Origin of the sequence: Bacillus nitratireducens, assembly GCF_001884135.1 — a bacterium.
Lineage (GTDB): Bacteria > Bacillota > Bacilli > Bacillales > Bacillaceae_G > Bacillus_A > Bacillus_A nitratireducens.
Window position 1 is genome coordinate 1 of the sequence record NZ_MAOC01000073.1, and the last position, 47202, is coordinate 47202.

A 47202-nucleotide genomic window follows, 5' to 3' on the forward strand; every position below is an offset into this window, starting at 1 on the left:
ATGGATTACGATTTTTCATAGCTCTTTACTTGAAAAAATGTGTGGAGATTCATTAGCGGCGTTATTTTATGTTAGTAACTGGTGGTATATCTATCATAAATTATCGTACTTTGATAATTTTAACCAGCTTTCTCCATTGAATCATTTTTGGTCGTTAGCAGTTGAGGAACAATTCTATGTTGTCTGGCCGTTTATCATTAGTTTAGGACTTTACCACATAAAAAAACAATCCCGTATGATTTTATTGATTTGTCTGGGAGCTGTTGCTTCAGCTTTAGCGATGGCAATTTTGTATGAACCTGGAACTGATCCGAGCAGAATTTATTATGGCACAGATACGAGGGCCTTTTCTTTACTTATTGGAGCGGCACTTGCCTTACTTTGGCCAAGCAATAGGCTTGCAAATAAAATTATTCCAAAGGCGCGTCTCATTCTTGATGTAGTGGGAGGAACTGCTCTTATTATTATATTACTTATGTTTTGGAAGACGAATCAATATGATCCGTTTCTATACAATGGAGGAATGGTTCTCTTATCAATTGCAACAGCATTGTTAGTGGCAAATCTTGCTCATCCAGCTAGCCGCATCGCTCAATTTTTACGATTTAGACCTTTACGCTGGATAGGGATAAGGTCGTATGGCATATACCTCTGGCATTATCCAATTCTCACATTGACGACTCCAAAAGTAAATGCTGGAGATTTCTCACTAATAAGAGCAATTCTTCAATTTCTTCTTATTATAATGATTGCGCAAATTTCATGGAAGTATATTGAAAAACCAATCCGACAAGGTGCGCTCCGAAATATTGAGTTTAAGAATTTAAGAATTCAAAATGTCGCTTTAGGTGTTAAGTTAGCTTTAATTTGTGCAGTATTCGTTTCGTCGATAGCCGTCTTTGGGTTAACAAAAGTTAGTAAGGCTAAGGAGAATCCTCAACTAGATAAGGCGGAAGCAGTACAAACACACCCTGCGAAACATCCAGTTGCATCTTGGGATAATCCAACTCAAGAGACGCCTCAAAATCAAGAAGAATCAAAAGAAGTAAATTCTGCGCAACCTAAAGATGCTCACACCGTTACTGCAATAGGCGATTCCGTTATGATTGATATTGCTCCGTATTTAAAAAATACTTTTCCTGATATTAGGATTGATGCACAAATTGGTCGCCAACTGTCAAAAGCGATTCCTGTAGTTGAACAGTTAAAGAATGAAGGGAATTTAGGAAACTATGTCATTATTGGATTAGGTACAAATGGAGCCTTTACTACTGAGCAACTTGTATCATTAATAAATTTAATTGGGAATGAACGTAAAATGATATTTATTAATACGAGGGTACCACGTCCGTGGGAATCAATCGTGAATGAGAGATTAAAAGCGACAACATCTGAATATCCGAATATAACTCTAGTAGATTGGTATGCAGCAAGTGCTGGAAAGGGAGACTACTTTGCACCTGATGGTGTGCATTTAACCAAAGTAGGTGCAGAAGCATACGCAGCACTTGTAGCCAAAGCGGTGAATCAATAATTAGATATATTTTATTAACTTCTTTTGCAAAATTAACTGAAATGTAAAAGATCTATGGTTGAGGAAGACAAATTTTTTGCAGTCATCAATAATTTCTGTAATTCATTATACGTCGAAAAAGCGAAGTTTGGTTGAAGACTCCGTCTTTTTTATACAGGGCATGAATGGTTTCGATGCCGTTTACTATACGTGAGGCATGACGAATGTTTTGAAATCCTGCGGATTTGGAAAAGTGTCTGTCGCTTTACATGTCGCTGGTCCTGTTCTGTGAGATTATTTATAGGAAGAAAGAATGTAACTTCCTAACTTTAAAAATAAGCCCGAAGAATTATTTAATTCTTTGGGCTTATTTTTGGTTCTGGTGCAAAAATGATTACGTAGATAATCCAACATGAATGTTATATTCTCAAGAGAATGAGTTGTTCGGAAATCAATATAAAAATCCGTATTTTTATACTTTGTAAAGATTGAACGTTTGTAATTACTCTCATATTTTTGTGTATATTTTGACAGCATTCGAGGTTTGCACCAGAACCCTCTAATTGTACCATCAGCAAGGACAATTTTGTGCAAATTTGGATGAATAGGACATCCATGTAAAGTTAACATAACGTCCCATTATCGGTAGAAAAAATGTTATATCCTTAATTACATAAAGAAAAAGAATCCCTTATGGTTTCTAGGATTCTTTTTCTTGTTTAAAGTTTGCTCACACAAATGATCTGCACATCAATTCATCTTTGATATACAGATCATTTGTATGATAATTCTTATAAATAATTGCTGAATGATAAGCCTACATAAATGCTTTTAAAAGTTCTTGAACGAATGGAAGTACTCCACCTACAAATTTCAAAATTGCCATTGCGATTTCCATAATCATTTCCTCCTTTTTTATATTAAGATATTATGAATCTTTATACTCTCATTATAGTAAGTGTTTATATAGATAGCAGGTTATTTTAATATGCAATATTACATATTAAAAGACGGCTTATATTGTTATGATAGAAAAGTTAAATTCTACAGCATTTTTCGATGTACTGCGAAGCTAATGATTATGAAAGTTCCAGTAGGTAAAAAGGGAGAAGGATTTTTATAATTCTTTTCCCTTTTTATATGTTCACAAACAGAACATATCTATAATAAGAGAGTGGTTGTATACGATTATTTATTTCACTCCCTTTTCCTCATATCTCTTTACAACCCGATAAAAAGGTTCGACTTGAGGGGAACGAAGAAACTTATATATCATTATTAAATTATTTAAACAAGTAGGTGATAGTATGGGAACATTGTTAGAGGAATGTATTGAAATTTTGGGACAGAATATAAGAATCTTATCTAAAGAAGAAAGAGAAATGGTTCTTATAAATTTTGAAACTAATTTTTATATTACACAAGGGGGACGCATTGAATGGTCAAAAATAACTCAGTGCATTGAAATAAATACAATTGATGAATAATTTCATATTTGAATAGTTGTTACGATGAATATAATAAGAAGGTTTATTTAATTTGGAATGAAGGGAAATTACCAATTGGTAAGACAGACTTAGATAAGGTTTTCGAAGTAATAGACGATGTTAATGCGGTTAGCTTTGATACTTGGATATATGGGTTCTGGTGCGAAAATTTCAAGACCATTTCAAGTAATCTCCTAAACTTGGACATACTGATAGTATGATTCTAAAAAAGGTGCGTGATCAGTATGGAAAAATTACAGAAGACAGAAGGTGTGCGGTATGAGTTTACTAGATAGTATCAAAATTTCCCTATCTTCTATTCTAGCTCATAAGCTGCGCTCAGCCCTTACAATGCTAGGGATTATTATCGGTGTAGGTTCTATTATTACCGTTGTTGCGATTGGACAGGGCGGGAAAGCTGCATTAAAATCACAATTTGTTGGTTCTGGAAATAGTGTGATTTCTATTCATTATAAGGCCAACATGAATGATCCATCCGGTATGGAATCAATAGGAAAACCGAAATTGACAGAAGAAGATATTTTTGAAATTAAGAAGATTTCAGAGAATGCACATGTAATTAAGACAAATTAAAATATGGAAACACTAGATGTTAATGATAAAAAAGAAATGGTAAATATAAAAGGGCTAGACGATGAATACTTTGCTGTAAATAAAGTTAAGGTGAAAAAAGGTCATTCTTTAAATGATACAGATATTGAACAAGGAAATAATGTTGTCATTATTAGCGTGGGTTTAGAAAAAAGGATATTTGAAAAAGAGAATCCCATTGGAAAAAATCATTGAAATGAAAGGCCAACCAATGCAAATCGTTGGTGTATATGAAGCTACAGGTGGATTTATGGGAATGGGAGATTCCGAGGCGTTATTTCATTAACGTTATGGCCAACGTTGTATGGAACAGATGAAATTCAAAGTATTTCTGTCCAAGCGAAAAAAATCGATAATTTAGATGCCGCTGGAAAGAAAGCAGCTGATGTATTAAATAGTCGTAAGCAAAGTGAGTTTACAGGTAAATATAAGGTACTAAACTTAAAAGAAATTCAAAAGGGTATTTCTAAAATGACAAATATCATGACGATGATTATTGGTGGTATCGGTGTTATGAACATTATGCTTGTATCTGTAACAGATCGTACTCGTGAGATTGGGGTACGTAAAGCACTTGGAGCAACGCGTAGTAAAACCTTACTACAGTTCTTAATTGAAGCTGTTATGTTAACGCTTCTTGGGGGACTAATTGGAATTGGCCTTGGTTATGGAGGTGCATATATTGTGTCAACATTTGCAAAATGGCCACCACTTGTTTCATGGCAAGTAGTCGTTGGCGGTGTGTTATTCTCTATGACACTTGGTATTATTTTCGGGTTGATCCCAGCGAACAAAGCAGCAAAATTAGATCCAATTGAAGCCCTTCGTTATGAATAAGTTTATTAGTAGAAAGCTATTTATTTAATGTGGTTCTGATAAAAAGATAAAACAAAAAAGAATTCCTCGTTTCTTTTGGGATTCTTTTTTGTTTGCAAAGGTATGTTTATCTGAATACACGTAAATTTACAAGGTTTTTAAACACAAAAATAGGAGGCATTTTATGATTTTTTGTTCAACATTACCGTGTACAGAAATGTACAAAGAAAGAATATGCAATATTGCATTTTACATTATTTCATCGGGATAATATGTTATTTATTGAATGTAATATATAAATGGAGGAAATGTTATGAACAAGAAATCAAGGTTTACCCAAATGATGCTCGGTATTAGTACAATGGCCTTATCATTTGGAAGTATCCAAACACAAGTATCAGCGGAAGAAAACACACCTTATAATGTGTTACAAAAGAAACCAATTGGGATAGAAACTTCAACAGATGAAATTGCACATTCTACAAAATCAGACGAAACATTGTCTTATGAAGAACGTTTAAAAGTAGGCGATTTTTCACAACGTTCAGCTCCGGTCGTGAAACGAGCAGCGGCAAAACAATTTCAGCAAAAGTATTCTGTGGCAGAGCTGAATAGAATGAGTAATGACGAATTCATCGATACATTGGCAAGTATTAGTTGGAATCAAATTACAGATTTAGATCAATTTAATCAAGAAACAAAAGAGTTTTATCAGAATAAAGAGCGAATACAGGTTATTATTGATGAATTAGGTCGTCGTGGAAGCACGTTTACAAAAGATGATACAAAAGGGATTGAGACGTTTGCTGAAGTATTACGTTCCATATCTTATGTAGGCTTTAATAATAGAGAGGTAAGCTATTTAAATGAGAGAAGCTTTCATGATAAATGTTTACCTGCATTAAAAGCAATTGCAAAAAATCCGAATTTTAAATTTGGTACAGATAAACAGGATGCAGTGGTATCTGCATACGGTAAATTAATTAGAAACGCTTCTTGTGATGCTGAAACAGTTCAATATGCGGCGAATATATTAAAGCAATATAACGATAATATTTCCACATATATAAGTGACAAGAAGAAAGGGGACGCCTTGTATGAGCTTATACAAGGGATTGATGATGATATACAGTCTTACTTGTTTGAGACACGTAAAAAAGCGGATGAAACAATATGGTATGGGAAAATTGATGGTTACATAAATGAAGTTAGTCGAATGGCTCTTTTGAACCATCTAACAACAGAAAATAAATGGTTAATTAATAATGGTATATATTATACTGGTCGTTTAGGGAATTTCCATAGTAATCCAAATAAATCTTTAGAAGTACTTACACAAGCAATGCATATGTACCCTCGTTTAAGTGAGGCTTATTTTAATGCGGTAGAGCAAATTTCAACAAACTATGGTGGAAAAGATTATAACGGAAATACAGTAGATTTTAAGAAAATACGTGAAGAAGGCCAGCAGCAGTACTTACCAAAAACGTATACATTCGATGACGGCTCTATTGTATTTAAAACAGGAGATAAAGTAACGGAAGAAAAGGTTAAGAAACTATATTGGGCTGCAAAAGAAGTAAAAGCGCAGTATCATCGTGTAATTGGAAAAGATGGAGCGTTAGAATCAGGGAAAGCTGATGATGTACTGACAATCGTCATTTATAATAATCCAGATGAATATAAACGAAATAGCCAACTATATGGATATGATACGAATAATGGTGGGATTTATATTGAAGGAATCGGAACGTTCTTTACATTTGAGCGTACACCGCAGCAAAGTCGTTATAGTTTGGAAGAATTGTTCCGTCATGAATTTACACACTATTTACAGGGAAGATACGAAGTTCCAGGATCATGGGGACAAGGAGAAATGTATCAAGATCAACGTTTGACTTGGTTTGAAGAAGGAAATGCAGAATTTTTTGCAGGATCTACTCGTACGAATAATGTTGTTCCGCGCAAAAGTATAATTAGTGGATTATCATCTGATCCTGCGAAACGTTATACAGCAGAACGAACATTATTTTCGAAATATGGAGAAGGAGACGAAAAATGGGACTTTTATAATTATTCTTTTGCACTGCAGTCTTACTTATATACTCATCAATTTGAAACTTTCGATAAGATTCAAGATTTCATTCGTGCAAATGATGTGAAGAATTATGACGCATATCGTGAAGCTTTAAGTAAGGATCCAAATTTAAATAAAGGATACCAAGACTATATGAAGCAGTTAATTGATAATCAGGGTACATATAATACTCCGCAAGTATCAGATGATTATTTAGCTACCCCTTCACCAAAGCCACTAGCTGATGTAAAGAAAGACATTACGGATGTAGCAAAGATAAAAGATGCAACGATTACAAAGCATAAGTCTCAATTTTTTGATACGTTTACATTAGAAGGGACATATACAGGTGGCGTAACAAAAGGAGAATCTGAGGATTGGAAAACGATGAGCAAGAAAATCAATCAATCTTTAGAACAGTTAGCGCAAAAAGAATGGAGCGGCTACAAAACAGTTACAGCGTATTTTGTTAATTATCGTGTGAATGAGAAAAATCAATTTGAATATGATGTTGTATTCCATGGTGTTGCAACGGGAGAAGAAGAAAAACAGACTGTTAAAGTAAATATGAATGGACCGTACAATGAAATATTAAATGAAAAGGTTGAGTTTCATAGCGATGGTACAGAAAGCACAGGTGGAAAAATTGTTTCTTATCTCTGGGATTTTGGGGATGGTACAACAAGTACAGAAGCAAATCCTACTCATGTATATGGAAAAGAGGGAACATATACTGCAAAGCTAACAGTGAAAGATAATAAAGGAAAAGTAGGCCGAGGACAAACATCGGTTACCGTAAAACAGGATGAGCCAGCAGGTCATAACTATCAAAATGCAAAGGTAATTCGTTTTAATAAGCTTTCAAAAGGAAATATGGATCGTCCAAATATGGCGTATATGCACACATTCAATGTCACATCTCCAAAAGAAGTAGATATTTCTTTTATAGATGAACTGGGAATTGGGATACAATGGGATGTATATCACGAATCAGATTTAGAACATCCTGTTATTACGGGCCAAGCGGATGGAAATAATATAAAAGGGAAATTTGAAGCGAAACCTGGGAAGTATTATTTAGTTTCATTTTTTGAAAAGGAAAACGGAAAGGGAACATATTCGGTTCTGTTGCAAAGTTAGAAAAAATATAGAGAGGTCTACAAATTGGAAATAGACTTTAAGCAATCGCTACTAATTGCTGTAGTTCTTTGTACACTGAAAAGACGGAGTCTGATTCAAGACTTCGTCTTTGTTTATATATCGCCTGAATTGTTTCAATCCCTTTTATGGTTCTTGAAGCATGACGAAGATTTTGCAATCCCGCTGATTTGGCAAAACGTCTCTTTACATGCCTATGATCCTGTTCAATCAGGTTATTGAGATATTTAACGGTACAATGTTTTGTACGTACATAAAAGCCGTTCTTTTTCAGTTTTTTGAACGCACAAAGCAAGGACGGGGCTTTGTCTGTAGTAAGAACTGTTAGTTCTCCAAAATGTTTTACTAATCTTTTCATAAAGGCATAGGCAGCCTGATGATCCCGTTTTTTACGAAGTTGAATATTCAACGTGTTTCCATCTTTATCAATTGCACGATAGAGATAACGCCATTCTCCCTTAACTTTGATATACGTCTCATCCAAATGACTATGAATCCATGTCCTTTAAATAGAGCTGTTGTTACGCCGTAACCAGTTTGTTTATTTCCACTAATTACATAAATCTTATCGTTTTTTGCACCAGAACAGATAGCCCTACATTTATCTGCCTCTTTGGTAAGGCATCGAATAATCCTTACTTATACTATCGCGATTTCTGATAACTTACATGTAGAGGTATCGCTCAATATAACAAAAATGTAATGTTAATGAAATGTAATTCCATCGATACTAATAATGAAATTATATAAAATGAATAGGAGTTAAAGAATTTTTATAATGAAAAAGGAGAAGTACTAATGCGAAATATATTAAGTGTAGAAAAAATTGAAAAATATTACGGTAATAAAGATAATGTAACAAAGGCTATAGATAATATTAGTTTTAAGGTAGATGAGGGAGAATTTGTTGGGATAATGGGGCCTTCAGGAAGTGGCAAAACTACATTACTTAACTGTATATCAACGATTGATCATGTTACGACGGGAAAAATAATGATAAATAATAGTGACATTACGCGGTTAAAATCAAAATCACTAGATAAGTTTAGACAAAATGAATTAGGGTTTATATTTCAGGACTTTAATTTATTAGATACTCTTACCGCTTATGAAAATATTGCCCTAGCGTTAACTATAAAAGGTGAGGAAAGTTCAGAAATTGATGGGAAAATACAAGCAGTTGCAAAATATTTAGACATTGAACAAGTATTAAGCAAATACCCTTATCAAATGTCAGGCGGACAAAAACAAAGGGTTGGTTCGGCAAGAGCTATCGTAACAGATCCATCTTTAGTACTTGCAGATGAACCAACAGGATCGTTAGATTCTAAATCAGCTAGATTATTACTTGAAAGATTTGAAAGTTTAAATAAGGATTTAAAAGCTACCATACTTATGGTTACTCATGATGCATTTACAGCAAGCTATGCTCATAGAATTCTTTTTATTAATGATGGCAAAATATTTATCGAGTTGGTAAGAGGAAATGATTCCAGAAAAGAGTTCTTTACTAAAATTATCGAAGTTATAACCCTTCTTGGAGGTGACGATAATAATGTACTCTAAGCTTGCTATTGGGAATGTAAAGAAAAGTTTTAAAGATTATGCAATATATTTCTTAACACTAACACTGGCTGTTTGTATATTTTATAGCTTTAACTCAATAGAATCACAAAAGGCACTTATGGAAATTAACGCTTCAGATAGAAAGTATGTGCCTACAGTTATGAACGCTATCTCAAATGTGTCAGTATTTGTATCCGTAATATTAGGTGGTTTAATATTGTATGCAAATAATTTCTTAATTAAAAAACGTAAGAAAGAATTAGGAATATACATGACTTTAGGTATGGGAAGAGGAAACATATCCAGAATATTAGTAACAGAGACATTTCTAGTTGGCGTTATATCTTTAGTGAGTGGACTTATAATAGGTATTGGAGTATCGCAGGGTTTATCTACATTTGCATTAAAGCTATTTGACTTGCCCATTAATAAATATAAATTTGCAATTTCAACAGGTGCTATAGGTAAAAGCGTATTATACTTTGGAATCATGTTTTTACTTGTTATGTTATTTAATGTATATGTTGTTTCTAAATACAAAATAATTGATATGTTAACAGCAGGTAGAAAAAACGAAGATGTAAAATTTAGAAATCCTCTTATCTATGTAATCACATTTATTATGTGTGTAGCATCACTTGGATATGCATATGTGACTGTACTAAAAATCGGATTGAATTTTACTAATCCTATGCTCGTGGTATCAATCATTCTTGGCATATTAGGTACATTGCTGTTTTTCTTTAGTTTGTCTGGATTTATATTATATGTTGTAAAGAAGAATAAAAAAGTCTATTTTAAAGGGTTAAATATATTTATCATCAAACAAATAAATAGTAAGGTGAATACAAATTTTATATCCATGTCTGTAATCTGTTTAATGTTATGCCTTACAATGGTGGCTTTATCTACAGGAATCAGCTTTAACAGAATGATGGACGCAACAACGAAAGAAATAACACCATTTGATGCCAGTATTACGTTGGAGAATAAGGATGAAAGTTACACTATAGAAGATGTATTAAATAAATTTAATTTTAAAATAAGTAATAACGAAAAATATGTATCTTATAATGTATATCAAACAGGGATGGAAGTGGTGGACTTTGTACCAGAACTTAAAGATTATAATCACAGTATAGATTTCATTAAAGTATCTGATTATAATAAAATTTTAAATCTTAAAGGTGAAAAGGAAATCACTTTAAATAACAATGAAATTTTACTTTTATCAAATGAAAGCCGGTTTGTTAATTCGACAAATGAAAGATTAAAAAATAGCAATAAGGTGAATATTAAAGAAAAAGAATATTTGGTAAAAAACGCTAAGGTTATACAAGAGAATCTTTACACTTATGATGTGCGAACTAATTACTTCACAATTGTTATAAATGATGAGTTTTTATCAGGCCACAAAATTACTGCATCCGTACTTAATGTAAATTATTTAGATGGAAATAGAGAAGAATATAATAAAAAATATGATAACGTTGCACGGGGCTTTTATGACGAAAATGGTCCGAAATTAAATATTAATCGTATAGCAGGCAAATCAAAGGATGAAGTTTATGCAGGAAGTAAGGGATTGAAAACTATCGTACTGTTTATTGGGATATATATAGGTATTGTATTTTTAATAACGAGTATGGCTGTATTAGCTCTTCAACAATTGTCAGAAGCCAGTGATAGCATAAATCGATATAAATCTTTGAAGAGAATTGGTTCAAACGGAACAATGATCGACAAAACGATTTTTATTCAAACTTTCGTATACTTTAGTCTTCCAGTTTTTCTTGCCATAATTCATTCTATAGTTGGAATTTATGTAGTCAATTATTATATTAACACGTTTCAACAAACAGACATTATTTTACCAGCATTGATGACGGGCTTAGTATTTCTTGTAGTTTATGTAGTATATTTCTACACGACATATGTCGGGTATAAAAATATTGTAAAAAGTAATACTTGATTTTATAATGCTCATTAGGGCTATTACACCTTGTTTCTCAAGAGGTAATAGCCTTATATTCTGTATAGGGAGAGAAAAGTCATGAAAAAAATCATTCTGATTGAAGATGACGAAATCATCAGAGAAGAATTACAAAATTTTTTTATAAAGTATGGATATGAAGTAAAGGCTCCCACAGATTTTAATCATATTATCAAATATATAGAAAGTGAGAATGCAGACCTTATATTACTAGACATAAATCTTCCTGTGTTCGATGGCTATTATATATGCAGAGAAATACGTAAAACTTCATATGTTCCAATCATCATGGTTACAAGCAGAGATAGTGATGTAGATGAACTAATAAGTATGAATTTAGGAGCAGATGATTTTATAACAAAGCCTTATAATACAGAAATACTATTAGCAAGAGTAACAAATATTTTAAGAAGAACATCTGGAGATTTCAAGACGAATCATATCTTAATCTATAGAGATTTTAATTTAAATCTTTCGAATGCAACAGTTACTTATCAAGACAAGTCTGTAGAGTTAACTAAAAATGAAGTTAAGATACTCTCATGCTTAATAAATAATCGCGGTAATATTGTAAAAAGAGATACACTCATGGAAACCTTATGGAAATCTGATTATTTTGTGGATGATGCCACCTTAACTGTTAATATAAATAGAGTAAGAAAAAAGCTTGAAGAGATAGGTATAGAAAATCCAATTGCAACAAGAAGAAATTTAGGGTATATAATGCCATGAATATAGGTGAATTTATTAAAGATAAAATGGTAGTAATACTATCTAATGTACTGGTATTTATTATATTAGCAGGTATATTGCTGACTGCGAATGTTCAGTTCATTATAATATTCTTTGTCTTTTGTATTTGGTTTTTTCCATTGATTTCATATATGGCTATAGAATTTATAAAATGTAGAAATTATTATAATGAGATTAATGGCATATTAGAAAACTTGGAGAAAAAATACCTACTTCCAGAGGTAGTAAAGGAAGCAAACTTTATACATGGGGAAAAATTTAACGCTATACTGAAAGAAGTAAGTAGAGATATGCATGAAAATGTAAAGTATTATAGAGATATGCAGTTGGATTACAGAGAATATATAGAGAAATGGGTGCATGAAATTAAGACACCAATAGCTTCTACAAAGCTTATAATTGAAAATAATCAAAATGAAGTAACGAATAAAATTGACTCTCAAATGGATCGAATTGAGGGGTTTGTTGAACAGGTTCTGTATTATTCTCGAAGCTCTAACGTGAATAAAGACTATATGATAAAGCCAATCAACCTTGATAATGTAGTAAGGAATGTAATTAAAAGAAACTATAGGGATTTTATTCATAAGAGAATAAAATTAGATATACAGGATATTGATGAGATTGTATATAGTGATGGGAAATGGATTGAATTTATTATTAATCAAATAATAGGAAATTCTATAAAGTACTCAAATAACAAAGAACAAATGATACGTATATACACAATTAAGAAAACTAACTCAGTAATACTAACTATAGAGGATAATGGAGTAGGGATAGTAACTAAAGATATAAATAGAGTTTTTGAGAAAGGGTTTACTGGAGAGAATGGAAGAAGATTTAGCAAAAGTACAGGAATGGGCTTGTATCTATGCGAAAAACTATGTTCAAAATTAGGATTGAAAATTGGCATTGAATCTGAAGTGAATAAAGGAACTAGAGTTACATTAATATTTCCTTTATCAGGTATGGCAACTTTTGAGTCTTATTTATAAAAGAAATGCTGCCATCTTCCCACGAATTTCATATGAAACTTATAAACAAATGTAAAACGGTATGAAAAGAGTAGAAATTCTCTTCATACCGTTTGTATTATTTAGACATTGAATATATTGGTATATGTAATTAAAGACTATGCTCTTTATCCATTTCAAACAATGTAAAAAAACACCCGCGATTGTTCGAGGGTGTTACTTCGCCTGTTTAAACTCCTACAGTAAAACAGGGTCCGATTATGTTGATACTTTTTATAAATAACATCATTACATTAATTTTCTTTCGGAAGCACAATTCTTTTATACAATTGAACTGTAATGAAGTAATAAATCGAGTAAATCACTACGAAAATAACAATTGGTAACCAAATACGAAAATATGGATCAATCAAAAGGGCTCCGAACATGTTCATACCAACTAATACATGAACAATGCCAACAATTGCTGGGACTAAGAACACGAAGAATAACTCCTTATAAATCGATTGTGTTAATAACTCTCGGCGAACACCGATTTTACGAAGCATTTGATAACGCGTACAATCTTTGGATGCACCAGACAAAACTTTAAACATAAGGCAACTTGCCATCATTGCTAAAAATGCAATTCCGACGAAGAATCCCATGAACATCAATCCACTGAACATGCCATGATAAGAATCATACATTCGATATTTACTCTTTAGTTCTTCAGGTTTCATACTTGTATATTTAGCTAACTGTAATTCGTCAAGTTGTTTCCATTCCTTTAAGTATGATTTAAAATTATCTGTTTTCCCAATAAACACAGTACTTTCTCGACCCTCTATACTATGGTACATGTTTTTGTCTACAATTTTTATTTCATGATCAGGATACATATAATATGGCTGGATTATTTCGAAAGCTTCACTCCATTGTTGCGGTGACTTCTTCACGTTTGCACCAATTGGCAACTCTTCTGAAACTCTCTTTGTTTTCCCAAACTCTGCTCTCTCATTACTATTTTTCAATACTAAAGGACGATTTTTCTCTAAATCCTCTTTTAAATAGTAAATAGACTGACCATCTATTTTGTAATGATATTCAAGCTTCTCTGTAAATAAGATAGTATTCAAAATTTTCTTTTCTTCAGTTGTTGGATTATGAACGACTGAATCGTAAATTTCACTACCATTAACCATTTTTATTACGTTGTTTTTAAATGCCATACCACCAGAAATCCCACCAGCTCCAAGGGCCACTAACATTGCTACCGTGGCAAGCACATTTGCTAGGCTATTCATACGAAAATTTAATTGTGCAAAAGTAAAAGCATTGAGGCCTTTCTCACAACGTTTTTTATTACTCTTTAACTTGTTAATCATAACTGGGAGAAGTGATCCAAATAAAAGGTAAGTACCAAAGGTTGCTGTGGTCAATCCAAGGGCCATTAATCCAAGAGCAGCCATTCCCGCTTGTGGAATATAGGTCAGTGATGCATAACCAATACCTAACAAAATTAAACCAAGGAATGCAACTACAACTGTCATTTTTCCTTTTACCGCGACACGTTCTGTTTGTGCATCTGCATGTACAAGTTGTAATACGGAAAATCGTACTAATTTAATACTACTCATAATTGCTGATAGTACAAATAGTGCAAAGAAGAAGATGCACGTAACAGTTATAGATGGAATATAAAATGCTTGATAACCCTCACCAGGAAATTCCAATTGCTTCATTAGTAACTGTCCGATACCTTCTGCAAGTCCTACTCCAACTGTAATTCCAATCGCAAGAGACGCTGCGCCTAATACGATTGTTTCAATAAACATAAGTAGTGTAACTTTATGCTTTTTTGCTCCTAACATCATATACATACCAAACTCTTTTTGGCGAAGAGATACTAAGAAAGAGTTTGCATATAAAATGTAGAAAAATGTTATAATCGCTAACAGAAAGGAACCAATGTGGAATATAGATACAATATCCCGAATAGAAGAGCTAGATTCAAGAAACGTTTTATTTAATGATAACGTTTGAAACATATAAAAAGTTGAAATAGCTACAATCAAACCAACAAGTAAGACAATATAGTCTTGTAACTTACTTTTTAACCCTGACATGGAAAGTTTAAATAACACGATTGAACTTCCTTCCTTACGCTTTTTGTGTGCCTAAGTTTGCAAGCACGTCTAAAATTTCTTTATAGAATTCTTCACGGGTACCACCGCGATGAATTTCTTTATATAACTCACCATCTTGAATGAATAAAATACGCTGACAGTAACTTGCGCTGTAAGGATCATGCGTAACCATCATAATGGATACACCTTGCTCTTTATTTAAGCTTGTCATGGCATCAAGTAAACTCGTTGCATTTTTAGAATCTAGAGCTCCAGTTGGTTCGTCTCCCAAAATAATTGCTGGTTCATGAACTAACGCACGTGCTGCTGCGGAGCGTTGCTTTTGTCCACCAGACACTTCAGAAGGATATTTTGGAAGTATAGCTGTAATACCTAATATATCAGCTACTTTTTCTACTTTCTTTCCAATATTACGAGATGCAACACCTTGAAGGGAAAGTGGTAGCGCGATATTTTCATATATAGATAAATTCTCTAATAAGTTAAAGTCTTGGAAAATGAATCCTAATTTTTGCGAACGGAAATCAGAAAGCTCACCTTGCTTCATTTTCGTAATATCCGTTCCTGCAATTTCAACAACGCCGCCCGTTGCTGTGTCTAACGTTGAAATTACATTTAATAATGTTGTTTTACCAGAACCAGAAGGGCCCATAATACCGACAAACTCCCCCTCTTGAATTGAGAATGATACACCTTTTAATGCGTGTGATTGATTCTCACCTTTTTTACCGTACAATTTTTGAATGTTTTTTACATCTACAACTGGTTTTATCATATATATCCTCCTACGTTTTTTTATTTCATTACAATAAGCTACTATGTTTGTTTACTACTAACAAAATAGTCATGTTGCATTCACCCTAAAGCTACAATGAAATCTATCCTTTTATCTCCTTTGCTCATCTCATCACTTTGAATACACCCATGATAAACTATGAAAATTAGGAAACACCCTGTAAAATCCTTAAGAATTCTTAAGTTTTATAAAAAAAGCTTATGGAACCTGTAATTCCATAAGCCAATCTATTTGATTGGATGTTCAACAATAAAGGACATCCAGCCATCTTTATATTCTGCATGTATATTACCGTGATGAAGTTCAACAATTCTTTTTGAGATAGCAAGTCCCAGACCGTTTCCTTGGTCATCTTTTCTTGCCTTGTCCCCCCTGAAAAACCTTTCAAACAACTTATTTGGATCGCTAACAGGCGGTTTCTCAACTTTATTTGAAACTTTCAAAATCGCTTTGTTATCTATTCGTTCAAGACATACGGATAATTCGGATGGTTTTATGCTGTACTTTATCGCATTCATAAAGAGATTTTCATATACACGTACCATTTTTTCTACATCTATGAAGATAGGTATTGTTTCTTCCGTGATAGATCTTTGAACGATTAAACTTTCCTTTTCAAATATAGGTATGTATTCTCCAACTATTTGTTCCAACAAACCTGATAAATCAACTTCATTAAGGTTTAACTTAGCATCTATACCAGATAAACGAGTATACTCAAACAGCTCATCAATTAAATATTTCAGTCTCTGAGACTTTGAATACGTGGTTTCAAGGTATTCCTGTAATTGTATGTTACTGTTGTATTGCCCTCTTTTTAATAAATCTATATAGCCAATAATTGATGTTAAAGGTGTGCGCAAATCGTGAGATACATTGGTGATAAGTTCATTTTTTGTACGTTCTAATTGTCTTTCTTGTTCAAATGTATTCTCCAATTCCTTGGACATATAGTTGATATTTTGAGCAAGTTGGGTCAATTCGTCCTTCCCATTAATCCCAATTGTCAAACCCAGTTTTCCATTTGCAATATCATTCACATTTTCCGAAATGAGCTTCAAATATGCTATTTTCTTTCGAACCAGTAGCAAAAAGATTACTATAAAGTTTAAGATTGCGAACGTAAATAAGAACAACATTGCGAGTCTCACTTCAAACAAGCCAAAATCTTTGTGTTTTACAAAGAATGGATCTATGACGTATTGCACAATGAGGATTGTTAAACCAAATGAAATAAAAAAACCAACTGCAACAGCACCAAGAAGTTTTATAATGATCCTATTTCTAAAACTAACATTCTTCATATTTTATACCCAATTCCCCAAACAGTTTTAATGTAAATGGGATGTTTAGAATCTTCTTCAATTTTGTCTCTTATTTTTGTAATATGCACCATGACAGTATTATCTGATTTATAAAAAACCTCTTTCCAAACTGATTCATATATTTTTGCAACACTCAGGACAATTCCTTTGTTACGGACAAGTAGTTCGAGAATATCAAACTCTTTTGGTGTTAGTCTTGTTTCTTTTCTCCTTACCCATACTTGACGAGTATCAGTATTCACGGTTAAGTCACCAATTTCTAGTATGCTTTTATTATGTTCGATTGACGTATTGTATTTTTTAAACCTTCTTAATTGGGATTTTACCCTAGCGATTAATTCCAATGGGTTAAATGGCTTTGATAAATAATCATCAGCACCAGAGGCCAGTCCCTGAATTTTGTCTATATCCTCAGATTTTGCAGATAGCATAATGATAGGCATATTGCGATTTTCCCTAATCGTCATACAAGCTTCAATACCATCCATATTCGGCATCATAATATCTAAAATAATCAAATCAAATTCTTTTTCTTCTAACAATTGTAAAGCTTCCAAAGCATCTTCTGCCTTTTGCGTTTTTAGGCCTTCATTTTCCAGGTATACAGAGATAAGATTTCTAATCTCTTTATCATCATCAACAATAAGAATGTTTGACTCCATTTTATTCCTCCACAAGTTTTCTTATATTTAACATTTAAAAACAATTGCTGGTGAGACATGTCTATCGTCTCTTTATTGTAAACCTAACAGTGAAAAACAAGAAACAACATACTGAATATAGGGATACTGTTCATTATATTAAGGCTAAACCATATCCAATTCATTAGATTCCATCTACTTTTAATTAACTTTCCTTTGAATACCCCTGAGCTTGTTCAAATTTCGACAATGTTTATTTTCTTCAATTCAGTTCCCTTAATTAATTTGTCTCTAAGAAATCTAGGACTTGGAAGGGTTGGAACGACTAATTTTTTGTACATTGTATACAGAAATAAGAAAGCGAATTGTATTCATAATTAACACACCGTATGTTTGCATTCATAATCATACTCTAGAGTCCAAACCTTAAGAAATAGGGGCAAAAGTTCTTAAGAATTCTTAAGCTTTATGCAGCAGGTTGCCATCAGTAAAAATGTCCGCTCTTATAATATTGACTATTACCTTCTCAATGTAATGATAGTTAATAAAAATAACTTAAATATAGTAAAGTATTCAATAAAACTTTCAATAATCCAATAGGAAGGTCATACGTCATTAAATAAGTATTATACTATAAGAATCTAAAGTGATTTATAAAAAAATAATAGGGCATTCATGAGAAAGTATTTGAAGCGCATTCTGAAGCAATGGAGGAAAAAAGAGATATTATTTAACGAAACTCAAAGGATTTAGTTTTGAAAAACCAAAACTACTTAAAGAATGAATGGAGTCGTGTTAAGAATGAAGCAAAGGAAGGTGAGTGAACTTAAATGTGATACATATCCATGTAATTCTAGGGGAAATCATATGTTTTACCTATATATAAATTTCAATGAACTACTCCGAATTAACATGGGCGTATTTAATGCGTTTTTTTATGTTCCATAATAATAAAACATCCCAGTAGGTTATCTCTACTGGGATGTATTAATGACTACCCTATCAAAAAAAATAAAGTGAAAATCGTGTATGAAATGAATGTAAGTAATACCAGGAAGAATATAAACATGGTATTGGAAATGCACCGTTCTATTCTTTTTTTCATTACAACGTACTTTATTTTTTTAATTTGGTAGGGTCAATTTGAAGTTGTGTTTTCCAAGATCCAGATACTTTTCCAATTCTGTTTATGTGTACATCTAACATGAGTGGTTGTTTGAAAGAATCTTTTCCTTTAGGACCTTCGATAAATGTGATGACGCCTTCTGGTCTATCTTTAAAACGAATACCAATTTCCTTTAATGCTACACCTGATGCTTTTAGTTCGAATGGTCCATCACTTGCTCCTTGAATAAATGCTAATTGTCCGAAGTACCCATTTTTCTTATACTCGGGGTTATTTTCTTGTTGACCGTTTACTTTGCCGTCATCTTCAAGTTCTAACCCTGTTGTATCAAATTCAAACGGTACTACATTTCCATCTTCTTTTTCAATTTTGTAATGAACGGATATACGTGCATCCGCTATATATAATTCTTTCAGATGTACTGTAACACCTTGATCTGTAATCTTTTCATCAAGAGGAATAAATTGACCTTTTGTAACGTCTCTTCCTTCTTCAATAATCCTATCATTTGAAATTGCATTGGAAAAATAAGAGGCTACATCTGTAGCTGCCACTCGAACTTGTGGAATCATGGCTGTTGCAAAAAGCCCTACTACCGCTACTGCAGTATACATGAAACGTTTTGATTTTTTATTCATATTTGTAAACAATCCCTTCTTCGGTTCCGTTTTTTCATTGATATAAGATATGTTTTCTAATTTTGCGTGACTTTCAAATACTTTCCACGCTTGGTCAACATCAATCTCGATTTCTTTTGATGAATGTACTGTTTCTTCTTCTAGCTTGACATTTTCCCATTGATTTAATTTGGTGATTTCGAGAAATAAATCATGGCATGTGTTACAAGTATCTATGTGTTTTGTGAATTCTTTTCTTGTCCCATCAGATAATTCACCGTCTATATATGCTTGAATAAACCCTTTATCATAACAATTCATTTATTGCGCCTCCTCTAATTGTTGATAGATCTTACGAAATTTTTGCTTGGCTCGGACTAATAATGTTCCAATAAATGATATGTCGATTTGAAGAACTTCTCCAATTTCTTTATATTGAAAACCAGAAAATTTCATTAATAAAATGGTTCGATCTTTCTCATTCATTTCACTAAGCGCCATTTGTACTTTTGTAATTTCTTCTTTTCTAATCCAGTCATCATCTAGGGATGAAATGTACTGTACTTCATGATATTGTATGGTTTTATCTACTCTCGCTTGATGTCGTTTTTCAGATCGTAAATACTTATAAGCTACAAAAGTAGAAGATTTTAGTAGCCATCCAGATAGATTTTCAATCCCTTTCCAATTGTTGCGGTATAACTGTAAAAATATTTCTTGTGCCAATTCTTCAGCAATCGTCTGGTTTTTGACAATCCAAACAATCTGTTTCACCACGTACACATAGTTTTGTTTAAACAAATCTTCAAATGTCACATCCGAAACAGGCCTTTCTTCCGTTTTAATCTTAAACATGTGGTTAAACCCTCACTCTCATTTTGATGCCTGTATTATAAAGAACCCGAATTGATGATTTTTGTAACAAAAATTCTTATTTTTTTTTAATATGTACAAAAAACATTCATCTTTCAATCAGATGAATGAAAAATTGAAATCATTTTGGTTTCTTAAATTATTAGCGGAGTTTGATTAAAAAAACAAATAGAAATCATGCAAGCACATTATGTTAGAAAAATTGTATAAAAAACATAGTAGTCTCTATTGGTGAAAAATGAGATTTTTTCTTCTGTAAATCACTCCGTTGTTAAAATAGTAGGAATATACGTGGCAGAATGGATGTTACACGAGAGAGTAATTTAAATTACATACTTGTATGTCAAAGTGCAAGGTACAGTTTGTATTGATAAAGATAGGGGAAAGTAGGAAACAGGTAGCATGAGATTACAAGGAACATCAAGGGTGTTATATCGTAAAAAAAATAACAGTAGATACAATTAAAAAACGTATTGGAGGAATAGAGATGAAATACACATGTGAAAAAGAAATATTAGAAAAGTATGGCGAGGAAGTAAGACTCTATGTATGTCGAACAATTAAGATGGCTTCCTGCCATCCCTTGTTCGAAGCCAATTCATCTCCCACCTACTCACTGGGCTGTGCCCCTTCACGCTCCTTGAGGAAGGAGTCTTCTTGGCTAAAAGGATAAAAAATAAATAGAGTTATTTAAAGAAAAGGGGTTGCTTTGTGAGGATAAAGTTCAATATTTCTTACTTCTAATAATGAGTCATAACGTAAATCTTACATATATATCCTATACATTTTAAAATCCCAACAAATCGATTTTTACAAATGGTACAATTAGGAAAAGAGAGGTGAACAGGTAATGGACAAAAATTAGGTTGCTTCTCTAAGTATCTTTATCGTTATGACTGTCATTGCACTGGGAGCCAGTCTGATGGGGCTTTATCGGCTTAAAAAGAAAAAATATTAAGAGCGGATCATGTCTTTCTCAAAATGGGAAGGGGTTTGCTGTGCAACAAGAGCTTAATTGTATTAAGTGTAGGAGGAATTCGGATGGATGAAGTACCAAAAAATAAAAATAAAAACCTGTTGTTATTGATTTATCTTAGTTTAGGATTGAATCTCATCACAGCTCCATTAGCATTATTTATAGGCGGGATGGCAACAGACCCTCCAGACAGTACTCAACTTGATTTTTTGAAAGGATTTCTCTTCATTCAAGCAATACCACTTTTTATACTGTTTATATTTTTGGCATGGTACTCTATCCGTAAGAGTAAATATGCTTATGCTGGAATAGCCTTTTTTTTGTCTGTCATCATACTAGGTACCCCTATTGTTTGGATATATGATATGTATAATTCTTTCGCTAAGAAGGTCTTTTTAATACCTGATGGTTACAAAGGATGTGTGGGTGTCCTTCATAACATCAAGGATGCACCACCTCTAAAAATTGAAGATAAGAAAATTATATATCAAGTAACTAAAGATGGACTATTGAAAACATCATCGAATGAAAGGATTGGTAGGGAAAGTGACCTTGATTCTGGGTGGAATAATGTAGAATTCTATTATGTAGACAAAAGCGGAAACCAAGTTAAGAGGTTAGAAGAAGGCAAAGATATTCACAATGCAGCAGGAATATCGGCATCGGGATTACAAACCTTGCAATTCATTGTAGGAACAAAGAAAGAAGCAGAAGAACATTCACAATTCTCATTTTGTTTTAACGAAGAACAACAACGGCAAATTGATCAGAAGTAAGTCATATATTCATATGGATGATTAGGAGGAAGCATTTGTAGTAGCCTCAAGTCGAGAGCATTCCGTTACTAATATGTTTTATACATCTAATCCTATTTAATAGGGTGGTTTTGAAAGATGGAACTCCCGCATTCGAAAATGATGTAAATAAGTTGTCCAAATGGGCAGCTTATTGTTTGTTTTTGGGTTACTTCAATATCTAAGCTAAATGTCTATTTAGCAGAACTAAAAAAAGACGCCATAAGGCGCCCCCAACTTGGGTTAATGAGGTTTTAGTTTTCCAATCTAAAGAAATTTTGTATCAGCTCACAAAGAGAGTATATCATAACATCCAAGACAAATAATATGCATTCATACATATCGAAATAAATCTTGTATTCTTGCACTGATGGACCAGGAATAGCAAGATATGAAACATATCAACGCTGTGAAAATATCAACTCTAGGATGTACTTACTTGCAATTAAATCCCAAAGATAATACATACATTACTAGTAGAAATCAGATTGTGATTCTACCTGCTAGCTAGTATATAGCCTTAGGATATGTGTTTGTTATTGCTTCTTGCAACAAGCATAGGATTATTTTTTAGTATATGAACGAATAAAGCGATTAATTTCTGATATGACATGTTTTAATATCACAAAAGCCATCACGCAATGATGATTGCATGGTGGCTTTTGTTGTTTTCTTATTTCTTTGTCGCATTGACCCATGCAACAATATCCTGGATGACATACGCAGGAACATTGGAAGGGACTTCGTATTCACTAGGATGACTGAATTCCCCGTCTCCCTCCGTGAAAAAGTGATTCAATTTCGGGTATTCTTTGAACTGAACATTACTGTAGCTTGAAAGTCCTTCTTGCCATCTCGTAAACTCATCTTTTACTGTTACTTGATAATCACGTGCGCCTTGCAGAATTAGTAATGGTTCTTTTCGTGATTTCGCTTCCTCAACTGGACGCCAACGAGTTACATCATACATGAAATGTGGAGAAAGATAATTGTAACCAGCTGGTGGATGATCTGGATCAAAAGTTGGATCCTCAATATAGGCAAATTGTTTTTTTAGTTCATCAATATATTCCTTTGGCGCCCCGAGGTACTGATACTGATCAAGGAATATGTCAGTAAAAGGACGCGCAGGTGGTGCCATTAAAATACTTCCTCTCACAAGTGATGCAGGTGCTTTGCTTAATATACGTGGCATTGTGCCAGCTCCTTGACTATGTCCGAGAATGAAAATGTTAGCAGGGTCAATGCCTTCCTGTTGTGCTGCCGATTTAGCTGCATATATGGCATCATCTGTAGTATCACGGTCTAAGGTAGCAGGTTCTGCACTCATTTTAAAACCGTGTTCTAAGGAACGTTTCTCATAACGTAACACGGCGATACCGCTTGATGAAAGACCAGCTGCAAGGTCTCTAAAGATTTTAGCTCCCATAAATGTACTATCACGATCATGTGGACCAGAACCGTGAACAAGAACAACAACAGGCACTTTTTCGCCAGCTTTATGTTTTGGAACCGTTAATGTGGCTGGTAACGGGTATGTAGCATTTCCAATGACGATTTCGCGTTCTTGATAGGAATCAGGTTGGTCGTAGCTAGGATGCGGGATGGTATAAGATTTCTCGGGCGTCGTTCTTACTCCAACTTCATCTACTTTGCCGCCAGGCGTGAATTTAAGGAGTAGTGGAATAGTAGTTCCTTCGATAGCTCCTTGTATTTCAACCGTTTGATGGACCAAGTTTCGTTCTTTTATAACAGGCGTTCCCATGCTTGTAATCCTGCTCCCGCCACTTTGTGTCCACCAGCTTTGTAATATATTTGCTGTAAACCTGGATTGAAAAGCTGCAGATGTCAATTGAAGTGCCTCTGCATATTTACCTTGCTGGAGATATTCAAAAAATAAAGACGTACGCTCCGTTAAAGAGACTTGTTTCTTTTCTGCAGTTTGTGTCCCTAGTGTATCCGCGTGAATAGTTGTTGTAAGCGGAAAAGAAGAAACTCCTAAAGATAAGAGTAGGGTAAAAGAAAGTGCTAATTTTTGTAACTTCTTTTTTTTCATCCTGTTTAACCTCCAAAATGTAATGGTGTGAAATAGGGATGGTAATTAGTGGAATGTGTCCCTATTGTGGTTTCGGTACATGTAAGGGGGAATCCTGCGTACATATCATAAAAAGTAAACTTGATAGAGTGGAGGAGTTTTGCGATGGTTCAATACATAAATCAGTGCTAAATCATAGAAATCGATCATTTTTCCAACAATGATTCCAATCCCGTTATGATGTAGGGAAAGAAATATAAGAAGAGAGGGAGGCATACGATGTAGAAATTTTTGTGGTTCATTTCTACATTGTGCATGTTTTTAGGATTGGTAGCAGGGTGTAGTAGCAAAGATGACACTGGGATTTCCATTACAAGAAATGTAGCGGAGATAGACCAGCAGAAAGGAAGCGAAACAAAACAAAATAAAACTGAACAGGATAGTTATGAGGCAGCGTCCGTACCTATAAAAAAGAAGAAGATACGGGTAAACTGAAGAATCCAGAATTGGTCAATCAGGTGATGAAGCCAGTATCTGGGGAGAGTAAGAAACAAAATGCAAATAGGATCATCAAAGCTACGATACTGGAACATATCGACGGCGATACGCTTCGCGTGAAGTTAGCGAACGGTAAAGTAGAAGTTGTGAGATTTTTATGTATTGATACACCTGAAGTACATCATCCAAGACTAGGGCTCCAACCATTCGGATTAGAAGGAGCAGCATTTACCGCAAATTATGCACCAGTGGGAAAAGAAGTAGAGTTAGAAATGGATGTAGGGGAACGTGATAAGTTTACAAGATTAGTGGTCTACGTGTTGGTCGAGGGACAACTCTTAAATCGAATGCTTGTGGAAAGGGGATTGGCACATGTTGCCTATATTTATCAGCCTAATACGAAGTATGTAGATTATTTGGAGAAGACGCAAAAGAAAGCGCAAAAAGATAAACGTGGCATTTGGAGTGTGGAGGATTATGCAACATCAAAAGGGTATGATGCGTCTAAAATAAAAGAAAAGTAGAACAGAAGTTGAAAATACGACAAACAAATTAGGTATGCATTTGAAAGAAAATGGCTCACCTGATTATGTAATCGGAGAAGTATCAAAAGTAGGAACGATGGAAGATGAGGGAGACGGTGCTACTCAATATGTCGTAGTGGAGTATCCATCGGTAAATGGGGAGAAAGATATTATTGACGTGTTCCTAACAAAGGGACAAGTATTTAAAACTGGTGAGAAAGTCAAAATTGATATGAAGTATGTAGGCTGGGGCGGCATTTCGATTAACTACAACACAGTTGATCATATCGAAAAAGTGCATGAGGTAAACAATAGCACTCAGAATAATGATGATGTGCGGATTTGGTCTTAATAAGATTAGTAATATCCAGAATCAAAACAGTGAGACGTTCTTATGTTGTAAAAGCTATACTGTAGTGAATATGGAGCATAAAATTCATTTCAATATAAGAAAGGAGAGGAGTCTATTCTATGACTCCTCTCCTTTGCTTTATTCACACTTTGTTTGATTCAATTTATATGACCTTTTTTAAGCACGAATAGCCTTTAAAATCGACACTTTGTTCGTAGTAAACAGTACATAATTTTGTTTTACCGTTTTGATTAAAATACGGTCTGTTGTCCCATATGCTGCTCCAATACGGATTGCACTAGGATCTTCAACGCCAGCGTAGGTAGCATCTTCAGTAACCTCAATCACATCGCGTAAAGGGATTGTAACCTTCGCCAATTGCCATTTAATTATTAATTCTTCTTCTGTTTTTTTTACATCAATACCTAGCATTATACCAAGACCTTTCTATAATAGAATGCTACACTTCTGATTTTATTATACAAATTTTTAGATTATTTATCTATATGTACGACTAGAATTGGTTTCTACGTGTTCGTATCTAAAGCCTTTCCAACGTATAGAAGGATATGCTGTCTTTCTGTTATAAAATATGTTAAGAACAAAAGTTCACATCAAGTTAATATGAATTTGATATGGTTGCAGTATGATGAACGAGAAACATTTAGAGTGGCAGGAAGGAAATGAATTATGAGACTTAAATTAGTAGGAATCTTCACTTGTATGATTGTGGTGTTAGGTATTTTTATTCTTTACACCAACATATCTATTGGTAAAGGACCAAATAGGACAAACTATGAAAATCGTGAAAACTCCATAAATAAAGAGAAAGAAAGTTCTTTTGCTAGTATAGAGGCTGTAGTGAATAAGGAATATGGATTGCCTGAAAACTATAAGCCAAATGATTTAGTTGTCCCAAATGTACCATTCTCATTTAGTGGAACGGTAGAAAAGAGTCACCTTCGTAAAGAGGCAGCTGACGCACTAGAAAAGTTATTTGATTTAGCAAAACAAGAAGGAATTCAGCTGAATGCAGTTTCAGGATTTCGTTCCTATGAGTATCAAAAGAATCTGTATGCCAGCAATGTTAAAAAGAATGGGCAAGAGCATACGGATCGTTTTTCGGCAAAGCCTGGACATAGTGAACATCAAACAGGGTTAACAATGGATGTTTCTTCTAAAAGCGCGAACAATGAACTAGAGCTATCCTTTGCGAATACGAAGGAAGGCAAATGGCTAAAAGATAACGCACATCGTGCAGGGTTTATCATTCGTTACCCAAAAGGTAAGGAGAGTATTACTGGATATGCGTATGAGCCTTGGCACATACGCTACGTTGGAGATATTGCTGAAAATATATATAAGAAACACTTAACTTTAGAAGAATATATGAATATGAAATAAGAGGAGATATTTAATCGCTTGAAGAATGTATATATTTTGTTCGACAAAATAATATTGTTGATAATTAATACAATTTTTCTAAAAAGGCATGGTGGTTGTTATGAAGCTATTAGGGAATAAATTTACGCATGCATATGCTTCTGGTGCAAACGCAATTGCTATCCAGGTGGATCATCATAAAATAAAACGATATATACTAAAGTACAGTGATTTACGGCATATTGGTGTGTCATGATGATGAGTGTGAATGCGGATGTATGGATTCACACTTACATGAAACAGAAACCATACGGAACGAGGTTATACCGAGTGATATAGTAAGTGATACATGGATTACAGTTTTAGTAGATGAAAGACTGTATGCCATACATAAACCGTTTTTTGAGATTATCTATGATGGGGATATTTCATTACTAAGAATTGAAATTGAAGAGAATTACGATGATTTTGTAGGCTTCGATACACTATTCGTCTTTGATGGTTTACTTCATCATGAAACAGACCACATGATTGAAGAACAAGCAGGTTATCAATACCTTTTTATAAAAACTTCAATAAACGCAGCTGTTAGTTGAACTATATTCTTGCATGATTAACATATAAAAACGAGATTCACATTTCTTTTAGTCTAGGAGTATCTCGTTTTCCTTAACTTGATGACGATGTTACCATAGAACTTTATCGTTTTCCAAATGACAAGTAGTATTTAAAAATACATAAACTTGAACTACTATATTGTGGGAGTTCTCATATTTTAGGAATTTTTACAACGGATGAACCTATGCGGTCCTTAGAAGCTATCAATCGCAGAGGGGAACAAGTCCACCGGAATGGTAGCAATTACAGTATTGGTAGCGCCATCTATTACTGATACAGTATTAGAATCCGAATTAGTAACACAAAGAGTGTCAACTGCTGCAGGGTCCAGTAGTTCTTAGTGGTTGCTTTATAAGAGAGGGAGCGATTGTTTGGGCTAAAGTTCATGGTTCTTCAAATAGTGTATCTGGGGATTATAAAAAACCTACTGGATCTGCAACCCAAGATATGAAAAATAAAAAAGGGTAAAATTGGATATTTTCTTTTAATGATAGAACTAAACAAGGAAATATAATTGCTTATGTTGTGGATTCAAATGATAATACAATAGCTAATATTTGAATGAGTAAAGTAAGGTAAGGTATAAAAAACGAGTTGTATGTGAACTCGTTTTTTATTTGTCTGAAACATATGTCTTCTATAGTAAAATGAAATTTAAGTGGGAAGAAATAAATGAATTGCTTAATATATCTAGCAAAGAGAGAAACAGAATCAAAGCTATTATTCTAGCTGTTTTCTTAGACCGTAGCGGCATTGAGTGGAGTTTTTGAGTTTATTGGTATGAATGAAATAACTAAACGTTTAAAAAATTTATGGAAGCAACATTTTTGTGCTAAAATATGTAAGGTTATACTGAATAAAATACGTGCGCTAATCACGATAAACTGGCAAAGGAGTGTGTTTTATGGCAGAAAATATAAACATAAACGTTAATGCAGGAAGTAACTATGGACCAGAATCAAAATGGGGGCGTCAGTCTTTCTTTGATGGTGGACTTTTGAGCTTCATTGGTTGGAGTATCTTGGGAGCGCTTATTACAGTGTTCACGCTTGGTATTTGCTATCCGTGGGCGTTGTGTATGGTTTATGGTTGGAAAATTAACCATACTGTGGTTGATGGGCATAGAATGAAATTTAACGGTTCAGCAGTTGGCTTATTTGGTAACTGGATTAAATGGCTACTTCTAACAGTTATTACACTAGGTATCTATGGTTTTTGGGTTAGCATTAAACTTGAAGACTGGAAAGTAAAAAATACAACCTTCGTTAATTAAGTGGAAATTTTGATTCAGTACCTTAAGAGATGCATTATGAAATTATGTACATTAAAAATAATTCAATTAGTGTTATATAGCGTTGTTTTAATTTTCGCGATTGATTATAGTAATCATTAAAATATTTATGTAAGGGTTCATGACTTTAATTTCTCTATTAAGTGAGTGCAATAATTTTCATAAATTACTATTTTTAAATACTATAGAGAAATGGTTTTTGAGTTGTCAGAGCTCTATCAGAAAGCAAGCCTGTTCCAGCAGACTTGCTTTTTTTGCTATTTATTAAGTATGCAAAAATGCTAACGTTCCAGTTAGTTATCCTGAAGGGAGCGCGACCTATTGGAGTTAGTTATAGCGTTTTTTACGGTGTTTATAATTATCTAGGCAATTATCAAGCCATTTGCTAAAAATAGAAGACACAACAATAACCACGAGTTGAAAAACAAAATTGGTTAAAAAATTGTTCAAAGTTTATCCACGTTTCTAAGTCCAATGAATAGACTGAAGGGATCTAATAATGTGATAGAAAATACTGCTTGTTTTGTATCATTAGTATTTATCACTTGTTTAACACCTTTATGGATTATCATTCTAACATTTGATATTGCTTAGTTGGAGGGGGAAGCTTCATGAATGAATACAAAGCAAAACAACAGAAGCATAGGAAGATGCAACTCGTTATCCATCATATAAAGGAACTCGAACATCATTCAACACTCGTATTAGATATAGATAATCTAGAAATAATCTGTGTGGATTACCACAATAAAAAACAAGGAAGCACATTCAAAAAATTATTTACTTACGTATATTTAGTTTGCATAAGATATATTATAGATATTTGAAAAAAGGAGTAAAATCCGTCTCAAAATGAAAAGAATTCTTATCTTATTGAGACGGAAGGGAAAATTGCGAAGTTATATTTTAAAATCTGTATTAGAATTAAAAATCACTGTATGTTCACATAAACAAAGTACAATAAAGAATACTTTTTACAGGACTATAGGAAACATTCTCTTTCAAAATAAAAACAATTAAGTTTTGGGTAAAGCACAACCTATTTAGTCTTAAGTGGTTAAAGTTACCCGTATTGCATTGAAATTTTTTTAACATGTATTTATATGCTAGCTATACCCTATATGCAACCATGTGATCAATATTAAAATGTATAGGTGAATGTATCTGCAACTAAAAGATATTCATACTGATGAAAGGTGCATGATGCATTTTGTTGGATGAACATAAAAGAATTATAAAAAGGGGGAAAAATAAACACTTTATAACTTCGCACGAAATACCAATTTTACGAAGAATATGATAGTCATATAAAAATTTAATACAGTGTCTAGCGATTTCAAGGTCAGATGCATCGGTTTTAGTATATTTGTATACATCTATATAATACATATTTTATATAAAAATAATCATATACTGAATTACTCATAAACAATTTTTATAGTGAATTACATTTTAAAGTATAAGCATTTTTCTTGTGTTGATCTAACTAACTCCTGATTAATCATGATTAAATTAACCAATTCTTATTTTATAGCGAATTTTATACTGTTTTCATGTATTCATTTTGTATGAATTTATATATGAAAATTGTTTTATTTTACACACATTTATATGTATTTTTTGTACTAGTTTTTATAGCCTAATACAAATTTATCACCTGGTTATCTATAACTTTTATTAGAATGACTACAATATCCCATTCAATCTCGAGTAGATATTAGTATTCCATAATTTAATTATGTAAATAAGTCTGTGTAAAAATTGAATTTAACGCGAACTTGTGTTCGTGTTATTTTTCTGTTATAGTATATATGAGGTGATTTTTATGGATTACAGCAAACAACGTCAAAAATCCGTACATCGTAAGAAATTATACGAGAATTTAAATGAAATGCCCTTTTACATAGAAGAATTTGTGGAGTACAAAGAATTGCATGATGCCTCTCCCTCTACCCTACTGAATTATGTATATGATTTTAGAGTCTTCTTTAATTGGCTATTATCTGAACAAATTATTGAATTTAAGCCCATTAAAGACATATCCTTCTCTGATTTGGAAAATTTAAGGAAAAAAGATATTGAGAACTTTATGAGATTTCTAAAACTACAACAGAACATGCAAAATTCCTCTGTTAACAGAAAAATTTCAGCTTTAAAATCTTTATTTAAGTATCTTACTTCCCTTTCAGAAGATGAAGATGGAGAATGCTATTTTTATAGAAATGTAATGGCTAAAATTGAAATACATAAAGATAAAGAAACGTTAAACGCCCGTGCGAAGCGTATGAGATCTAAAATATTCCATAATGATGACGATCAAGAATTTTTAAATTATGTTAAGTTTGAACATGAAAAAGCTTTAACAAAACATCAATTATTTTATTTTCAAAGAGATAAAGAACGTGATGTTGCTATTCTTTCCCTCTTTCTTGGGAGTGGTATTCGTGTAAGTGAGTTGGCCGATCTTCGTACTGAAGATATCAATTTAAAAGAAAGACTAATTGATGTAATAAGAAAAGGAAATAAAGAAGATTCTGTATGGATTACTCCCATCGCATTGAATGATCTTGAAAAATATTTAGAGATTAGAAATAACAAATATGCTCCAGGGAAAGAATTAAAAAATGTGTTCTTATCAAAGTATAAACATACCGCACAGCCCCTTTCAGTTAGAGCTATCCAAGATATAGTAGAAAAATATACTAAATCCTTTGGTAAAACAATGTCTCCTCATAAATTAAGACATACATTAGCAAATAAGTTATATATGGAAGAAAAAGATTCGTTACAAGTAATGCAACAACTTGGGCATACCAGCCAAGATACAGCTTTGTTATACACTCAACTTGGGGAAACAACTATTAAAGATAGTTTAGGAAGAATAGGAAAGAATAAAGAATAAAAGTTCAGCAATTTTGTATTGCTGAACTTTTATCCTTTCCCTTTAACTTAGTCTTAGATTTAAATGCTATTTATTCTTCACTACCTTTTGTAAGATAGCCTGTTTACATTTCTTTGTCTTACCCCTTAGAACCTTTACAGTGACTTACTTAGGTTTTACCACGTCTATCTTGTTTCCCTCAGCATCCATCATAACTAAGGAATCCGATTTGAAATACATAACATCATAGTCTACAGATTCTTTTATTTGACTAGGGTTTACTTTCTTACCGTCTTTTACAAACTCGGTTATTGTCATATTGACTTGTTGCTTTTCTACGTTATAAGACCATTTACCTTGCATATGAGTATTCTCATAAGGTGTGTTGTTTACATCATCGTATATAATGTATGTACCATCTTCCTTAAAGTCTAATCCTTTCGTAAACTTACCATCTTTTGAACTACCCCACTCACCTAGTAACTCTTTACCGTCTTGGGATATTCCTACACTTTTATTTTGCATATCATTAACCTTTGACTTCATCTTTTCTGAATAAGCTTCTTTAAGAGGTGTATACCCTTCTTTTAAGTAGTCATTACCTTTTGACATTAACTCTTTCATCTTCTTAGTCGATTCTTTTGTAACTGAATTACTTTTTCCAAATTTGATTTGTGTTTCAAATGCTTCCTTATAACAGTCTGCTGCTTTTAAAATCGTCTTATGCTGTTCTTCAAATTCTTTAGGTGGTTCTACTTTATCGAAATCAGCAAGTGCTTCATTTATTTCGTCTGCTTTTTTCAGTATTTCTTTGTTTAATTCCTTTATGTCGTTGCTTTTGTCCTTCGTTTTTGCAGATAATTCACCTAGTTCAGCTACTTTTGTTTCAAATGTATTATCTAATGCAAACATACGAGACAGATAGTCTGTTCCCTCTAGCTTATCCTTCTCTTCTGCTTTTACTTCTACTTTATCTTTTGCTTTAGTCTCTGCTTTATCTGTAGCACAACCTCCTAATAACATGATTGGAAGTGCTAACGTTACAAGTCTTTTTGCTTTCATACTTCATAACCCTTTAATGAGATTATTGTAATAATGCTTTACTGTATTCTTTGCCTATTCTCTCAGATGTCTCTACCCATAAGTTACCTGCTTCTGTTATAACATCTATAGCTTTATTTGAGTTTTTAGGGTCTGGTTTTTTAACATAATCTATTTGATACTGAAAACCAGTACTGTACATCTGCATAGCTTTATCAACGTCTTTATGTACTTCTTCGAATTCTTTTGGTATTTTTAATTCTCTAGCTTGTACTGACAAGTCTATTGATTCTTCTGCTAGTTTTATATACTTATACTTACTATGTAATGGAAGGTCTTCTCCTACAAGTAGATTATCCATTTCCGTCACCTTATCCTCCATTTCTAAAGCTATGTCTGAAAGAGAATTAATGTATTCTTCTATTGAATAATTACCTACATCTACAGGTTTCACTTTATCCACCTTGTTTTCTTGTAGTGGTTTGCTTTCTGTCTTGATGTTTACTTTGTCAGGAGAACAACCACCAAACAATAATAGGAGTGGAACAGTGACACCTATTAGTTTCTTACTCTTCATTTCTCCTATCCCTTTAATTGAATGATTATTTACGTCTTTCCCCTGTTATTGTATTGCCTTTGTCGTCAGTCATTTTTAGAGAACCTGCTCGTAAGAACTCAAGTTTATACTCTACAAATGCATTTGTATTCTTTGCATCTATCTTCTTACCGTCTTTTACAAACTCAGTAGGTAACAGTGTGACTTGCTTCTTGTCTGCATCGAATAACCATGTTCCTGTCATATGATTGTCTTCATAAGACGTTTTACCTGTATCATCATAAGCGGTAAATGAATTATCTTCACGGAAGTCTAACCCTTTATGGAATGCAGAACCTTTATAACTACCCCATTCACCTAGTAACTCCTTACCGTCTTTTGATACTTGTACACTGTCATCATCAGAATTAGAAGTTGAAGGCGTATCGAACTGTACTCCTGTTTTCTTACCAATAGCGTTTGCTTGGTCTAATTGAGCGTCTTGAAGTGGTGCATAGCCTTTTTGCCAATACTCATTACCTTCTTTAATTAAGTCCATTGACTTTTGAGACTTATTTCGGTCTTCATCTGTAACTTTTCCTTTGCCTTTTATAATTTCAACTTGTAATGCATAGGCTTTACTGTAACAATCTACAGCTTTTAAGATTTCTTTATGTGAGTCTTCAAACTCTTTTGGCGGTTCTATTTTCTTAAACTTAGCAATACTTTTCTGTACCTCAGACTCTTCTTTCACTATCTCTTTTACTAAAGACTTTTCATCTTTGTCTTTATCCATTGCTATCTCAGTTATAACCGTGATTTGATTCACTAACTCAGAAGATAACTTTGTCATACGTAGTGGATACTTCTCTTTTGACAACTTCTCCTTTGTCTCTTCTTTAGACTCTACTTTCTCTTTCGGCTTTGCTTCTGTTTTATCAGTTCCACAACCTACTAACAACATGAACGGTACTGCTAATGTTACTAGTTTCTTCGCTCTCATACATCATAGCCCTTATTCTGAATGGGGTTTGTTTTACTTGCAATACTCTTTGTTGCTTCTTCGAATAACTTTGCACCTTGATGTGACTTTGTAATTGATTCTTTCAGTTTACTTTCACTCTCTTCACCTACTGCATCTGAAAGGAGTTGGAATGCATCATAGTATAAGTCCATTGATTCTTTTATCTTGTCATGCTCTGCTTTCAGTTCAGTTGGTGGTTCAAGATACTTTATGTTTCTTACATATGCTTGTGACCCACCTGTTGCAAGTTGTATTTCACTCTTTTTTAAGCTTACTGATTTAATGTCTGATTTTGCTGAGTCTTCAATCAATCGTAGTGTTTCGTCTATTTTATTTGCATTGTCTAAAATATCTTGCTTGTATTTGTCAACTTCTGAACCAGTTACCTTACTAGAAGAGTTGGAAGAACTAGTAGAGTTAGAAGTACTTGACTTACTTGTCTCCTTATCTTCACCTTTCGCTACAGATAAGCTATCCTCTTTCTTGCTATCAGTTGACTTACTCTCTTTTTCTATCTTTTGCGTTTCTTCTTTCTTTGGTTCAGCTTTCTTATCATCAGTTTCAATTGTAATACAACCACTCAATAACATAACTGGTAACGCTAAACTTACTAATTTCTTTGCTTTCATGATTCCTAATACCCCTTTATTTATAAAATTTAGTGCAAACAAGTTAATATACTTAACTAAGAAATTTTCCCTGAATAATTTCTTAGAAACTACTATCCATAGATTACCTGTATATTCATAATCTTTCTATATATATATCGTTTTACAAAGAATTACAAATATGGTCAAAGGTATTTATGTAGTCTTTAAAGGTAAATTTATTAGATGATAAAAAAAGTTTTATTTTTAAACCTGTTCTAATACGATCAATTGTTCATTTTCTAACGAGCAAATTACAAACGAAGGTTGAGTCGTGAACGTCGATTCATCGTTATTACAACAAAACAAAGGTGAAGAGGCGGATCAATAATGAAGAAAATCAACCTACTTATTGCCGGGGTGCTAACTTTAGGGTTAGTCGCTTGCGGTACAGAAGAAACAGAAGTCCAAACAAAAAAAAGAAACGAAGAAAGCAGAAGAACAATAATGCCAAGAACGAGAAAGATACAATAAAATAATAGTTGAATGGGAGTCCAATACATATTATTAAAATTAAAGTGGTTCAAGTCGGAGGAGGGCACCTTAGGGTGTCTTTTCTTTATATAAAAACCTCCATCAAAAAACGAAGGAGGTTTTTTATTTGAAACGAGATGTATCTCCATCCCAATTTCCTATATAACAATTTACCCAATCATCTTCATTCTCATTTGAAGATCCATAACCAGAAAAACTAAGATGTACTTGACCGTTGTTACTTTCAGTTTTTTTCATCAATTCATGCACATCAAAATTTCCTATTGTGAAAACAACTTCATCTCCTATTTCTAGATCTTTAACTAGTTTTCTTTCGAGAACCATGTAACGAGAATGCCTTTTAAGCTGCGTATAGATTTGAAAATCTTCTTTGCAACCAAGGCACTTCCATCTACCGTTTGGATGATTTTTTTCTTCCCTAAGTTCTTTTAATTCTTTTCTTGAATGAAACGTCTTGCAAGTTTGACAATGATAATATTCATTCGTGAACTCATTTCCTACAACTATATCTACCTGGCCACCTAACATTCTAAAATATATTTCTATTTAATAATATATCCAATGTTATCAAAAGGAAAGACTGCCTAGTATCGACAGTCTTTCCTTTTTCCCTTCTTTTTTCGTCAATCTTCTGCTATGATTGAGGGTATTTACACCCTTATTATAGTAAGCGTTTATATATAATAATACATTTTAATATGCAATATCGCATATTTATACATTTAGACCTCTATTAGTCATCTCTTAATGGTATCATAGCGAGGTGAGAGTCTTCAAGGGTTCTCCTTACTAGGAGGAAACGATATATGGAAAGAGTGCAAGCGATTGACAGTAATCTGAAACTCAAGAGCTGGGGTAAACAGGTACTAGCTGTAGGCGGAATGTTAGGGTTCTGCTACTTGGTGTTATATGTTTTCAGTTTCTTAGTTGTTATATAAATACTATACAACTACACTAGTGGAGTCTTGCCTACAGAGGTAAGGCTCTTTTGTTGTACCTGAGGTAAACATACTATACACAATACCTCTCAAGATTTTCGGATTACCCTGTATGGTGCCTTGTTCCTCAGATGGTACAAATATAGGTTGATGGGCATGTGGCGGTACCCCATATTATTAAAATTAAGATGGTTCAAGTCAGAGGAAGGCACCTTAGGGTGTCTTTTTTAAGGCAATTTATCAAGATTTTCTTTGTTACGATATTCAAAGAGCTTATGAGGAACTCGATGAACGTCAGCAAGGTCGTTTTGCTAAGCAAATAGCACTGTATGTCAAAATGTTACGTGATAACAAAGAGATACCATGATTTGATTTCATCATAAAAGAAATCTTTTCCAAAACAAAGAAGTGAATCTTTACCAAAAACAAGAAGAGAGCCAATAGGCACTCTTCTTGTTTTTAATTAATCTATTAAGATAGTATCGTTACAACAATATATACAAAAGATCCTTAAGTAAGCTTTCCATTTTGGTTTGAAGTAAATTCTACAAAGACTTCCTGACCTCTTGAAAGAGATGAACTACGTCGCAGTAGGAGTTATATCCACAGCTGTAATTTGACAAGTTGAAATAGCGAATCTAAAGAGTGTAGTTGGATTTAAAGGTATTGGCAAAGTACCTATCACTATGCCAAGAGCTGTTTGTTCCACATTAAAACCTGTTGCCATAGAACCATTACTTACTAAAAGATTCACTATGGATCCGATATACGTATCCAGTAATTTTCTAATTGGTCGTTCACGACAATCACATTCGCATCCTAAATCGGCAGGTGGCAGTAATGTTAGCGGTGGTACTGTTAGTGAAAATCCTACCCCTATCACATCAGAAATATTGACCACGAAGGTTGTGGTGCTAACTGGATCTGTGACCGTAACTAAAAAATCATTCACGGAAATAATATTGAATAAAAAGAAACGAGGGGCTACGTTTGGTGCATCTGCAATAGTGGCAAGAATCACATTCTGCCCAATAAGTTGTTGTAAAACATTCTGCATTGGGAAAACACAGCAATCACAAAGACAGCCTTCAGTTGCTCCTGTTGGGCCTGTTACTCCTGTTGCTCCAGTCGGACCTGTTACCCCGGTTGCTCCTGTTGGACCCGTTGCTCCAGTCGGACCTGTTACCCCGGTTGCTCCTGTTGGACCCGTTGGGCCAGTCGGACCTGTTACCCCGGTTGCTCCTGTTGGACCCGTTGGGCCAGTCGGACCTGTTGCTCCAGTCGATCCGGTGACTCCTGTAATCCCAGTCGGACCAGTAGGTCCTGTAGGCAAAGTAAATGGTGGAATAGGTGGGAGTGTCGGACCAATTAAGCTTGGGTCTATTGCCGCACCATGTAAATCTTTTTCTTCTGACATAGGTCACCTCCAAAAATACTTATCATACTAAATAAATGCAGTTTGAAAGCAATTATGACAAAAGGACCCATTGACTCTCTTTTTATTTGTTTAAATTCCAAAAAAGCTTGAGGGTTTTTCGAAATGCTGGTGGTATCCCAAATATCACTTAACATGGTAAAATAATATTTGGATGGGAGTCCAATACATATTATTAAAATTAAGATGGTTCAAGTCGGAGGAAGGCACCTTAGGGTGTCTTTTTTTGCGCTTATAGGGGTAGAACCACATCGCTATCAAGCTAAGCTTATGCAAAGTCAATTTTAGACGAGATTGTTTCTTTTTTCTAAAGGGCAAGTATAGGTGATTGAAAGATTTGCATACGAAATAAACCCTAACGGGTTTCACTTTTTTGAATTAAGCGGCTTGATTATCAGACAGGGTACAATTGTAAACGACACCTAATATATCAAAGACCGTTTTTTTCTCATATCGATGAGACTTTCGCCCGTTTTGCTGTAGGAGATTGAACAGGCGAAGTAACACCTTTGATAGCTCTTGGGTGTTTTTTTGTATAGTTTGGAATAGAAGAAGAAAATAGTCTTTAATCATATATATGGCTTTATATACTCACTAAGCTCTCGTTTTTTCTTCATGAGGAGCAATTGGCGCATTTGAAACATGATAGAAGAACAGAGTAGAATGGCAATCAATTGACCATATAAATGGCACTCCAATCGTTCTGGTTTTATCTTTTTACAATGATGGATTTGAAAGAATGACTTCCACGTTTTAAATAAAATTTCGATTTGCCAACGCAAAGAATACCATTCATGTACCTGTCCCATCGGGACAATATCTGTAGAGGTGTTTGTCATATATACATTGATACCACTGAGTCGTTTACTACGAGGAGAATACTTCATTCCTTTCTTTTTTTCTCTTACAGCTTGATCTTGTAATCGTTTTTGTTGCTGTTTTTTTGTTAATCGATGAGCAATTACACGAGCTGGCACTTTATCAATCATACCTACATAAGCATCAGCTATTTTACATGTTTGTCCTGGTTGAAGAGAGTTCATTAACGTCTCCATATCTATCTGTATATACTCTGTACCTTTCTTAATTCTTCCATCTTGAAAATAATCAGGGTTAGGATTTTTTTGATACATACGTGTATTCGACTTGATACGAGAGATATAGTAGGCCTCTTTATCTTGTATATATTGAAGGTCTTTTAAATGAAAATAACCTAAATCTCGGATACATAAATCATTCGCCGTCACGGTTGGGGCACACAGAGAGCCGTAAGTGCGATCATGTTGTTTACCTGGACCTGTATGAATATGTAGGAACTGTCCACTTAACAAATCATACTCAAGTTGAACTTTTATCCCAGCTGTATGGCTGTAGCCTCCTGCACCTGGATAAACCGATGAAAATACATCCGGGAGTTGAAATGCAGTTGAATCTAAAATACGAATACGCTTGAAAACAGAAGTGTATGGAGAAGAAATCGGCATAGATGCGGCCAATTTTTTGCTTAGTAGTTCGGCTAGTAGGTGTTGTAAAAGTAGGACGGTCTCCTTATTAAATCGTTGATTCAGTCCCTCCGGACTGATGAGTACTGCTGTTGATGCTTCTAAACAGCTAGATAACTGAGTTAAAGAAGTCATAGCTACATTTTGGCTCACCCATACACATAAAGCGACTAAATCTTTTGCTTGATACTTACTAGTTCGTTGTACAAAACCAACATCTCTAGCAAGATCCCGTAAGGTATTTGGAGATAAAAAACTTTGAATCTCTTGAGCAAATAGTTTTAATTCGTCAGACACAGAAACAGACATAAAAAACGCCATCCTTTCCTATGATTCTACAGAAAGAATAGCGTATTTTTTCATTTTAGGGAGGATTTTGTTTTATTAGCTTAATAGCATTGAGTTGCCACCAGAATTCCAAAAATACCAAAATCATTTTTTAGAGTAATTTAGGGTTTTTGAACCAGAAAGGTATATATTTAACTATAAAAACTATGACAAAATTTATCCAGTTTTCCTTTTTGCCTACTTGCTAAATTCAGCAAGTAAAATATTTTTAAAAGGTTCAGGACTATCAGCTTTAAGGATGTTCAAATTGACAGCCAGCGTATGCCTGCCTCCAATTGTGCCTCCAGCAAAAGTACTAAACCCTGGAATGCCACCTGAGTGTCCCCATATCGAGACACCGTTTGGAAGAATAATTTTGAAAATTCCAAGCCCGGAATCGCCAAGTTCATCTATTCCTGTAGGGACTGTTGTAAGCATTTGTTTTAGTTGCTGTTCTTTCAGTAATTTACCCCCAAGTAAATAAGAGAAGAATTTGTTTAAATCATCAGCCGTAGAAATCATATCTCCGGCCGAGCTCCCCATACTTGGGTTATAATAAGTAACATCTTTTGGCTCACTTGCACCGTCTAATTGGATATATCCACGGGCATGGTTGGTTCCTGGAATGACGCTTGAATTTCCAGGTAAGAATGTATTCGCTAATTCAAGTGGTTCAATGATTCGATTTTCAATCTCTTCCGCATAGCTGTTCCCAGTTACTATTTCAATAAGAATTCCTAGTAATACATATCCTGTATTTGAATACGACCAGCTCTTTCCTGGAGCAAAATCTGGAGGCATGGATATTCCCATCTTTACTAATTCTTCAGTAGTATAAGATTTTTTTGTATCCATGATATTAAAATCCTTTGACATTGTGTAATTAGCGATACCACTTGTGTGGTTCAATAATTGCCGGATAGTAATCTGTTTATCATCATACCCGTTTCCTTGAATGACACCAGGAAACCATTTTTCAATAGAGTCGTCTAGATTCAAGCGGTTCTCTTCGGCTAATTGAAATACAACTGTTGCGGTGAACGTCTTCGTCACGCTGCCGATGCGAAAGCGGAAATCTGTTTCCATTGGTTTCTTGGTTCTCAGGTCCGCTACTCCGGCCGCATAACTCCACGTTTTCCCATCCTCGGAAGTTTTAGCAAGTATCCCCGGGAATCCAAGATGCAATTTATCCCGCATTGCTTGTTTGACGGAATTACGATCTCGTTGAGTGCTTGTGTGTGACGAACTAGATACATTTTCAGTGGGCTCTGCTTTTACAAATGAAATTTGACTACGTGTTTTCATAAGGCATTCCTCTCCTCTATTCATATTGTATGAGTGGTTGCTTGTTGTTTCGTATTAATTACACAGCTATCATCTCCATCAATGACAAAAGGACAACATGGAATTCGTAATTATCTTCATAATGATTATTTTTGTCCTAACAAACGGTGAATCCCTCTTTTTTTACAAGTATGTTAACCCCAGAAATTACTTCTTTTCCTTAGAACACTCTTATGACTAGTTTGTTTTTCACATAAATATATCTTATCTAATCCCCCCTTTCACTCTTCTTTATATTTTTATCCTACACAATAAAAATTTCTTTTTTCTTATACATTAATAAGGAAGTAAATAATTTGTATGTAAATAAAGCTTACTAATACAACAATTGAGCTTTGAATAACGGACATTTCCCTTTTTGTTTTTTGTCCTAATTGGTGCAAAGTTAGAAATGCAAAACTACTGTGAATCATAGCCACTACAATCGGTAAGAGAAATAGGATCATCATTTGTCTTGTCACAATTGATGGTATAGTTTCGTATTTCCTTATTTAAACTGTAATACTTAGTAGAATGTTTTAAGCACTAAAATAACTTGATATTGCACCACAGATTTTTCATGAATGTATCTGTTATTCATTGTAGTAGTAAGATTATTTTTCTCATATTGAATTGTCTTACATTTTGCTTACATGCTTGTAATTTTTCTGAAAATACAGTTTATATGGTTCGAAGCAATAATTCTTTTTTGGGGAAGATAGCAAAGAGGGATTTTTCATATGAACTTTACTATACTGAACTAGATTTCCGTATAGTTTTTATTTTCAACTCATTGTTTTTTACCAAACACGTATAAAAATCAATAGTATGAAAGTAAACTACTGATTATTAGTTTACATTCGTTTTTTATTAGAAAAACAAAGAGAACTTGTAGGAATTTCTACAAGTTCTCTTTGAGATAATGTAACTACAAGGGCAAAACAAACCATCTTAACAGAAATGACAGGGGAAACTATTTAGAAACTGCTTTGACAAATTTATTATACAACAAATATTACCTTTTTGAAAAAACACCTGTGTAAATTATGTGAATTTTTTAACAAATATAAATAATGTGTTGTCCCCTATAAGGGGTAGCAGCACATACCAATCAAGTTAAGAAAACAGGTCACCCCCAAAACGGTAAAAATAAATAATAAATCTTTCAATTATCTACACTTGCCCTTTAGAAAAAAGAAACAATCTCGCCTAAAATTGACTTTGCATAAGCTTAGCCTGATAGCGATGTGGTGCTATCCCTAAAGTGAAAAATTAATACCTTTTTACAAATAACAGAAAATGATATTACACCTTGATGGAGTAAATCCCTCTTTGCTTCCTCTATTTAATTCTTTGGTAAGGATATATTTTCCTGATGATAATCATAACCTATATCAGAATTTCATTTATTATAGAAAAATTCCAAAAGGGGTGAATGTGATGGGTTTCCCGCCTCAACAACAAAGTAAACCTGGCATTGAATCATTAATGATACCTAGACCTATATTTGATAACCCCAATTACAAACCAGCCGGTAAACTTATAAATAAGGTAGCGCTTATAACTGGTGGGGATAGTGGAATTGGGAGGGCTGTCGCTGTAGCCTTCGCGAAAGAGGGTGCAGACATAGCAATCTCATACCTAAATGAGCATAGTGATGCAAAAGAAACGGAGTTCTATGTTAAAAAGTATGGCCGTAGTTGCATTACCATTCCAGGTGATATTGGGTATGAGCAGCATTGCCAACAAGCAGTAATGCAGACAATTCACCAATTTGGTCGTATTGACATTTTGGTGAATAATGCCGGTGTACTATGCATAAGGAACAGTCTACTTGATGTAGATTCTAACCAACGAACAAGTACCTTTCACACAAATGTTTTTTCTCAGTTTATTTTGACGAAAGCTGCTTTGCCATATATGAATTCAGGGAGCTCTATAATAAATACAACATCCCTTAGTGCCTATCATGGAGATCAAGATGCAATTGACTACGCGGCATCTAAAGGAGCCATTGTTTCCTTTATACGTTCGCTGTCATCTTCACTGGCACCGCAAGGGATCCGAGTTAATGGTGTGGCCCCGGGACCCATTTGGACTCCATTAATTCCATCTTCCTTACCTCCAGAATGGCTTGCCACATTTGGAGACCATGTTCCTATGAAGCGGGCCGGTCAACCGTTTGAAGTGGCACCTGCTTATGTATTCTTGGCATCTGAAGATGCATCTTACATATCAGGACAAATTCTGCACGTGAATGGTGGGGAAATTATAAACGGTTAACATTTAACAAAAAATTACTTATAAATGAATTTGTATTATATTGGCTTAAGTATTATGGAATTAAAATTACAAAAGAACAAAAATGCCGTTTAACCAATCTGTAACCACTCATATAAGATTTGATTCGCATCGATACCTATGGCATTGATTTGGATTTTCGGAGTGCTTACAAAGAAATATAAGAGGTCATTTTTTTGGATTCACAATCATTATTTTGAAGTTTATGTAAAAAAAAGAAAAAGAATCCATTTTTAAAAATGGATTCTTTTTTATTACTTCTTTAACTTAGTGTAATCTATATTCTCCTGTTAATTGTTCTTCGGCCATTCGCACTAAGCGTTTTGTAATTTCTCCACCGACAGAACCATTTGCACGCGATGATGTATCAGGTCCAAGTGTGACTCCTAATTCGCGAGCAATTTCATACTTCATTTGCTCAATAGCACTTGCAGCAACTGAAATATGGACTTCATTTGCATTATTTTCGTGTCTTTGAATATTCATCGTTGCACCTCCATTATATTTGTATATAACATGTGCTTAATTATGATATTTATACATGAGTTAACTATTTTCTTCTATTTTATTCATTGCAACAGATCTGCAAATGAGGTACCCACATTATTCTTACGTTTCATGTGCTTTTCTAAATAAATCTTTGTCGTTTGAATGTTTTCATGCCCCAGCGTTTGCATTAAATGATACAAATCAGCATTTCCTTGTTCAACTGCCATGATTGCAAAAGCATGACGGAATGTATGTGCCGTTACTGGATTCTCACGAAACTGCAGAAACTCTAAATTTGTCTTTTTTATCATATCTGTTACCTGGTTTGATAACGTTTTTGAATTATAAAAATTCCCTCTTTGATTTACAAATAAAGGACTTTCATCTCCTTGATCCAATAAAGTTTGGAATCCTCTTCTTCGTCTCATTTCACAAATACATTGGTATAAATGCTCTGAAATGAAAAGTTCACGCACTTTGTTTCCTTTACCTGTAACTTTAAGCCAATGCTTTCCGTCAAAATGTAAGTCTTTTACCCTTGTTGTACACAATTCTTGAATTCTTGCACCGGTACTTGCCAGAGCAAGTAAAATTGTATAGTTTACTACATGCCCTCTTTCTTTATAAAACCCTAAGATTTTCATAACTTCATCATAAGATAAATCCCGATTTGGCCGATCCTGTTCATTTACATTAGCGCGCTGCAGTTCTTCATGAAGAGGTTTTTCGATATAAGCAAATACATGAAGGTGTTTTAAAAAAGAACGAATAAGTACTGTTTTCTTTGCAAGTGTTGCGACTGCATATGTTTCCCCATTCCTACCGTTCTCTACCTGCTTCAACCAAGAGTTGTATTTACGAATATGCCAAGGTTGCAATGTTTTTAATAAAGAGTCATTTTGCTGTACCTCTTCCCCATTTAATTCGAACTCTTCTGCACGCTGTACCATGCACTGACAAAATGACAGGATTTCAGATACATAACTCTTTTTCGTATCTTCTTTTCTATTCTTCTTCTCATCCATATCTTTTTGTAAATGTACAAAATGATAAATGACTTCTAAATCGCTTAAATACGTATATTTACTCTTTCCCTCTTTTTCAGCAACCTCCATCTTCTCTTCCATCTTATCCACATAACGATTATTATGCAGGAATGGAACGATACCTCTTATATTCTCTAAATATGTACCTATATATTCACTTTGATTATTTATAATGTGTAAATCTTCTCTTCCACTTTTATTATCCATATTTCAAATTCACCTCTCCTAGTGAAAATTATGAATATATTACTTTTTATTACCTATACTTATCATTTTATTTCACTTCTATCAATTATACAAATGATAACTCATATTCTTTCTGTAAGAATGCTATATTCTTCTCTATTTACATATACTTATATTTTTTAATAATTTATTAATAAATAGATATCGTTTAATAATTAACTACTCAACTTTTATATTGCTTTTATTATAAAATCAACTATAAAAATTCATTAAAATATAAAATAAATTACAAATATTATTAAACTATAAAAATGTATAAGATCTTTAATAAATTCTATTTCTCATTTTAAATATAAATCATATTCTGATATGATATATACATATCTAAAATACTAGCAAACAATAGTTATGGAGGTGTCCTTACATGACACAAGATTTATTGTTCATTACAAAACCTACTGTAACGACAAAAGAGGCAGCCGGCTTATTAGGAGTAACGGTACAAACAATTTTACAAAAAGAAAAAGATGGATTAATAGAATGTGTATATAAAGATAACTGGAAGCAATTCGGTAGTAAGATTTACTATTTAGAGGATATTGAACGTTTAAAAAATATTGAAGAAGTTGAAGGCTATAGCACAAAAGAAGCAGCTGAAATTCTCAATGTAGCAGCATCCACAGTTTTTACATATATCAAATCTGGTAAATTACCTGCCTCAAAGATTGAAAAACGTGGAAAAGAAGTATATATCATTGATAAAGATGACCTTGAAACTTTTCAACTTACTTATGAAAAAACTACATCAAAAGAGCGAAAAGCATTCATTACTAAGATTCAAGAAGAAGATATATATTTATATCAATTACTAACACATCAACATACCGGTAAAACAGCTAGGGTAATAGAGATCAATGGAGCAGACGGCAAGATTCTTACAGAAGACGAAGAAATTTTCCCTCTATCCACTTATAAGGAACATGATTATTCCTTTGAGCCTTTTCATAAACAAGCGGTAATTACGAAACGAGGGTATTTATCTTTTTCATTTAAAAAACCTCAGCTATTTAATTCCATCACTTATAATCTATTAAATTTATTTTATAAAGAGCTAGGTGTCACAAATATACGATTGAGTATTTCATCTGATACTATCAAATTAGAAATTAAACCTTTCGTATTACAAGTTGATCCATTGCAGTTTCAAGAGGAGATTAAATACTTACATTCTCATATGAAATCCGGCACGATCCTTCCACATGTAGAAGGTATTTACTTTAAAAGTAATGTAGATTCATTAACTTTTCATGCAGAACATGAATTTAAGCAAAAAATAGTGCAAATGGCAGCAAATGCAGGTATGGGACAGGAAGAATTCTTATTGCAAGCTGTAAAATCTTATATAAGAGATTTAGAACAACGATAAATATTTATTAAGAAGAAAAAGCGTAGGAATTTAATCTTTCTACGCTTTTTAAATTATTCAATTTAAATATTTATTTCCATGAGATCACCACATGCACAATCAACTTAATAGAAATTTATATTATTCCTTCAAATAAATACAATCTGTGCAGCAAAACCATTTATACTAAATGAGCGTATATAGTCAAACATACTTAAAGGAGAATAGAACATGATAAAACATATACTCAGTTTCATTCTAGGAACAATTGTTATGTTATTTGGTTCCTTTTGCGTTATTCCCTACACTCTCGAAGCAATTGACAGTAATGTAAGATATATTACTCGTGACAAAAAATATTTTAGTAAGCTATATGACTATGACATTAACCTTTGGATGATTGCAATGGTTATATTTTGCATTTTTTCTGCGATTTCTGTTTTTATATTAAAATTACCTAATTATAAGAAGAACAGAAGTACTCATATAAAAAAATATAGTCATACAAATCAGCGTAAAAAAGCAAAGAGAAGGCGTCGTAAATAATTGTTTTTTATAAAACAGTATACATATTTTATTTTGGATAACATAAGAAGAAAATTGTGATACTCATTATTGGGGTAGCGTCACATCGCTATCAAGCTAACAAAACAAAATCCCCCCTAAAATGAAAAAATAAGCTATTCTTTCTGTAGAA

General features: G+C 33.5%; 38 protein-coding genes and 9 pseudogenes. 24 read left to right on the top strand and 23 right to left on the bottom strand.

All coding sequences use genetic code 11. The features are described from left to right. Window positions 1–1534 (top strand): acyltransferase family protein (locus BAU23_RS18820; RefSeq protein WP_071734992.1); only part of this gene is annotated, 1534 nt, incomplete at its 5' end. 32 nt (window positions 1535–1566) lie between these two features. Here the strand turns inward: BAU23_RS18820 and BAU23_RS30700 are convergent. Next, window positions 1567–1815: pseudogene (locus tag BAU23_RS30700) on the bottom strand (hypothetical protein); the annotation flags it as partial. Window positions 1816–2820: 1005 nt separating this feature from the next. On the opposite strand from BAU23_RS30700, the gene BAU23_RS18835 reads away from it, so the two are divergent. The 4 genes and pseudogenes from BAU23_RS18835 to colA all read left to right on the top strand — a co-directional run bounded on the left by BAU23_RS18835 (window position 2821) and on the right by colA (window position 7645). After that, on the top strand, window positions 2821–3000 hold the full coding sequence (locus BAU23_RS18835) for a CDI toxin immunity protein (protein WP_002094895.1): 180 nt from the start codon (window positions 2821–2823) through the stop codon (window positions 2998–3000). An 8-nt stretch (window positions 3001–3008) separates the two neighbouring features. Continuing rightward, window positions 3009–3221, top strand: coding sequence for a CDI toxin immunity protein (locus BAU23_RS31045; RefSeq protein ID WP_420866269.1), 213 nt, complete (start codon window positions 3009–3011; stop codon window positions 3219–3221). 58 nt (window positions 3222–3279) lie between these two features. Further along, window positions 3280–4449: pseudogene (locus tag BAU23_RS30705) on the top strand (ABC transporter permease). Window positions 4450–4741: 292 nt separating this feature from the next. Next, window positions 4742–7645: a collagenase ColA gene (gene colA, locus BAU23_RS18855; protein WP_071734996.1), complete on the top strand. Its 2904-nt coding sequence runs from the start codon at window positions 4742–4744 to the stop codon at window positions 7643–7645. A 37-nt stretch (window positions 7646–7682) separates the two neighbouring features. Here colA and BAU23_RS18860 read toward each other — a convergent pair. Beyond that, window positions 7683–8147 (bottom strand): annotated as a pseudogene (locus BAU23_RS18860) (IS6 family transposase); the annotation flags it as partial. Next, window positions 8147–8215: pseudogene (locus tag BAU23_RS30710) on the bottom strand (2-thiouracil desulfurase family protein); the annotation flags it as partial. The pseudogenes BAU23_RS18860 and BAU23_RS30710, both read right to left, overlap by 1 nt. 246 nt (window positions 8216–8461) lie before the next feature. Here BAU23_RS30710 and BAU23_RS18865 point away from each other — a divergent pair. From BAU23_RS18865 to BAU23_RS18880, 4 genes are all read left to right on the top strand, one after another. Then, window positions 8462–9229, top strand: a complete 768-nt coding sequence (locus BAU23_RS18865; protein WP_048564021.1) for an ABC transporter ATP-binding protein — start codon at window positions 8462–8464, stop codon at window positions 9227–9229. Then, a complete protein-coding gene (locus tag BAU23_RS18870) occupies window positions 9219–11201 on the top strand; it encodes an FtsX-like permease family protein (RefSeq protein WP_071734997.1) in 1983 nt (660 codons plus the stop codon). Before BAU23_RS18865 ends, BAU23_RS18870 begins: the two co-directional genes overlap by 11 nt. Window positions 11202–11282: 81 nt before the next feature. Continuing rightward, window positions 11283–11954 (top strand): response regulator transcription factor, encoded by a 672-nt coding sequence (locus BAU23_RS18875; RefSeq protein ID WP_071734998.1) that lies wholly within the window; start codon window positions 11283–11285, stop codon window positions 11952–11954. Then, window positions 11951–12973 carry a sensor histidine kinase gene (locus BAU23_RS18880; protein WP_071734999.1) on the top strand — a complete coding sequence of 341 codons (1023 nt, stop codon included), beginning with the start codon at window positions 11951–11953 and terminating at the stop codon, window positions 12971–12973. The genes BAU23_RS18875 and BAU23_RS18880 overlap by 4 nt, the downstream gene beginning before the upstream one ends. Before the next feature lie 272 nt (window positions 12974–13245). Here BAU23_RS18880 and BAU23_RS18885 read toward each other — a convergent pair whose 3' ends face one another. From BAU23_RS18885 to BAU23_RS18910, 6 genes are all read right to left on the bottom strand, one after another. Then, the gene (locus tag BAU23_RS18885) at window positions 13246–15078 is read right to left on the bottom strand and encodes an FtsX-like permease family protein (protein WP_071735000.1); all 1833 of its coding nucleotides are present in this window, start codon (window positions 15076–15078) and stop codon (window positions 13246–13248) included. A 16-nt stretch (window positions 15079–15094) separates the two neighbouring features. Then, window positions 15095–15856 (bottom strand): ABC transporter ATP-binding protein, encoded by a 762-nt coding sequence (locus tag BAU23_RS18890; protein ID WP_071735001.1) that lies wholly within the window; start codon window positions 15854–15856, stop codon window positions 15095–15097. 248 nt (window positions 15857–16104) lie between these two features. Then, window positions 16105–17181, bottom strand: a complete 1077-nt coding sequence (locus tag BAU23_RS18895) for a HAMP domain-containing sensor histidine kinase (protein ID WP_071735002.1) — start codon at window positions 17179–17181, stop codon at window positions 16105–16107. Next, window positions 17178–17864, bottom strand: a complete 687-nt coding sequence (locus BAU23_RS18900; protein WP_071735003.1) for a response regulator transcription factor — start codon at window positions 17862–17864, stop codon at window positions 17178–17180. The genes BAU23_RS18895 and BAU23_RS18900 overlap by 4 nt, the downstream gene beginning before the upstream one ends. 1095 nt (window positions 17865–18959) lie before the next feature. Continuing rightward, a complete protein-coding gene (locus BAU23_RS18905; protein WP_071735004.1) occupies window positions 18960–19907 on the bottom strand; it encodes a DUF4179 domain-containing protein in 948 nt (315 codons plus the stop codon). After that, window positions 19908–20441, bottom strand: a complete 534-nt coding sequence (locus BAU23_RS18910; protein WP_071735005.1) for an RNA polymerase sigma factor SigX — start codon at window positions 20439–20441, stop codon at window positions 19908–19910. Between the two features lie 1059 nt (window positions 20442–21500). Between BAU23_RS18910 and BAU23_RS31050 the strand changes: the two genes are divergently transcribed. Then, a complete protein-coding gene (locus BAU23_RS31050; protein WP_071735006.1) occupies window positions 21501–22211 on the top strand; it encodes a DUF6843 domain-containing protein in 711 nt (236 codons plus the stop codon). A gap of 691 nt (window positions 22212–22902) precedes the next feature. On the opposite strand, the gene BAU23_RS18920 is transcribed toward BAU23_RS31050, so the two are convergent. Continuing rightward, window positions 22903–24285 carry an alpha/beta hydrolase family protein gene (locus tag BAU23_RS18920; RefSeq protein WP_071735007.1) on the bottom strand — a complete coding sequence of 461 codons (1383 nt, stop codon included), beginning with the start codon at window positions 24283–24285 and terminating at the stop codon, window positions 22903–22905. 485 nt (window positions 24286–24770) lie between these two features. Between BAU23_RS18920 and BAU23_RS18930 the strand changes: the two genes are divergently transcribed. Together BAU23_RS18930 and BAU23_RS18935 are read left to right on the top strand one after the other, a co-directional pair. After that, complete coding sequence (locus tag BAU23_RS18930) at window positions 24771–25286, top strand: thermonuclease family protein (protein ID WP_244159724.1); 516 nt, start codon at window positions 24771–24773, stop codon at window positions 25284–25286. Window position 25287: 1 nt separating this feature from the next. Then, a pseudogene (locus BAU23_RS18935) lies at window positions 25288–25638 on the top strand (hypothetical protein); the annotation flags it as partial. Window positions 25639–25815: 177 nt separating this feature from the next. Here BAU23_RS18935 and BAU23_RS18940 read toward each other — a convergent pair. Continuing rightward, entirely contained in the window at window positions 25816–26070 is a 255-nt protein-coding gene (locus tag BAU23_RS18940) for a SunI/YnzG family protein (RefSeq protein WP_071735008.1), read from the bottom strand. A 258-nt stretch (window positions 26071–26328) separates the two neighbouring features. Between BAU23_RS18940 and BAU23_RS18945 the strand changes: the two genes are divergently transcribed. The 3 genes from BAU23_RS18945 to BAU23_RS18950 all read left to right on the top strand — a co-directional run bounded on the left by BAU23_RS18945 (window position 26329) and on the right by BAU23_RS18950 (window position 27617). Continuing rightward, complete coding sequence (locus tag BAU23_RS18945) at window positions 26329–27042, top strand: M15 family metallopeptidase (RefSeq protein ID WP_071735009.1); 714 nt, start codon at window positions 26329–26331, stop codon at window positions 27040–27042. Between the two features lie 100 nt (window positions 27043–27142). Then, complete coding sequence (locus BAU23_RS30845; protein ID WP_276327600.1) at window positions 27143–27277, top strand: hypothetical protein; 135 nt, start codon at window positions 27143–27145, stop codon at window positions 27275–27277. 22 nt (window positions 27278–27299) lie between these two features. Continuing rightward, window positions 27300–27617 carry a hypothetical protein gene (locus BAU23_RS18950; RefSeq protein ID WP_071735010.1) on the top strand — a complete coding sequence of 106 codons (318 nt, stop codon included), beginning with the start codon at window positions 27300–27302 and terminating at the stop codon, window positions 27615–27617. 215 nt (window positions 27618–27832) lie between these two features. On the opposite strand, the gene BAU23_RS18955 is transcribed toward BAU23_RS18950, so the two are convergent. Next, window positions 27833–27907 (bottom strand): hypothetical protein, encoded by a 75-nt coding sequence (locus BAU23_RS18955; RefSeq protein WP_229165509.1) that lies wholly within the window; start codon window positions 27905–27907, stop codon window positions 27833–27835. Window positions 27908–27954: 47 nt separating this feature from the next. Here BAU23_RS18955 and BAU23_RS30715 point away from each other — a divergent pair. The 4 genes and pseudogenes from BAU23_RS30715 to xerS all read left to right on the top strand — a co-directional run. Then, window positions 27955–28188 (top strand): annotated as a pseudogene (locus tag BAU23_RS30715) (hypothetical protein); the annotation flags it as partial. Between the two features lie 355 nt (window positions 28189–28543). Next, a complete protein-coding gene (locus BAU23_RS18965; RefSeq protein WP_002035452.1) occupies window positions 28544–28912 on the top strand; it encodes a DUF898 family protein in 369 nt (122 codons plus the stop codon). Window positions 28913–29580: 668 nt separating this feature from the next. Then, window positions 29581–29757: an HNH endonuclease gene (locus tag BAU23_RS18970; protein ID WP_244159727.1), complete on the top strand. Its 177-nt coding sequence runs from the start codon at window positions 29581–29583 to the stop codon at window positions 29755–29757. Between the two features lie 998 nt (window positions 29758–30755). Further along, complete coding sequence (gene xerS, locus BAU23_RS18975) at window positions 30756–31832, top strand: tyrosine recombinase XerS (RefSeq protein ID WP_070144165.1); 1077 nt, start codon at window positions 30756–30758, stop codon at window positions 31830–31832. 144 nt (window positions 31833–31976) lie between these two features. On the opposite strand, the gene BAU23_RS18980 is transcribed toward xerS, so the two are convergent. Genes BAU23_RS18980 through BAU23_RS18995 form a run of 4 tightly spaced genes read right to left on the bottom strand, consistent with a single transcriptional unit; the run spans window position 31977 to window position 35040 of the window. After that, window positions 31977–32873, bottom strand: a complete 897-nt coding sequence (locus BAU23_RS18980) for a DUF3994 domain-containing protein (RefSeq protein WP_071735011.1) — start codon at window positions 32871–32873, stop codon at window positions 31977–31979. Window positions 32874–32895: 22 nt separating this feature from the next. Continuing rightward, on the bottom strand, window positions 32896–33429 hold the full coding sequence (locus BAU23_RS18985; RefSeq protein WP_071735012.1) for a hypothetical protein: 534 nt from the start codon (window positions 33427–33429) through the stop codon (window positions 32896–32898). Window positions 33430–33454: 25 nt separating this feature from the next. Next, on the bottom strand, window positions 33455–34390 hold the full coding sequence (locus BAU23_RS18990) for a DUF3994 domain-containing protein (protein ID WP_071735013.1): 936 nt from the start codon (window positions 34388–34390) through the stop codon (window positions 33455–33457). Beyond that, the gene (locus tag BAU23_RS18995; RefSeq protein WP_071735014.1) at window positions 34387–35040 is read right to left on the bottom strand and encodes a hypothetical protein; all 654 of its coding nucleotides are present in this window, start codon (window positions 35038–35040) and stop codon (window positions 34387–34389) included. The genes BAU23_RS18990 and BAU23_RS18995 overlap by 4 nt, the downstream gene beginning before the upstream one ends. A gap of 348 nt (window positions 35041–35388) precedes the next feature. Here BAU23_RS18995 and BAU23_RS19000 point away from each other — a divergent pair, with 348 nt between their 5' ends. Continuing rightward, window positions 35389–35532 carry an ABC transporter substrate-binding protein gene (locus BAU23_RS19000; protein WP_244159725.1) on the top strand — a complete coding sequence of 48 codons (144 nt, stop codon included), beginning with the start codon at window positions 35389–35391 and terminating at the stop codon, window positions 35530–35532. Window positions 35533–35655: 123 nt separating this feature from the next. Here the strand turns inward: BAU23_RS19000 and BAU23_RS19005 are convergent, their stop codons facing one another. Then, window positions 35656–36081, bottom strand: a complete 426-nt coding sequence (locus BAU23_RS19005) for a hypothetical protein (RefSeq protein WP_071735015.1) — start codon at window positions 36079–36081, stop codon at window positions 35656–35658. Window positions 36082–36747: 666 nt separating this feature from the next. Here BAU23_RS19005 and BAU23_RS30720 point away from each other — a divergent pair. Continuing rightward, window positions 36748–36858: pseudogene (locus tag BAU23_RS30720) on the top strand (XRE family transcriptional regulator); the annotation flags it as partial. A 213-nt stretch (window positions 36859–37071) separates the two neighbouring features. On the opposite strand, the gene BAU23_RS19015 reads toward BAU23_RS30720, so the two are convergent. The 4 genes and pseudogenes from BAU23_RS19015 to BAU23_RS30725 all read right to left on the bottom strand — a co-directional run. Further along, window positions 37072–37908: an exosporium leader peptide-containing protein gene (locus BAU23_RS19015; protein WP_071735016.1), complete on the bottom strand. Its 837-nt coding sequence runs from the start codon at window positions 37906–37908 to the stop codon at window positions 37072–37074. Window positions 37909–38304: 396 nt separating this feature from the next. After that, window positions 38305–39737: pseudogene (locus tag BAU23_RS19020) on the bottom strand (IS4 family transposase). Between the two features lie 216 nt (window positions 39738–39953). Then, window positions 39954–41060: a serine hydrolase domain-containing protein gene (locus BAU23_RS19025; protein WP_244159726.1), complete on the bottom strand. Its 1107-nt coding sequence runs from the start codon at window positions 41058–41060 to the stop codon at window positions 39954–39956. 308 nt (window positions 41061–41368) lie between these two features. Beyond that, window positions 41369–41572, bottom strand: a pseudogene (locus tag BAU23_RS30725) (ABC transporter permease); the annotation flags it as partial. Between the two features lie 946 nt (window positions 41573–42518). On the opposite strand from BAU23_RS30725, the gene BAU23_RS19035 reads away from it, so the two are divergent. Further along, window positions 42519–43361: an SDR family oxidoreductase gene (locus tag BAU23_RS19035; RefSeq protein WP_116733306.1), complete on the top strand. Its 843-nt coding sequence runs from the start codon at window positions 42519–42521 to the stop codon at window positions 43359–43361. 285 nt (window positions 43362–43646) lie between these two features. Here the strand turns inward: BAU23_RS19035 and BAU23_RS19040 are convergent, their stop codons facing one another. Next, window positions 43647–43865, bottom strand: a complete 219-nt coding sequence (locus BAU23_RS19040) for an alpha/beta-type small acid-soluble spore protein (RefSeq protein ID WP_071735018.1) — start codon at window positions 43863–43865, stop codon at window positions 43647–43649. Window positions 43866–43948: 83 nt separating this feature from the next. Next, window positions 43949–45121: a tyrosine-type recombinase/integrase gene (locus tag BAU23_RS19045; RefSeq protein ID WP_071735019.1), complete on the bottom strand. Its 1173-nt coding sequence runs from the start codon at window positions 45119–45121 to the stop codon at window positions 43949–43951. Window positions 45122–45524: 403 nt separating this feature from the next. Between BAU23_RS19045 and BAU23_RS19050 the strand changes: the two genes are divergently transcribed. Both BAU23_RS19050 and BAU23_RS19055 read left to right on the top strand, forming a co-directional pair. Then, window positions 45525–46526, top strand: a complete 1002-nt coding sequence (locus BAU23_RS19050; protein ID WP_071735020.1) for a helix-turn-helix domain-containing protein — start codon at window positions 45525–45527, stop codon at window positions 46524–46526. A gap of 210 nt (window positions 46527–46736) precedes the next feature. Continuing rightward, window positions 46737–47051: a hypothetical protein gene (locus BAU23_RS19055; RefSeq protein ID WP_002161808.1), complete on the top strand. Its 315-nt coding sequence runs from the start codon at window positions 46737–46739 to the stop codon at window positions 47049–47051. The last annotated feature ends 151 nt before the right edge of the window (window positions 47052–47202 follow it).

What these genes read in the sequence shown, in the direction of transcription:
- BAU23_RS18835 (WP_002094895.1), top strand. Translation starts at nt 2,821, where the DNA reads ATGGGAACATTGTTAGAGGAATGTATTGAAATTTTGGGACAGAATATA.
- colA (WP_071734996.1), top strand. Translation starts at nt 4,742, where the DNA reads ATGAACAAGAAATCAAGGTTTACCCAAATGATGCTCGGTATTAGTACA.
- BAU23_RS18865 (WP_048564021.1), top strand. Translation starts at nt 8,462, where the DNA reads ATGCGAAATATATTAAGTGTAGAAAAAATTGAAAAATATTACGGTAAT.
- BAU23_RS18870 (WP_071734997.1), top strand. Translation starts at nt 9,219, where the DNA reads ATGTACTCTAAGCTTGCTATTGGGAATGTAAAGAAAAGTTTTAAAGAT.
- BAU23_RS18875 (WP_071734998.1), top strand. Translation starts at nt 11,283, where the DNA reads ATGAAAAAAATCATTCTGATTGAAGATGACGAAATCATCAGAGAAGAA.
- BAU23_RS18880 (WP_071734999.1), top strand. Translation starts at nt 11,951, where the DNA reads ATGAATATAGGTGAATTTATTAAAGATAAAATGGTAGTAATACTATCT.
- BAU23_RS18890 (WP_071735001.1), bottom strand. Translation starts at nt 15,856, where the DNA reads ATGATAAAACCAGTTGTAGATGTAAAAAACATTCAAAAATTGTACGGT.
- BAU23_RS18895 (WP_071735002.1), bottom strand. Translation starts at nt 17,181, where the DNA reads ATGAAGAATGTTAGTTTTAGAAATAGGATCATTATAAAACTTCTTGGT.
- BAU23_RS18900 (WP_071735003.1), bottom strand. Translation starts at nt 17,864, where the DNA reads ATGGAGTCAAACATTCTTATTGTTGATGATGATAAAGAGATTAGAAAT.
- BAU23_RS18905 (WP_071735004.1), bottom strand. Translation starts at nt 19,907, where the DNA reads ATGAATTGTTATGATAAAGGGTTTATTCAAGCATATATAGACGGTGAA.
- BAU23_RS18910 (WP_071735005.1), bottom strand. Translation starts at nt 20,441, where the DNA reads ATGTTTAAGATTAAAACGGAAGAAAGGCCTGTTTCGGATGTGACATTT.
- BAU23_RS31050 (WP_071735006.1), top strand. Translation starts at nt 21,501, where the DNA reads ATGGATGAAGTACCAAAAAATAAAAATAAAAACCTGTTGTTATTGATT.
- BAU23_RS18920 (WP_071735007.1), bottom strand. Translation starts at nt 24,285, where the DNA reads ATGAAAAAAAAGAAGTTACAAAAATTAGCACTTTCTTTTACCCTACTC.
- BAU23_RS18940 (WP_071735008.1), bottom strand. Translation starts at nt 26,070, where the DNA reads ATGCTAGGTATTGATGTAAAAAAAACAGAAGAAGAATTAATAATTAAA.
- BAU23_RS18945 (WP_071735009.1), top strand. Translation starts at nt 26,329, where the DNA reads ATGAGACTTAAATTAGTAGGAATCTTCACTTGTATGATTGTGGTGTTA.
- BAU23_RS30845 (WP_276327600.1), top strand. Translation starts at nt 27,143, where the DNA reads ATGAAGCTATTAGGGAATAAATTTACGCATGCATATGCTTCTGGTGCA.
- BAU23_RS18950 (WP_071735010.1), top strand. Translation starts at nt 27,300, where the DNA reads ATGGATTCACACTTACATGAAACAGAAACCATACGGAACGAGGTTATA.
- BAU23_RS18965 (WP_002035452.1), top strand. Translation starts at nt 28,544, where the DNA reads ATGGCAGAAAATATAAACATAAACGTTAATGCAGGAAGTAACTATGGA.
- BAU23_RS18970 (WP_244159727.1), top strand. Translation starts at nt 29,581, where the DNA reads ATGCAACTCGTTATCCATCATATAAAGGAACTCGAACATCATTCAACA.
- xerS (WP_070144165.1), top strand. Translation starts at nt 30,756, where the DNA reads ATGGATTACAGCAAACAACGTCAAAAATCCGTACATCGTAAGAAATTA.
- BAU23_RS18980 (WP_071735011.1), bottom strand. Translation starts at nt 32,873, where the DNA reads ATGAAAGCAAAAAGACTTGTAACGTTAGCACTTCCAATCATGTTATTA.
- BAU23_RS18985 (WP_071735012.1), bottom strand. Translation starts at nt 33,429, where the DNA reads ATGAAGAGTAAGAAACTAATAGGTGTCACTGTTCCACTCCTATTATTG.
- BAU23_RS18990 (WP_071735013.1), bottom strand. Translation starts at nt 34,390, where the DNA reads ATGAGAGCGAAGAAACTAGTAACATTAGCAGTACCGTTCATGTTGTTA.
- BAU23_RS18995 (WP_071735014.1), bottom strand. Translation starts at nt 35,040, where the DNA reads ATGAAAGCAAAGAAATTAGTAAGTTTAGCGTTACCAGTTATGTTATTG.
- BAU23_RS19000 (WP_244159725.1), top strand. Translation starts at nt 35,389, where the DNA reads ATGAAGAAAATCAACCTACTTATTGCCGGGGTGCTAACTTTAGGGTTA.
- BAU23_RS19005 (WP_071735015.1), bottom strand. Translation starts at nt 36,081, where the DNA reads ATGTTAGGTGGCCAGGTAGATATAGTTGTAGGAAATGAGTTCACGAAT.
- BAU23_RS19015 (WP_071735016.1), bottom strand. Translation starts at nt 37,908, where the DNA reads ATGTCAGAAGAAAAAGATTTACATGGTGCGGCAATAGACCCAAGCTTA.
- BAU23_RS19025 (WP_244159726.1), bottom strand. Translation starts at nt 41,060, where the DNA reads ATGAAAACACGTAGTCAAATTTCATTTGTAAAAGCAGAGCCCACTGAA.
- BAU23_RS19035 (WP_116733306.1), top strand. Translation starts at nt 42,519, where the DNA reads ATGGGTTTCCCGCCTCAACAACAAAGTAAACCTGGCATTGAATCATTA.
- BAU23_RS19040 (WP_071735018.1), bottom strand. Translation starts at nt 43,865, where the DNA reads ATGAATATTCAAAGACACGAAAATAATGCAAATGAAGTCCATATTTCA.
- BAU23_RS19045 (WP_071735019.1), bottom strand. Translation starts at nt 45,121, where the DNA reads ATGGATAATAAAAGTGGAAGAGAAGATTTACACATTATAAATAATCAA.
- BAU23_RS19050 (WP_071735020.1), top strand. Translation starts at nt 45,525, where the DNA reads ATGACACAAGATTTATTGTTCATTACAAAACCTACTGTAACGACAAAA.
- BAU23_RS19055 (WP_002161808.1), top strand. Translation starts at nt 46,737, where the DNA reads ATGATAAAACATATACTCAGTTTCATTCTAGGAACAATTGTTATGTTA.